At 33.8% G+C, this 57,671-nt stretch carries 50 protein-coding genes and 1 tRNA gene (1 of these 51 running past the window's edge); 37 read left to right on the forward strand and 14 right to left on the reverse strand.

Translation table 11 applies throughout. The features are described 5' to 3' along the window. Positions 1-582 precede the first annotated feature (582 nt). Complete coding sequence (gene sppA / locus CJF42_RS08940; RefSeq protein WP_095366353.1) at positions 583-2,448, reverse strand: signal peptide peptidase SppA; 1,866 nt, start codon at positions 2,446-2,448, stop codon at positions 583-585. A 167-nt stretch (positions 2,449-2,615) separates the two neighbouring features. On the opposite strand from sppA, the gene CJF42_RS08945 reads away from it, so the two are divergent. The 17 genes from CJF42_RS08945 (at position 2,616) to CJF42_RS29275 (ending at position 17,961) form a co-directional block, all read left to right on the forward strand. Next, on the forward strand, positions 2,616-4,577 hold the full coding sequence (locus CJF42_RS08945) for an FAD-dependent oxidoreductase (RefSeq protein ID WP_095366354.1): 1,962 nt from the start codon (positions 2,616-2,618) through the stop codon (positions 4,575-4,577). A gap of 143 nt (positions 4,578-4,720) precedes the next feature. Further along, positions 4,721-5,410, forward strand: coding sequence for an HvfX family Cu-binding RiPP maturation protein (locus CJF42_RS08950; RefSeq protein ID WP_095366355.1), 690 nt, complete (start codon positions 4,721-4,723; stop codon positions 5,408-5,410). A gap of 69 nt (positions 5,411-5,479) precedes the next feature. Then, positions 5,480-6,046 (forward strand): NAD(P)H nitroreductase, encoded by a 567-nt coding sequence (locus CJF42_RS08955; protein ID WP_095366356.1) that lies wholly within the window; start codon positions 5,480-5,482, stop codon positions 6,044-6,046. 200 nt (positions 6,047-6,246) lie between these two features. Next, positions 6,247-7,623, forward strand: a complete 1,377-nt coding sequence (locus tag CJF42_RS08960) for an SLC13 family permease (RefSeq protein ID WP_095366357.1) — start codon at positions 6,247-6,249, stop codon at positions 7,621-7,623. A gap of 143 nt (positions 7,624-7,766) precedes the next feature. After that, the gene (locus CJF42_RS08965; protein ID WP_095366358.1) at positions 7,767-8,144 is read left to right on the forward strand and encodes a hypothetical protein; all 378 of its coding nucleotides are present in this window, start codon (positions 7,767-7,769) and stop codon (positions 8,142-8,144) included. Positions 8,145-8,249: 105 nt separating this feature from the next. After that, a tRNA-Ser gene (locus tag CJF42_RS08970) sits at positions 8,250-8,340 on the forward strand. A gap of 736 nt (positions 8,341-9,076) precedes the next feature. Beyond that, entirely contained in the window at positions 9,077-9,472 is a 396-nt protein-coding gene (locus CJF42_RS08975; RefSeq protein WP_170940541.1) for a response regulator, read from the forward strand. 316 nt (positions 9,473-9,788) lie between these two features. Further along, entirely contained in the window at positions 9,789-10,982 is a 1,194-nt protein-coding gene (locus tag CJF42_RS08980; protein WP_095366360.1) for an EAL domain-containing response regulator, read from the forward strand. A 41-nt stretch (positions 10,983-11,023) separates the two neighbouring features. Further along, entirely contained in the window at positions 11,024-11,845 is an 822-nt protein-coding gene (locus CJF42_RS08985; RefSeq protein WP_095366361.1) for an STAS domain-containing protein, read from the forward strand. Between the two features lie 49 nt (positions 11,846-11,894). Continuing rightward, entirely contained in the window at positions 11,895-12,266 is a 372-nt protein-coding gene (locus tag CJF42_RS08990; protein ID WP_095366362.1) for an STAS domain-containing protein, read from the forward strand. Positions 12,267-12,306: 40 nt separating this feature from the next. Then, positions 12,307-12,708 (forward strand): ATP-binding protein, encoded by a 402-nt coding sequence (locus CJF42_RS08995; RefSeq protein ID WP_212668794.1) that lies wholly within the window; start codon positions 12,307-12,309, stop codon positions 12,706-12,708. Between the two features lie 4 nt (positions 12,709-12,712). After that, positions 12,713-13,147, forward strand: coding sequence for an ATP-binding protein (locus CJF42_RS09000; protein ID WP_095366364.1), 435 nt, complete (start codon positions 12,713-12,715; stop codon positions 13,145-13,147). After that, on the forward strand, positions 13,147-13,716 hold the full coding sequence (locus CJF42_RS09005) for a SpoIIE family protein phosphatase (RefSeq protein WP_095366365.1): 570 nt from the start codon (positions 13,147-13,149) through the stop codon (positions 13,714-13,716). The genes CJF42_RS09000 and CJF42_RS09005 overlap by 1 nt, the downstream gene beginning before the upstream one ends. Beyond that, entirely contained in the window at positions 13,706-15,916 is a 2,211-nt protein-coding gene (locus CJF42_RS09010) for an ATP-binding protein (protein WP_095366366.1), read from the forward strand. The genes CJF42_RS09005 and CJF42_RS09010 overlap by 11 nt, the downstream gene beginning before the upstream one ends. Positions 15,917-16,652: 736 nt before the next feature. Beyond that, positions 16,653-17,036: a hypothetical protein gene (locus CJF42_RS09015; protein ID WP_095366367.1), complete on the forward strand. Its 384-nt coding sequence runs from the start codon at positions 16,653-16,655 to the stop codon at positions 17,034-17,036. A gap of 79 nt (positions 17,037-17,115) precedes the next feature. After that, positions 17,116-17,733 (forward strand): BamJ family beta-barrel-assembly machinery protein, encoded by a 618-nt coding sequence (bamJ, locus tag CJF42_RS09020; RefSeq protein ID WP_095366368.1) that lies wholly within the window; start codon positions 17,116-17,118, stop codon positions 17,731-17,733. A gap of 129 nt (positions 17,734-17,862) precedes the next feature. After that, positions 17,863-17,961, forward strand: coding sequence for a group II intron maturase-specific domain-containing protein (locus CJF42_RS29275; RefSeq protein WP_212668795.1), 99 nt, complete (start codon positions 17,863-17,865; stop codon positions 17,959-17,961). A 43-nt stretch (positions 17,962-18,004) separates the two neighbouring features. Here CJF42_RS29275 and CJF42_RS09030 read toward each other — a convergent pair whose 3' ends face one another. Further along, positions 18,005-20,032, reverse strand: coding sequence for an HD domain-containing phosphohydrolase (locus tag CJF42_RS09030; RefSeq protein WP_170940542.1), 2,028 nt, complete (start codon positions 20,030-20,032; stop codon positions 18,005-18,007). A gap of 373 nt (positions 20,033-20,405) precedes the next feature. On the opposite strand from CJF42_RS09030, the gene CJF42_RS09035 reads away from it, so the two are divergent. Then, positions 20,406-22,028 carry a peptide MFS transporter gene (locus CJF42_RS09035; protein WP_170940543.1) on the forward strand — a complete coding sequence of 541 codons (1,623 nt, stop codon included), beginning with the start codon at positions 20,406-20,408 and terminating at the stop codon, positions 22,026-22,028. Between the two features lie 200 nt (positions 22,029-22,228). On the opposite strand, the gene CJF42_RS09040 is transcribed toward CJF42_RS09035, so the two are convergent. The 3 genes from CJF42_RS09040 to CJF42_RS09050 are packed head-to-tail and all read right to left on the reverse strand — an operon-like array spanning position 22,229 to position 24,657. Beyond that, the gene (locus CJF42_RS09040; protein ID WP_095366371.1) at positions 22,229-23,299 is read right to left on the reverse strand and encodes a M48 family metalloprotease; all 1,071 of its coding nucleotides are present in this window, start codon (positions 23,297-23,299) and stop codon (positions 22,229-22,231) included. Further along, on the reverse strand, positions 23,277-24,104 hold the full coding sequence (locus tag CJF42_RS09045; protein ID WP_095366372.1) for a M48 family metalloprotease: 828 nt from the start codon (positions 24,102-24,104) through the stop codon (positions 23,277-23,279). Before CJF42_RS09045 ends, CJF42_RS09040 begins: the two co-directional genes overlap by 23 nt. A gap of 19 nt (positions 24,105-24,123) precedes the next feature. After that, a complete protein-coding gene (locus tag CJF42_RS09050; RefSeq protein ID WP_095366373.1) occupies positions 24,124-24,657 on the reverse strand; it encodes a LemA family protein in 534 nt (177 codons plus the stop codon). Between the two features lie 144 nt (positions 24,658-24,801). Between CJF42_RS09050 and CJF42_RS27370 the strand changes: the two genes are divergently transcribed. Then, positions 24,802-24,939: a hypothetical protein gene (locus tag CJF42_RS27370; RefSeq protein WP_170940544.1), complete on the forward strand. Its 138-nt coding sequence runs from the start codon at positions 24,802-24,804 to the stop codon at positions 24,937-24,939. 256 nt (positions 24,940-25,195) lie between these two features. Here CJF42_RS27370 and CJF42_RS09055 read toward each other — a convergent pair whose 3' ends face one another. Continuing rightward, positions 25,196-25,915, reverse strand: a complete 720-nt coding sequence (locus CJF42_RS09055; protein WP_095366374.1) for an SIR2 family NAD-dependent protein deacylase — start codon at positions 25,913-25,915, stop codon at positions 25,196-25,198. A gap of 1,123 nt (positions 25,916-27,038) precedes the next feature. Between CJF42_RS09055 and CJF42_RS09060 the strand changes: the two genes are divergently transcribed. The 9 genes from CJF42_RS09060 (at position 27,039) to CJF42_RS09100 (ending at position 41,722) form a co-directional block, all read left to right on the forward strand. Continuing rightward, positions 27,039-27,239: a hypothetical protein gene (locus tag CJF42_RS09060; RefSeq protein WP_095366375.1), complete on the forward strand. Its 201-nt coding sequence runs from the start codon at positions 27,039-27,041 to the stop codon at positions 27,237-27,239. Between the two features lie 210 nt (positions 27,240-27,449). Further along, entirely contained in the window at positions 27,450-30,821 is a 3,372-nt protein-coding gene (gene recC / locus CJF42_RS09065) for an exodeoxyribonuclease V subunit gamma (protein WP_095366376.1), read from the forward strand. 5 nt (positions 30,822-30,826) lie between these two features. Next, positions 30,827-34,537 carry an exodeoxyribonuclease V subunit beta gene (gene recB, locus CJF42_RS09070; protein ID WP_095366401.1) on the forward strand — a complete coding sequence of 1,237 codons (3,711 nt, stop codon included), beginning with the start codon at positions 30,827-30,829 and terminating at the stop codon, positions 34,535-34,537. Next, positions 34,531-36,432: an exodeoxyribonuclease V subunit alpha gene (gene recD, locus CJF42_RS09075; protein ID WP_095366377.1), complete on the forward strand. Its 1,902-nt coding sequence runs from the start codon at positions 34,531-34,533 to the stop codon at positions 36,430-36,432. The genes recB and recD overlap by 7 nt, the downstream gene beginning before the upstream one ends. A gap of 171 nt (positions 36,433-36,603) precedes the next feature. After that, the gene (locus tag CJF42_RS09080) at positions 36,604-37,653 is read left to right on the forward strand and encodes a 3-oxoacyl-ACP synthase III (protein ID WP_095366378.1); all 1,050 of its coding nucleotides are present in this window, start codon (positions 36,604-36,606) and stop codon (positions 37,651-37,653) included. After that, on the forward strand, positions 37,653-38,525 hold the full coding sequence (locus CJF42_RS09085; protein WP_502694782.1) for an alpha/beta fold hydrolase: 873 nt from the start codon (positions 37,653-37,655) through the stop codon (positions 38,523-38,525). Before CJF42_RS09080 ends, CJF42_RS09085 begins: the two co-directional genes overlap by 1 nt. Before the next feature lie 12 nt (positions 38,526-38,537). Next, a complete protein-coding gene (oleC, locus tag CJF42_RS09090; protein WP_095366402.1) occupies positions 38,538-40,220 on the forward strand; it encodes an olefin beta-lactone synthetase in 1,683 nt (560 codons plus the stop codon). 3 nt (positions 40,221-40,223) lie between these two features. Beyond that, positions 40,224-41,288 (forward strand): 2-alkyl-3-oxoalkanoate reductase, encoded by a 1,065-nt coding sequence (oleD, locus tag CJF42_RS09095; RefSeq protein WP_095366380.1) that lies wholly within the window; start codon positions 40,224-40,226, stop codon positions 41,286-41,288. 32 nt (positions 41,289-41,320) lie between these two features. Further along, the gene (locus tag CJF42_RS09100; protein ID WP_095366381.1) at positions 41,321-41,722 is read left to right on the forward strand and encodes a thioesterase family protein; all 402 of its coding nucleotides are present in this window, start codon (positions 41,321-41,323) and stop codon (positions 41,720-41,722) included. Positions 41,723-41,749: 27 nt separating this feature from the next. Here CJF42_RS09100 and CJF42_RS27375 read toward each other — a convergent pair whose 3' ends face one another. Then, entirely contained in the window at positions 41,750-41,893 is a 144-nt protein-coding gene (locus CJF42_RS27375) for a hypothetical protein (RefSeq protein WP_170940545.1), read from the reverse strand. A gap of 138 nt (positions 41,894-42,031) precedes the next feature. Continuing rightward, positions 42,032-42,550, reverse strand: coding sequence for a MarR family winged helix-turn-helix transcriptional regulator (locus CJF42_RS09105; protein ID WP_212668796.1), 519 nt, complete (start codon positions 42,548-42,550; stop codon positions 42,032-42,034). Positions 42,551-42,788: 238 nt separating this feature from the next. Here CJF42_RS09105 and CJF42_RS09110 point away from each other — a divergent pair, with 238 nt between their 5' ends. The 3 genes from CJF42_RS09110 to CJF42_RS09120 all read left to right on the forward strand — a co-directional run bounded on the left by CJF42_RS09110 (position 42,789) and on the right by CJF42_RS09120 (position 45,004). Next, positions 42,789-43,058: a Rho-binding antiterminator gene (locus tag CJF42_RS09110; RefSeq protein ID WP_095366382.1), complete on the forward strand. Its 270-nt coding sequence runs from the start codon at positions 42,789-42,791 to the stop codon at positions 43,056-43,058. A 512-nt stretch (positions 43,059-43,570) separates the two neighbouring features. Then, positions 43,571-44,320, forward strand: a complete 750-nt coding sequence (locus tag CJF42_RS09115) for a hypothetical protein (protein WP_095366383.1) — start codon at positions 43,571-43,573, stop codon at positions 44,318-44,320. 138 nt (positions 44,321-44,458) lie between these two features. After that, entirely contained in the window at positions 44,459-45,004 is a 546-nt protein-coding gene (locus CJF42_RS09120) for a redoxin domain-containing protein (protein ID WP_095366384.1), read from the forward strand. 164 nt (positions 45,005-45,168) lie between these two features. On the opposite strand, the gene CJF42_RS09125 is transcribed toward CJF42_RS09120, so the two are convergent. Continuing rightward, entirely contained in the window at positions 45,169-46,935 is a 1,767-nt protein-coding gene (locus CJF42_RS09125) for an ABC transporter transmembrane domain-containing protein (protein ID WP_095366385.1), read from the reverse strand. Positions 46,936-47,044: 109 nt separating this feature from the next. Here CJF42_RS09125 and CJF42_RS09130 point away from each other — a divergent pair, with 109 nt between their 5' ends. Continuing rightward, entirely contained in the window at positions 47,045-47,785 is a 741-nt protein-coding gene (locus tag CJF42_RS09130; RefSeq protein ID WP_095366386.1) for an enoyl-CoA hydratase-related protein, read from the forward strand. Here CJF42_RS09130 and CJF42_RS27380 read toward each other — a convergent pair. Beyond that, positions 47,728-47,919 (reverse strand): hypothetical protein, encoded by a 192-nt coding sequence (locus tag CJF42_RS27380; RefSeq protein WP_170940546.1) that lies wholly within the window; start codon positions 47,917-47,919, stop codon positions 47,728-47,730. The genes CJF42_RS09130 and CJF42_RS27380 overlap by 58 nt on opposite strands. A gap of 324 nt (positions 47,920-48,243) precedes the next feature. Here CJF42_RS27380 and CJF42_RS09140 point away from each other — a divergent pair, with 324 nt between their 5' ends. Then, complete coding sequence (locus CJF42_RS09140) at positions 48,244-50,283, forward strand: cation:proton antiporter (RefSeq protein WP_095366387.1); 2,040 nt, start codon at positions 48,244-48,246, stop codon at positions 50,281-50,283. Positions 50,284-50,402: 119 nt separating this feature from the next. On the opposite strand, the gene CJF42_RS09145 is transcribed toward CJF42_RS09140, so the two are convergent. Then, complete coding sequence (locus CJF42_RS09145; protein ID WP_095366388.1) at positions 50,403-51,812, reverse strand: zinc-binding metallopeptidase family protein; 1,410 nt, start codon at positions 51,810-51,812, stop codon at positions 50,403-50,405. A 230-nt stretch (positions 51,813-52,042) separates the two neighbouring features. Here CJF42_RS09145 and CJF42_RS09150 point away from each other — a divergent pair, with 230 nt between their 5' ends. Further along, entirely contained in the window at positions 52,043-52,522 is a 480-nt protein-coding gene (locus CJF42_RS09150; protein WP_095366389.1) for an aminoacyl-tRNA deacylase, read from the forward strand. On the opposite strand, the gene CJF42_RS09155 is transcribed toward CJF42_RS09150, so the two are convergent. Then, positions 52,512-53,225, reverse strand: a complete 714-nt coding sequence (locus CJF42_RS09155; protein WP_095366390.1) for a DUF2982 domain-containing protein — start codon at positions 53,223-53,225, stop codon at positions 52,512-52,514. The genes CJF42_RS09150 and CJF42_RS09155 overlap by 11 nt on opposite strands. Positions 53,226-53,265: 40 nt before the next feature. Then, a complete protein-coding gene (locus CJF42_RS09160) occupies positions 53,266-54,018 on the reverse strand; it encodes an SDR family NAD(P)-dependent oxidoreductase (protein ID WP_095366391.1) in 753 nt (250 codons plus the stop codon). 143 nt (positions 54,019-54,161) lie between these two features. Here CJF42_RS09160 and radA point away from each other — a divergent pair, with 143 nt between their 5' ends. After that, positions 54,162-55,556, forward strand: a complete 1,395-nt coding sequence (gene radA, locus CJF42_RS09165) for a DNA repair protein RadA (RefSeq protein ID WP_095366392.1) — start codon at positions 54,162-54,164, stop codon at positions 55,554-55,556. A gap of 100 nt (positions 55,557-55,656) precedes the next feature. Here radA and CJF42_RS09170 read toward each other — a convergent pair whose 3' ends face one another. Continuing rightward, positions 55,657-56,367 (reverse strand): rhomboid family intramembrane serine protease, encoded by a 711-nt coding sequence (locus tag CJF42_RS09170; RefSeq protein ID WP_252097569.1) that lies wholly within the window; start codon positions 56,365-56,367, stop codon positions 55,657-55,659. Between the two features lie 17 nt (positions 56,368-56,384). Between CJF42_RS09170 and CJF42_RS09175 the strand changes: the two genes are divergently transcribed. Then, positions 56,385-56,981, forward strand: a complete 597-nt coding sequence (locus tag CJF42_RS09175) for a DUF3750 domain-containing protein (RefSeq protein WP_095366393.1) — start codon at positions 56,385-56,387, stop codon at positions 56,979-56,981. A gap of 171 nt (positions 56,982-57,152) precedes the next feature. Then, positions 57,153-57,671, forward strand: the 5' portion of a protein-coding gene (locus CJF42_RS09180) for a SulP family inorganic anion transporter (protein ID WP_095366394.1). It continues 1,083 nt past the right edge of the window; only the first 519 of its 1,602 coding nucleotides appear in the window; it begins with the start codon at positions 57,153-57,155; its stop codon lies off the right edge, out of view.

Raw genomic sequence — 57,671 nt, forward strand, 5'->3', positions numbered from 1 at the left:
GTAAGATGTGTCGTTAACATTCTCAACAAATATCTTATAACAACGCAGTTGGCCGCTTATCTTTTTGCTCTAAGAGAGTTTGGGTAGAAAACGATTACTGCGTTATAATTCATAATCAGGGAATTACCTTGAATTATAAATCATGCCTTGTACTCGTATCCTACCCAAGCTCTGAAACCTGAATTTCCAAGTAGCTTGGGTATATACCCAAGCCACTTGATAATGCTTGTTTCAGAATTTATCAGGTGAGTTAGCACAAGGCACATCATTTTAGGAATGCTTATTGCCTTTCAAACTGATGTAACGTAGTGATTACTTATCTGATAAATTCCCTACGGGCGGGTTTTAAATGGTCAACTACCGCGTTATTTATGCTGATAAGGGAATAACCATTACCAGCAATAAATGTCTTGTATTTGACCATTTAAACTCCCGCTGAAATCATGCATTTCCAAGTAGCTTGGGTATAGTACTGAGAAATAATATTATGGTTCTAGTTTTTTTTGATAACAAAGAGCCCAGTAAGTTACTGGGCTCTTTATATACTTAATATGCTTTTGGCTCAAGTAAATGAGCAAAATATTAGTAAATATTACATACTAAACAACGTGCGTATACTGCATTTGGATCATTGTAGTCTTTTAGTGAACTGAACTCAGATTGTAGCTTGTAAAATACAGAGCTAATTTGGCTTTGCAGACCGGCTTCAAACACATCATTATTTTGCTCAATATTTAAAAAGCTTTGAACATGTGCATTACTTAATAGCTCTTGAATAAATTTATCTTTTGTAGATAAATCTTGCTCAACGGTAATAACATCGTAATGCTTAAGGCTAGCAAGTTTTGCCGCAGCTTCAATTGCATCTTGCTTATTACCTAACTTATCAATTAAGCCTAGCTCTTTCGCTTTTCTTGCAATCCATACGCGTCCTTGTGCAATCGCATCAACTTCTTCAATTGATAAACCACGGGCTTTAGCTACGATAGTTAAAAACCTTTCATATCCACGTTCAATGCTCATTTGTATCATTTCACCAAGCTGTGGGTTTAACTCTCTCATTGGAGAAAAACCTGCCATTTCTGTTGTTGAAACACCATCAGAGTAGACTCCTAATTTAGCGAGTGATTTGTCAAATGTCATTACAGTACCAAATATACCAATTGAACCCGTAATTGTGCTTGGTGCCGCCCAAATTTCATTTGCAGCAGATGCTATCCAATAACCACCAGAAGCTGCAACAGAACTCATAGAAGCAATAACTGGTTTACCAGCATCTTTTAATGCTAAAACTTCGGCACGAATGACTTCAGAAGCAAACATACTACCGCCACCTGAATCGATACGTAATACAACAGCTTTCACTTTTTCGTCTAAACGAGCTTTGCGAAGTAATGCTGCTGTTGAGTCGCCGCCAATTTGACCAGCTTTACGTTTACCATCAACAATATTACCTTTAGCGACAACCACAGCAACTTTATCAGTTAATGGATTAACGAATGAAGTTGGTGGTTTAATAGTCGTTAAGTAGTTTGTAAGTGAAATGCGTTTAAAGCTTTTACCTTTGATATCTTTACCTACTAACGCAATGAGCTGCTGACGAACTTCTTCTTTGGTTTTTAAAGAATCTACCCAGCCATTATCGAGTGCATATTGACCAGAATCACCGTTTGCTGTTTTGAACTTAGCTAAAAAATCATCCATTTTTTCATCAAAGTTTTGGACATCAAAACCACGAAGGGTAGCGATATCAGTTTTGTACTCAGACCATAATGCACCTAGCCAAGCTTGTGCAGAAGACTTCGCTGGTTCAGACATGTTATTTCTGATAAAAGGTTCAACTGCTGATTTATAAGTACCTACCCTGAAAATGTGCTGGGTAACTGATAGCTTTTCTATCGCATCTTTAAAGTACATAGGATACATAGCATAACCCTCTACACCCATCCAACCATAAGGATGCATAGTTACTTCATCAGCATGTGCTGCTAAATAATACTGGGCTTGAGAATAATAATCTCCAGTAGCAATGATTTGTTTTTCTGTTGCTTTAAATCGGTTTAAAGCATCGCTCACTTCTTTTAACTTATTTAAATGGGCATTACGCATATTACGTAAATCTAGCACCATTATTTTAATGCGCTCATCTTTGGCGGCGCTATCAATAACATTGATGATATCATCTAATAATATCTCAGGTGGCTCATCGCTTTTACCCATAGAATCACTGACTGCAGCTTCAAATGGGTCAACATACTTTTTTTGCTCGACTATGAAGCCTGATATGTTTAATACCAGTGCAGAGCCTGGCTCTATAATAATGTCATCTTCATCTGATCCTAATGCAATAACAACTGCAATAACGATAAATAAAAATAAAAAATTAACGATGAGTCGTCTGGAAAAATTTAATGTATCCCATAACCCAATAAAAAACTTCTTAATCAAAATTAAATCCTTAAATGATGAGTATTTATAAAATGTAAAGCTATTTTTAATATAGTACCGTATTTCTTAGACAAACTTAAATTAAAATAGTTACGAATTGTTTATCTTGTAAGTTCTTTAAAAAATCGTTACTGTGCAATCAGGTATGACCAGTTAAAAGAAGCGAAATGTTAGAACAAAAACTAAAACTAAAAAATAATGAGCTTAAAAACCGTTTAGTAATGGGGTCGATGCACACCGGATTAGAAGAAGGTTTGCGTAACCATAGTAAACTGCGTGCTTTTTATGAAGCCCGTGCTAAAGGTGGGGTAGGGCTAATTATAACAGGTGGATATAGCCCAAATTTAAGAGGGAAACTCACGCCGTTCTCATCATCGTTTAACTCTTGGATAGATGTATTAAAACATAAATCTATCACCCAAGCCGTGCATAAACACGATGGTAAAATTTGCTTACAGTTATTACATGCTGGTCGTTATGCTTACCACCCACTAAATACTGCGCCAAGCGCAATTAAAGCACCAATCAACCCATTTAAACCAAAAAAAATGTCAAAAAGTGCTATTCAATCTACGATTAAATCATTTGCACGTTCGGCATTTTTGGCAGAAAAAGCCGGGTATGATGGTGTCGAAATCATGGGCTCAGAAGGTTATTTGATCAATGAATTTATGGCACCACGCACAAATAAAAGAAAAGATGAGTGGGGCGGGACACCTGAAAATCGTATGCGCTTTGCGTGTGAAGTAGTTAAAGCCGTGCGTAGTGTTGTATCTAAAAAGTTTATGATTATATTTAGACTCTCAATGCTAGATTTAGTTGATGATGGTTCAAGTATTTATGAAGTTGAACAACAAGCTAAATCGCTTGAAAAAGCAGGTGTTGATATATTTAATACAGGCATAGGTTGGCATGAAGCACGTGTACCAACAATTGCGAGTATGGTGCCCCAAGGTGCATTTAAACGTTCTTCTGAGCAACTAAAAAATATGGTATCTGCGCCTGTTATAGCAGTAAACCGGATCAATACACCAGATATTGCCAATCAAATATTAAACGAAAACCAAGCTGATTTAATTTCTATGGCGAGACCGTTATTAGCAGATCCCGACTTTTTTGTGAAATATCAACAAAAACAAAGCGATAATATTAATATTTGTATTGCCTGTAATCAGGGTTGTTTAGATAATGTATTTAAAGGTAAAAGAGCGACCTGTTTAGTTAATCCACAAGCAGGTTATGAGTTAGAGTACGCAATTGAAAAAGCACCTAAATCTAAAGCAGTATTAGTTGTAGGGGCAGGGCCTGCTGGTATGGCTTGTGCGTGTTATCTAGCTAAGCGCGGCCATAAAGTCACTTTAATTGAAAAATCTTCAGGTATGGGAGGCCAATTTAATTTAGCAATGCGTGTACCAGGTAAAGAAGATTTTAATTACACATTAACTTACTTTAAAAGTGAACTGGCAAGACTAAAAGTTAACATAGAATTAAAGACGGCTTTTGATCCAGATATGAAATCAAAGTATGACGACATTGTATTTTCAACAGGTGTTAGTCCAAGACTTGCAAATATTGAATGTAGTGATGATAAACGTATTTTAGCTTATGATGAAGTGATCAGAGGTGAAGTTGAAGTTGGTAAGCGGGTTGCAATATTAGGCGCAGGCGGTATTGGTTTTGATATGGTTGCATTTTTAGCTGAACCTGCAAATAAATCTATCGATGAATTTCAATCACAATGGGGCATTGAAACTGAGCAATCAAATCACCAAGAGCAAGATAAATTATATATGTTAAAACGTAGTCCTGGCCGTTTTGGTTCAGAGCTTGGTAAAACAACAGGTTGGATCCACAGACAGGTCGCAAAACAACAAAAAGTTGAACAAATATCAGATTGTTCTTATGTAAGCTTCAGTAATAAAGGCTTGGAAATAAAAGAAAATGAAATAACGCGTTTTCTTGATGTAGATACTGTTATTGCGTGTATAGGTCAAGTGTCGAATACAAAAAATTATGATGCCGAAAAAGAGAATTCAAACGTGCATGTGATTGGTGGAGCGAAGTTAGCACAAGCCATTGATGCTAAAAGGGCCATATTTGAAGCATTAGAAGTTGCACGACGTATTTAAACGTAAAAAATAAAAAAACTTCAAAAGACCACTAATCTTGATTTAGTGGTTTTTTTTATTTAAGTTGAAATAAAAAATACTTAAACGTGGTCTTGGTTAAATGCTATTTCAAAATTAAGATAGAAAACGACAAGGTTCTAAATATGCTTCAAAAAGTAATTCAATTTTATAATACCTCAATAAATAAAACGCAAATTGCATCAGGTATAGCACCCTTATTATTTAGGTTAATCTTAGCCCCCGTGATGATCATTGCAGGGTATAATAAACTTGGTATAAGCGGTGAATGGAGTGGATTTATTAATGCAATTACCGCTGATGCTAATATTGTAACTTGGTTTGGTAATACTCAATGGGGTTTAGGTTTACCATTTCCTGACTTACTTGCTTTTTTTGCTGGTTGGAGTGAATTTCTAGGAGGTTGGTTTTTACTTGTCGGTTTATTCACTCGAATTGCCGCAATCCCACTTATGGTCACCATGTTTATAGCCGTAACAACGGTTCATTGGAGCAATGGTTGGTTTGCTGTTACGCCAACTAACCCAGATACAAGTGCTGCTAAAGTTTTAACGTGGTTACAGATCCCAGGTGCCCAGAAAAGCTTACAAAATAGTATTGCTACCAAAAAGCGTTTGGATAAAATTAAGGAAGTGGTGAATGAAAATGGCTTCACTGAATATTTATATGAAAAAGGCAGACCGGTTATTCTAAACAATGGTATTGAATTTTCAGCTACTTACTTTGTTATGTTATTGAGTTTATTTTTTACAGGAGGTGGTCGTATAACCAGTATTGATTATTGGCTTACTCGTAACAGTAAAAGAACGAAATAACTGCATAAGTTCCTTTAACTTTGTTATTCTCATTTTATCTAAATGAATTTAATGTGAAATAACAAAGTTATGAATGCAATTGATCTACTTTTAAATCGCCAGTCAGATAGTAAACTTCAATCCCCTGGACCTACAAAAAAACAACTAAATATCATTCAACAAGCTGCATTAAAAGTACCTGATCATGGTGCTTTAAAACCATGGGAATTTATTATTGTTGAAGGTGATAAACGCCATGTTTTAGGTGAAATATATTATCAGTCAGCGATAAAAAACTTAAACCCAGACATTCCTGCAGATGCAAAAATGATAGAAAGATCAAAAGAAATGCCCTTGCGTGCACCTATGATCATTATTGCCATAGCTAAATATAAAGAGCATTTAAAAGTACCGAGAATTGAACAAGTACAATCAGCAGGCTGTGCTGTAATGGCGATGCAACAAGCTGCTTTTGCACAAGGTCTTGCCGGCGTTTGGAGAACAGGAGTATATGCCAGTTGCCAACATGTAAAATCTGCTTTAGGTTTAAATGAATTAGATGAAATTGTCGGCTATTTGTATCTAGGATCAGCAGCTAATGATTTTGCTAAACCTCATAGAAACGAAATCAGTGAATTTTTCTCAGAACTGAAATAATACTAGTCTATTTAATATGTGCTTATTCTAAATTATCTAAATATTCAATAACGGCTTTCTTTAATGGATGAAAGTACTTAATTATAAGCTATATACCTATGTAGCATGGATATAAACCAGTGCTCTTGAAAATTTATATTTGAGCATTAATTTAAAATAATCGGTACAACTAAACTCAATAAGTGATAAGAATAAATAACATGATAAAAATTATTAAATCCCATATTTTGATGGGTATCTTTTTTGCTACCATAGTGTATTTATTTGGCAGTTCATTCGAACTTGCCCATGAAATAACCTTAACACTAACCATTACATGTTTAACGGGTTATTGGTGGGTTACTGAGGCCTTACCCATTCCATTAACCTCCCTGTTACCTATCGCTTCCTTTCCTCTAGTGGGGGTCTTAACTCATAAACAAGCAGCTAGCTCAATAGGTAGTCATGTCATTTTATTATTAATGGGGGCATTCATGCTTGCAGTTGCGATAGAGCAATCTCAAGTGCATAAGCGAGTTGCTTTTATGATTATAAATAAAATTGGTGGGGGCAGTGCTTCCCGAATTTTATTTGCGGTGATGACAACAAGTGCAATTTTATCTATGTGGATTTCAAATACAGCAACAGTGGTTGCTTTATTGCCTGTGGTTATTGCTTTGTGTGCAAATACGAATAATACAAAGTTTAAAATCGCATTATTGTTGGGATTAGCATATTCAGCTTCAATCGGCGGAATAGGAACGATTATTGGCACACCACCGAACTTAATTTTTGCTTCAGTTTATGAGCAATTCTCTCAAACAGAGTATGGTTTTATTCGGTGGATGAAAATAGCAGTTCCTATTGTTGTAATTTCGATTCCATTAGTCGCATTATGGCTTGGTCGTAATATAAAACTTAATGCAGCCATAGAGTTACCTGATATGGGAAAATGGCAAGTAGCTGAAAAACGCGTATTAGCTATTTTTTCAATTGTAGCGCTAGCTTGGATCTTTAGAAAAGAACCTTTTGGCGGTTGGTCTGGTTTAATGGGTAATAATACAATTGGGGATTCAAGTATTGCACTGTTAGGTGTCATTGCAATGGCATTAACTCCAAATGGCAAAGGTAAAAAATTACTTGAGTGGGAAAAAGCAAAAAATATTCCTTGGGGCATGTTATTACTTTTTGCTGGCGGTATTTGTATTGCAAAGGCATTTGTAAGTAGTGGTTTAAGTGAAATGTTAGGGCAGTTCTTAGTGAGTCTTGGCACATTACCCTTATTAGTTATGTTATTTACATTATGTATTTCAGTATCATTTTTAACAGAGATCACTTCAAATACAGCCACAGCAACACTTTTAATGCCTGTGATTGCTTCTGCAGCGATTGCGTTAGGCTTACCTATAGAATTGTTGATGATACCTGTGGTAATTAGCTGCTCTTGTGCATTTTGTTTACCTGTTGCAACTGCACCTAATTCTATTGTATTTGCAAGTGGTGAAATTAAGGTGATTGATATGGTAAAACAAGGCGTAGTACTCAATGTGTTATTAGCTACTATCATTAGCTTAGTATGTTATTATTTAATAGGTTAGCTAAAAAAGGAACATTCAAGAAAACATCAGTTCGATGGTTTTTTATTCTTGTTAATTTTGGTATGGTTATTCAGTACAAAGCAAAATAGCTTTGACATCATTTTAATTAAAACAATAATAAGAATAAAAAGAGGCACGCGAAAGTGAATCATTTATTTTATCGCGAAAAAGAAACTTGGTGGCAATGGTTAGTTTGGGGTGTATTTGGTGCTTTAGTAACATATTACATTGCCACAACAACACAAAGTAAAGAATATATTTTTTGCTCTTTGTTTAGCGTGATCGCTTTATTAACATGGCGAATGCATTTTACCAAACGTTTTGGTTTTATACGTGGGTTTAAAATCAGTTTTTTTGTATTTTGTTTTAGTAGTCTGCCGCTTATTTTAACTAAACCAACCAAACAAATAATATTTGGTGATGTAGATTTAACTTTTGCTTTATTACTTGCTGCAATAGTGGGTGTTATTTTGAGTTTAGTAAGCTCATTTATAGCTAAATCACCAAAACAATATTATTAAATGATGTTTTTATATACTAAATGATTTAAAAAACAGCGGTTAAAGTGAATTATGTAATTAGTGCTTTACAATAATTTATTAAGTGACTATTATGCGCCCCACAGCGGAGAGATGGCAGAGTGGTCGAATGCACCGGTCTTGAAAACCGGCATGGGTTTATAGCCCATCTAGGGTTCAAATCCCTATCTCTCCGCCAACTAATTTTAGTATATTTTCCTATAGAACATAGTTTAATTATTCCACCAGATGAATCTCTTCCTTTATTAAACACGCCAGCCTCAGCAAAACCTAGCACAATATAAAGATTAATTGCGTTGATCGTTCCAACGCCCTCTAACTTTAATCGCTTTTTACAATCTGGATGTGCGCTAACTGATTTCTCTAAACAACTATCATAACTATGAACCGCGTCAATCAATACGGTTAATAGCCCTTTCGCGGTATGAATTGCAGCTCGAAATTCTGCTGACAAATCATTTTTGGCATCTTCTAATATACCTTCTATCGCGGATATGATGCCAGCCTTGCGATTAGACATACGAATATTCAACTCCAATAACAAAGAGATTAAGAGGCTCTTTGTTGTTTTATCGCTAACTCTCTTAACCGTTTTATTGATTGTAATTGTTGTTGCTCAACGGTATTTTCACCAATAAACGTTATACCAATACAAATAAATAATTACTCAATTTAAATATTCTAATAACATCGTTGCTTTGAATCCTAATAGCCTGCTATATCTTAAGTCGCGCTAGGATTCAATACATAAAAGACAGTTCAACTTACAGTTAGATTTTTTATTCTAATAAAATAATTGTCAGATCTTTTATAATAGATTATTGTATATTAATCTTCTAATCCCTTAATACTTAATAATAAAACTACAACGTTAATCGATGTTTTTTTTGTATTTTCTACGTAAAGGAATAGTCATGAAATCAAAATTACATAAAGAATCAAAAATACTTATTTTGGATGATGATCCTTTAGTTGCCGAGTTTACTTCAGTAACATTAACAGATATGGGATTTATGAAAATAAATATTTTTTGTTATGTAAAGCCATTTATTGAGTGTGTCCGTTTATCAACAGTGGATTTACTTTTTATCGATATAAATTTATATGACATGGATGGTTTGGTATTGTTAGGGTGGATCAAAGCCCTACAACCAGAATCAAAAGTAGTCATGTTTTCAGGTGATACGCGGGGAGGATTAGTAAAAGAAGCTTGCCAGTTAGGTGCTGATGGTTTCTTATCTAAGTTTGAATTAGATAAAAATATACGCCAACTGCTCAATAAATGGAATGTAAACTACCCGTTAATATAAGGTGAGTTTTATGAGCGGGTTTAAAAGTAAAAAGAGCGTTATAATAGCAATCTTTCATTCGTATAAAAAGTTGAATTAATAAACCAGCTTAGATAGCAGATCTTTGAACCTATAAAATTCTACAGGTTCACCAGAATTTGGCAGGTATATAAACTCTGTAAAATAGATCTGAATCAAGTTATATTTTTTTTTCTGATAAATACCTTGTGTATTGTCATAAAATGACATAATAATAACTTAAGCTTTTGGCTATTAAAGAAATTTTTAAATAGTAATACTTTTTTATGTAATTGCAGTAACAATAAAAGGATTTTTTGTGGATACACTACTTTTAATAGATGATGATAATGAGTTTGCTCAATTTTTTTGCATCGCTGTTGAAAGTAAAGGTTCGCAATGTCAGGTTTTATCTCATTCAAAAAAAATTATTGATTATGAGTTGTCAGGGATAGACCATATTGTTATTGACTTAGTGATGCCAGACCTCGATGGCTTACAAATATTGCGTTTTCTCAAAAATGTAAACTACTCCGGTTATATTTCAGTTACTTCAGGACAAGATCAATCATTACTTGAATCAGCTCGAGAGATATGTAAATTACATGAATTAAAGTTTCATTCGGTTTTAAAAAAACCATTTGACTTAATTTCTATCGATAATCTTTTTACGACACTCCCTGTTAAAACACTTTTCAAAAAAAAACAAAAATTAAATAATGTTAGCGATAAAGAAATAGCCAAACAGCTTCCACTTGCCATTAAAAATCAAAATTTAGAAGTTTATTTTCAACCTAAAATCAACCTTGTTAACAGTAAAGTAGAAGGCTTTGAAGCTTTAGCCAGATGGCAGTTAAATGAAACTTATATTGAGCCAACTCGCTTCATTGCTCTAGCTGAAAGCTTGGGTCTGATTGGTCAATTAACTGAAGTTATAGTGGAAAAAAGTTTGAATTCATTTTCACTATTACTGCAAAAAGTTAGTGATGTAAGTATATCGATCAACTTTTCTGCTCTTGACTTAAGTCGGAATGATTTACCCGACTTATTAAGAAGCAAAATTGATAAATATCGTATACCCAGTGAACTCGTTACTTTAGAAATTACTGAAACAGTTTTTTTACAGAAAAGTACGCTATCGCTAGAAGTGTTAACACGTTTAAGACTTATGGGCTTTAAATTATCCATTGACGACTTCGGTACAGGTTATGCTTCAGTAAATATGCTACAAAATGGACCCTTTACAGAATTAAAAATAGATCGCTCATTTATAAGCGGTTTACATAATAATAAACAGGATAGGATTATTGTTCAATCAATTATTCAAATGGCTAATCAACTTAATATAAGCATCGTTGCCGAAGGTATTGAAGATCAAAATACTTTAACTCAATTATTGGCAATGAATTGTCAAATAGGTCAAGGCTATTTTTTTAGCCGACCTATGTCACATAATGAAACCAGTATTTGGTTAGACAATAAGCTACTCAAATTAAATAGTACTACTACATAACATATTATTTAATTATCATAGATACCAAAATAAGGAAAATCATGACAAGTTATCAAGAGTTAGGTAAAATTTTCAGTAAAAATAATAGAGAAATTATTACGCTCTGGTTAAATGAAATAACAACAAAAATTAATTCAGAACGCATAACTGAAGAAAAAGATTGTAAGTTATTAATAGAGTGTATAGAAGAATGTTTTTTAGTACCACCCACAGACTTACTTGGCGTCGAAGAACAAGTATATAATTCAGAACAATTCAAGCGACTAAAAAAAGAACTCCAGTCGTTTGCTGCTTACAGGGCATTAAACGGCTATACACCGACACAAACAGCTAACTACTTGCTTACTTTTAAAAAGATTATTTATGATCTGATATATCAAAAACACTCAGATACTTCACCTCGAACAATAATTGATTTTAATAATTTTATTGATTATTTAGTCGTGATTAGTTTTCAGTTTTACACTGACTCTAGAGACGAAATTATCAACTCACAAGCTTATGCTTTAGAGCATGATACACCTATAGTTAAAATTTCAAAAAAGACCTTGTTGATGCCATTAATGGGTATTATTGACACTATTAAAGCACAGAAAATAATTGAAGGATTATTAGAAGCCGCTGTAGAACATCAAGCTGAATTTGTAATTGTTGATATGACCGCAGTACCGACTTTTGACACTCATGTTGCTAATAATATTTTAAAAACCATTCTGGCTGCAAAGATGGTTGGGACTCAGGTTATTTTGTCGGGGATTAGCCCTGATGCTGCCTTAACCATTGTTAAATTAGGTGTTGATCTAGGTCATGTTGAAACATTCAATACCTTAGAAAATGCAATAGCGTATAGTATAAAAAGTTAATAATAATACTAATTAAGAGATAAAAAATGAATATAATTCGAGATACAAAATGAATATAATTCCCATTTTGCAGTTGCAGTCTAATTTAATAGCTTCGATTCAAACGGAATTAACTGATGAGCAAGCATTGGCATTTCAATCAGAATTATTGGAAAAAAACAGTGCATTAAATACCAAAGGCATCATTATCGATGTTTCAATGCTAGATGTTATTGATTCATATATGGCTAAGGTGCTAACAGATTTAGCTAAAATGATAAAATTACAGGGGTCTAAAGCTGTATTATCTGGTGTGCAACCTGCAGTCGCATCTACGTTAGTTGATATGGGGATGAAATTAAATAGTATTGAAACTTTTTTATCACTTGATAGTGCATTCTTGTATTTAACTAAAGAGCAGTCTGGTAAAACTAAAAAATAATACTATGTTTATTTCTAGCATTAAAACAAGGGTTCTTGATGTGTTTGATGAAACAATACCAATTAAAGCAACAAAAGATATTGTGATAGTCCGTCAGAAGGGACGAGAACTGGCAATTCTATATTCATTTTCAAAAGCAGAGCAAACTCGTTTTGCGACTGCATTGTCTGAATTAACTCGAAATGTTTTAACTTATGCAGAATCGGGTACTTGTTCATTTTTAGTCAAAAGTGCAAATAGAAAAAGTATTATTATCGCTCGAATTGTTGATCATGGCCCAGGCATATCTGATATCAAATTAGCACTTCAAGATGGTTATTCCGGCGGTTCTGGTTTGGGTTTAGGATTACCAGGTGCAAAAAGATTAGTGCATTCATTTGATATAGAGTCATCACCAGGCTATACCCAAATTGATATTTCTATTTCTCGAACAATAAGATAGTCACATGTCATTTACATTGAGTCAAAAAGAATACAGCAGTAATGTCAAGTTTCTGTTAAAAATTAACCAAGAATGGCATATTGCTAGAGCTAGGTACCAAGTAAAAGACCTTGCATTAAAACATGGTTTTGGTCAGATTAATTTAGCTCATCTTATTACTTCATTATCAGAGCTTAGTTATAACTTAGTTTTTCATACTAATAATGGTGGCACGATCACAGTATCTCTTCTGTTTTGCCAAGACGCAATAGGAATTCAATTATTATGTATCGATGATGGTCCAGGCATTACCTCTATTAAAGATGCATTAACTGATGGTTTCTCTACCAATGGTGGACTTGGTGGTGGTTTGCCTGGTACTGAACGCTTAATGGATGAATTTAATATTGAATCGAGTTCGAAAGGCACGCAGATATCATGTATTAAGTGGAATGTTTAATGGAGGTTTTTCTTAAACATAAAAAGAAAGAGATTTATTGTGGAGATAAATATTTATTTATCACTTTAGGATCAGATCAATTGTACGTGGTTATTGATGGTATTGGACACGGTGAAGATGCAAGTAAAGTTGCTAATTTAACTTATCAAACCATTAAGCAGTATTCAGATCAACCTTTAAAAAGTATTATTCAAACGTGTGAGAAGGCAATAGAAAAAACTCGTGGTGTAGCCATTAGTTTTGTATTAATAAAAAAAACAGAACAAAAGATCTTTTATTTTAGTGTTGGCAACATAGAATCACTTATTATCACACCAACATCTATTCATCAATTGAAAACTATTCCAGGTATTTTTGGCGCTCAACTATATCCAATTGAACTTCAAGTATTATCATTACCAAAAGATGCAAAATTATTAATGTACACGGATGGCCTCAAGAAAATTAATGTCAACATTCGTCAACAGCTATACAATATGAACCCCAGACATATTATCCAAGTGCTTTCAAAGCTATGGTGTGGAAATGATGATGTTTGCATAATTTGTGGAGAATTGAATGATGAATAATATTGAAGAACATGTGAAAACATATGAAAATTATGTTCTTAATTATGCTAAACATCCATCTGAAGATCTTTTGTATCAGTGTTCTGAGTTAGGTAAGTTATTGGCATTTAATGAGTTTTCTTTGGAGGAAGTCGTATCGTTGCATCAAGCATGCCTTCGAAAATTTACTCACTTATTGACAGCGCAACAGGTAATAAACTCATTTGACTTGTTAACAGAAGTAACTGTACAACAAAGTTTATGGTTAAAGCGTGAAATTGAATTAAAAGCAAATGCTCAATGTCAAATATCTAAACAGCTATTGATTGAAAAATCTCTCATTTCATCATTTCCGGATGTTCTAATAAAGCTCTCTACAGAACTTAATCTTGTTGAAAAAAATGAACATTTTTCACGAATTTTTGGCAATAAAATAATAAAAAATAAAACTGACTTTTTCAGCTTGTTTGAACAGGCAAGTGATATTTCAGACTTACTGATACATATCGAAAACTCAGAACTACGAAGTAGCCTCAAGATGAATCTTATTTCAATGAATAATGAGATATTGCCTTGCAAAGTAACGATTATTTTACTCAAAGATATCAATCATATAAATGATGGTTTTTTATGTATTATTAGAGATTTGCGAGATTTATTAGAGGCATCAGCTCAATTAGAATCCGCCCATCAGATGATACACGATGTTATCGAAGCTATGCCTGTGCGTATTTATTGGAAAGATATTAAGCAGCGGTACTTAGGTTGTAATAGTGCATATTTAGAAGACCTAGGTTTAGAACAATCACACTGTATTTTACATAAAACGAGTGAACAAATATCAGCAAGTTTCTTTAATAACAATCTAGAGCAGCAAGTACTTAAACAAAACATCCCTTTTCATGACGCGGAACGTCAAATTACCTTAATTAATAAAGAACAAATTTTCATTAAAGAAATAATACATCCACTTAAAGATCTTAAAGGAGATATTTATGGCATTATTTGTTTCTACGAAAATATCAATGAATTAAAAGAGAAAGATAAAGAAAATCAGCGATTATCTAATAACCTTAATCAGAGCCAAAGACTTGAATCTATCGGAAGGTTAGCGGGCGGTATTGCTCATGACTTTAATAATATGCTTTCAGTTATTCTTGGTTATACTCAATTAATGGAAAGAGATCGTAATATTTTTGCCCAAGAAGACAAATGTATAGATTACTTAGGGCGAATTTCAGCAGCAGCCGATAAAGCTAAATTACTTACGGAAAAGTTATTAACATTTAGTCGAAAACAAATATTACAACCTTACTCAATTGAATTATATGCTCACATAAAAAAAACAATAACAACATACTCTTCCATTATTGAAGAAGATATTTTTATCTCACTTGAAGGAGAAGATAAGTATTATGTCCTTGCTGATGCTAATCAATTAGATCAAGTAATCCTCAATTTATTAGTTAATGCTAGAGATGCTATGATTGAAAAAAAATCAACAGAGCAGAAACAAATAAACTTGAGCTTGAATACGAGTGATGATAATAAATATGTTATTTTTACAATGAAAGATACTGGGGTGGGTATTCCTGAAGACATCAAGAACCAAATTTTTGAACCTTTTTTTACGACTAAAAGAGATATAGGAACAGGCTTAGGTTTGGCGACAGTGTTTGGCATTGTGACTCAAAACAAAGGTGAAATAATTGTTAATAGTGAGCTAGGTATTGGTACAGAATTCAATATATATTGGCCTTTAAATCCTAACGTGAACACAATTACGACAGATGCAAAACAAATATATAAAGATAACGAATTCAATAAAGAGCATGCCACATTGCTTATTTGCATAGTTGAAGATGAGGAACCTGTAAGAAAGTTAATGGAGTCAGTAATTCACTGCGCTGGTTATACTGTAATGTCTTTTGAAAGTGGCGAACTACTTTTTGATTATTTAAATGATAGTCAATCAGCCCCTGCACTATTAATTTCTGACGTTATTCTACCAAGAGGAGAAAATGGTAAGGATATAGCAGAGCTATTTTTGCGTATTTATCCTGAAAGTAAAGTGATGTTTGTTTCAGGATATAGTAATGATATTTTGTCAAAAAGGGGGATAATTCTTGAAGGCGTTACCTATTTGAAAAAACCTTTTGATATTGATAACTTACTCAATATGGTTAAGCAGTTATTATCGACTAATAATGCAATCGCATAACTCCTGACAATTGTATTTGCTCTTGTCGTTCTTTTTAGCTCTCTTGATTTAGATAATTTACCAGAACTTTTATTTTTACCTCTTATTCTTTTTTTAAAAGAGCAGTAGAATTTAAATGTTTATATATTTTTTATCTAACCACTGATGAGTGGAAAACCTTTAATGCCAATGTTTTTCCAAGCAGTTTTAATTAAATATCATGTATCAAATATACATAATTACTAGCTTTTATTAATAATTTCAAATTTTAATAATTTAAGTTTATTTAATGGCATATTATTATACCTTTTAGATTGTCTCGAAGAGCACCAATCTTTAACTGCATCTATCGATGATTAAGTATAATTAGCCACTGTTAATTGTGTTAAGGGGACGTGTGCCATGAGATCTTTTAGCTCGTCATTTGTATTCATTTCGAATTCCTTTTAGCTATATTTTTAGTATATAAAACAACACTTCTATTATACTGTTTTTTTATACAGCATCCAGTGTGATCTATAAAAATTTTATGAGTATCTACAAATATCATTTAAATATTTATTATTGATGACAATTAAATTTAGACAGCAAATATAAATTTATTTTGATATTTTAATTAAAGCTATTTATTTGATCATTAACTTAGGTTAACAAACAACATAATCGATTGAAAAATAAAAATTACACAAAGTATTTGAGCGCTTGTAAACTCTAGCGTAAAATCCTTATTTTTATATTCTAGGATCAACAGAATTAAATGCAAAATAAAATGAGTGTTAAATTATTGCTTTGGAGTGCTTTCAGTGTTTTCTATTATCTAGGTTTTACTAATGTATTTAAAATGATAGATGATTCAATTGTACAAAACCCTAGTGCTCAATTTTATAGTCTGATTTATATTGCATTGATAGCACATTTAATAAATAAATATGAAAAGCAATTTCCAAGAGTGTGTAGTTGGTTTGTATCTTTATGTGGTTTAGGTGTGATTAGTACCATCGTATTGGTTAAACAAAATAAGCCATTAGAGAGTGTATATTCATTATTTTATTTATCTCTATATGTTGCATTACCAATTTGTTATGAGTTAATTCGTTTGATTGCGAGTAAAATGAAGATTAATTCTGAACAAAAGAAATAAAAAATGATAAAATCCTGAAATAATGTAACGTGATTACATTATTTTTTTATAAATACTCTTAAAGGTTATTTGAAAAGTTATGTCTGAAAAATTTAAAGTAAATGCTGATAAAGCAAGCTACGGTATTGGTTTACAAATGGGTGAGCAACTAAAAGGCAATCCATTCGAAGGTTTAAACCTTAATCTTGTTTTTGAAGGCATGAAAGATGCTTTCACTGGCGGTGAATTCCAAGTTGAAATCCCTGAAATTCAAGCTGCATTCGAAGAAATTAATGCTGAAATTCAAACTCGTCGTGATAGCGAAGCTAAAGAGTTAACTGCTGAAGGTACTGCATATTTAGAAGATAATGCTAAGCGTGCAGAAATTACAGTGACTGAGTCAGGTCTACAGTACGAAGTTTTAACAGTTGGTGAAGGTGAGATCCCAACAGCGGAATCTACAGTACGTACTCATTATCACGGTTCTTTAATCAATGGTACTGTATTCGATAGCTCTGTTGAACGTGGTGAACCAGCTGAATTCCCAGTAAACGGTGTTATTAAAGGTTGGACTGAGGCACTGCAAATCATGCCTGTTGGTTCAAAGTGGCGTTTACACATTCCACAAGATTTAGCATACGGGGAACGTGGTGCTGGCGCTTCAATTGCACCATATTCAACGCTTGTTTTCGATATTGAATTAATCGAAATAGTATAATTATACAAACTGTAACTGTATATATTAAAACCCCGCTCTAAGCGGGGTTTTTTGTTTGCCCAGCGAAGTTGAAAATCTTTCTACTTGAAAAGAGGATGAAACCCTTAGTAATGGTGGAGAAAGAATTTGGTGGTGCTGTTAAAAGAACTCAATCCAGTGCTCAGGAAATTTGTCAATTACTTTAAAGTAGCTAACATAAGCAGCATATTAAATAGATTGGCAACTTAGATAACCCCTACTTGATTTTTCGATGACAATACATTACGAATTATCAATGTATTAATTTTTCGGTTAAATGAATTAACTCATTATCTGTTTTATTGTCATATAAAATATGTTCAAATATTTGCATTAACTCTGGGTCAAACTTACCATTTTCAGTTTGTTTTTGTAATTCAGAAAATGCCGCATGGTTTTCCCACTTTTCACGATATGGTCGCCATGAAGTTAATGACGTATATGCTTCTGCAATTGCGATTATTCTAGCGCCAAGTGGAATATCAACGCCAGATAAATTATTTGGATAACCACTACCATCAAAGTATTCATGGTGACATGCAATTAAGTTTAGCATTGTATGATTTTGAAACCCCATACTTTTCAATTTTCTTAAACCTTCTATAGGGTGCTTAATTACTTCTGAAAACTCAACTTTATTGAGGCTTCCTCTACGGTTTAATAGGTGGTGGGGAATAATAGATTTACCTATATCTGCTAAATAACCGGCTTCTAAAATATCTTTTTTTTCTTTATCAGGTAGTTTTAATTTATCAGAAATAATATAAGCTAAAAAGCCTATAATTCTGGAGTAACCAATAGAGCCATCTAAGCATTCAACGGGTAATAAAATATCTTCAGGATAATTAACAAGGCGTTCAACCTCAGAAACATACAAATTTAATATGCTTTTTGGAATAATTTCAGTATTGTATAATGGATTTTTTATTGCGATGACCCTGTATAAATGGCTTGTTTTTTTTCTACCTTTTATAGGCACATCTTTTTCAGTGTCTGACTCCATAGATAGTTCTGCAAATTTAATTTTTGTTTCTGAATTATTTGGCTCTAAATCCATTGCATGTTTATAAAATGTTTTAGCTTTGTCTAAATTTCCAGCTTGTTCATAAAGTATGGCTAAAATACAAGCTTGAGATGCTATCTCGTTTTGATGCCAAATAACTAGCTCTTTATTTATTTTTTCAGCTAAATCTGTCGACATTTCATTGTTCGTACCTGAAATATAAATTGATTCAATTTCGAAATATCGTTTTACTTCTTCGTAGGTATCTACATCTATCGTTACCTCACCTGGCTTACATAAACTTTCTATTCTGGAAGCTAAATTTACCACATCGCCTAACGCGGTATATGATTGACGTTTATGACCTATTAAACCAATGATGGGTTCACCGGTTGCTACACCTATTCTCATTTGCCAAGGAAAATCATCATGCTGTAACTGTTCTTGCATTTTTAATGCTGATATGACTGACATTAAAGCATGTTGTTCATAATCAATAGGTGCACCAAACTCTGCCATAATACCATCACCTACATATTTATCGATGTGAGCGTTATACAGCAGTAATACAGACTCCATTGAGGCGAGGTATTTATTTAAGTCGGTTATTACAACTTCTGCACGTCGTTGTTCTGAATAAAGTGTAAAACTGACTAAATCACAAAATAAAATACTGATCCGGCGTTTTTCAGTTCGAAGGCGTTTCTCTATCATTAACTTTACAACGGCTGCATCCATAGTAGAGTAAAGTGCATCTTCAATTTTATGTTTATGACTTTCAATTTCTTGTTTTGATTTCTCTAGTGTAGAGGTTCGTTCTGCCACTTTTAAATCAAATTTTTCGGTAAACTCTATTAATTCAGTGGTTGTTTTGTTTAGTAGCTCTGTATTGTCATCAAGCTCAGCACTCATTTTACTTGCTTGGAGAAGTTTCTCCCTTAATTGCTGATTTAAATAACCAACAACTGATCCACTTAAAATGAGAAATCCACCCCATACAGAAATACTTGAAAATAATGAAAACATATCATTTTTAACAATAAATTTTTCAGGAAAATAAAATGCATATATTGAAACAATTATGATAGAAAAGAATGCACCAAGAATTGCCTGTTTAGTACCTAAATACGATGCTCCCATAAGTACTGGAATAAAGAAAAAACTTAAAAAAGCAAGTTTGTGAGGAATAAAATAAACGATAGAAGATACACTCACTAAAATTATGAGAATAAAAAACTGCTCAAAGTTTTTTAATAAGTAATTTTTTAAAACCAGCATGTATAGTTCCATGTTCACTTCTAATCATTACAAAATATAGCAACAAATTTATGGATAGATAGCTTTAATGACTATAGAAATATATAAGTAACTTACTTTTTAATTTGATTGACAGGTGGGTTTATTTTTGGCATAGGATACAGTGTAGTGAATTTATTTAAATTTCAAGAAATTGAAATATTGAAGAGCACATATCGTTAGTAGGTAGTAGGCGTGCATAAAGATTATGAAGTAACAGGTATTATTTTATTAACAATAACTATAGTGCTTTGTGGCTCTAAATTGATTGATATACTCCCGCTCTGGCTTAATTGAGTCTCTTATAACTATAATGGATTTATATTTGTTTAAATTATGAGTATTTGGTGCATCTATGGAAGAAACAATCATTACGGCAAATAAGCCTCAAGATGAACTATTTGGTCACCCAAAGGGATTATATGTTTGTTTTGCCACTGAGTTGTGGGAGCGATTTTCATTTTATGGTATGAAGTATTTATTGTTATTGTATGTCACTAAATATCATTTATTTACAGATGGTGAGGGACTTGAAGTGCTAGGCGCTTATGCCGGGTTAGTTTATGCGTTACCAGTTATCGGTGGCATGTTAGCTGATAGATACTTAGGCATGCGTAAGGCGGTATTATTTGGCGGTATATTATTATGTATTGGTCACTTATTGATGGCGGTAGAGGGCCATCAAGCTGTGCAATATGCAGCAGGAACAATTCTTGAATCAGATATTACTTTAAACGATGGCTCTGTCCTTTTATCTGGCACTCTTATTACTCAAACTATCAAAATTCAAGACTTAGCCGCGCTTAATGTTTTTTATCTCGCATTAGCATTTATTGTTGTAGGTGTTGGATTTTTAAAACCTAATATTTCAACCATTGTAGGGCAGTTATATGAGCAAGATGACCCCCGTAGAGAGTCTGGTTTTACAATCTTTTATATGGGTATAAATTTAGGGTCATTCGCCGCAACCATTATATGTGTTTATTTAGGGGAATCTTATGGTTGGGGTTATGGCTTTGGTGCAGCAGGTATTGGCATGTTAATTGGATTAGTCACTTTTATAAGAGGTACTAAACATTTAAAAGGGCTTGCTGAACCTGAGTTTCCTGATGTTTTATATGAAAAATTATTTGGCTTTATTAATCGTGAGCATTTGATTTATCTTTTATCAATTTTAAGCCTGTCAGTTTTTTGGTTGATCATACAGCATGAACCTATGGTTTTTGCAGCACAACAATTACTCTTACTGGTGTCTGGTGTGGGGTTAATTGCTTATGCTGTTCTCAAAGGTACAAAAGAAGAAATGCAACAAATGATAGTTCTTATGGTGCTAATTACATCAACAATTGTATTTTGGGCTTTATTTGAGCAAGCTGCTGGGTCGATGACTCTATTTGCCGACCGTGTAGTTGATCGTAATTTAGGAGGAATTGAGATTGCAGCTGGTCAGTTTGGTTCTCTGAATGCGGGATTTATCATTTTATTGGCTCTGCCATTTGCTGCTTTGTGGGTAAAGCTCGATAAATATAATTTAAATCCTAATATCCCGGTTAAATTTGCATTAGGAATAATTCAAGCAGGTTTAGGTTTTGGTGTTTTAGTATTGGGTGCACAATTTCCTAATGCTGCAGGGCAAATAAGCTTGTGGTGGTTAGTTTTGGCTTATCTTATTCATACAACAGGTGAGTTGTGTTTATCACCTGTTGGTTTATCAGCAGTCACTAAGTTGGCAATACACAGAGTTGTAGGTTTATCCATGGGAGTATGGTTTTTGGCAACAGCGCTGTCAGAAGTTGTAGCTATGCGCTTAGGTAAACTGGCGGCAATTGAAACTAATGGTGGAGAGGTTAATATTACTGAAGCTGCAGCAACCTATACCCAACTTTTTGAATTCTTAATGTGGGTAGGTATTGGGAGCGGTGTTTTATTATTATTGTTATCACCATTATTAAAGCGCGCTATGCACGGTGTACGTTAATCGGTTTACGTTTTAACCTTAAGCAAGTATATCTATTTACGGTGTATTTGCTTTTTAAAAAAACGAGACCAAATTTTCATCGAAAAATACATGATAATTGTAAATATGCATAAACCAATTACGCCAACGATAGCTTCCATAATAGAATCCAAGTATCAGTCTAATACAGTTTTAATTATAGTAAAACGCAGTGAATAAGGTTAGGTATTTTCAATCATAAGACAGGGTAGGTCCAGTCTTATACTGAATACATATAGGAGTATTTTTTCATTTTTACTGATCTTGTTATCTTGTCTTGCGCAATATTCTAATGCTTGTAGTAGTGAATTTTTATTTTTTATAGGAAGTAAAGTTAAATAATCTAAATATGTTTTTGCATCATTTAAACTTAGTTTGTTTAATTCTAAAATTGTTTGCTGTTTCACGCCAAAAGCTGTTGCTGTGGCAGCAAATGCGATTTGAGATTGGTTTAGGTTATCGCATCCAAAATGTGCCATAACACTCACCAAATATCGCCAACTTATTAATAACTGCTTTTGTGATTTAAGAAGATTCATTTTAATAGGTTTAACTAATTGATACGTTAACAACTCATAAAATGCCCATAATGTAATTTGATTTGAACTGCCTAAACTAATAATGTGAAATAAAAGCTCAATTACTTGAGTTTTAGTATTTATATTTAAGCAGTGAAGCGCACTTACTGCAACTTCAATCAACTTGAATTTATTAGTTAAGCTGATATATACTAATAAGTTTTCACATCTATCTAATGTATAAAGGTCTATTAAGTTACATTTTGAGATTAAATTCAATTGCGCAGAGCTTTGCTTAAAATCATCACTTAAAATTAATAAACAGGCTAATACAATAGCTTGTTTTGGATCATGTGCTATATCAATTAATTCATCGGATACATCATTAATAAGTGGCTTGATTGTTATATTTTTACTCTCAATTTTTTGTGTTTTGACTTGTTCGTATTGTGTTTGTGTTGCTGATAACATCATAGTTTGATAATTACACAGACTATTTCTCTCGATTATTAGGTTTTTATTATTAAAGCTAGGATCTAATTTTTTTATTCTTTTTAATAAAGGTGGGTGAGTAGAAAACCAACTAAACCAAGTTGATGTTGTTTCAGTAAAAAATAAATGGCTATATTGATGTTGATAATGGCGTTTTATTTGATTAGATTTTAGACCTGCAACAACTTGTAAAGCATTTGCTAAAGCATGTGGATTACGATTAAATTGTGTGGCGGTTTGCATCTGCTAAGTATTCTCTTTGGCGGCAAATAGCTGCTTTTATCATACCTGCTAAAATAGTGCCAATTAAACCATAGATGATAAATATTAACCCGATTAATGCTGTGAATCCAAATGGGTTATTTTTATTATTTAACCATTTAGAATTGTGTAAAGCATGATTAATTAACCCTTCACCAATTAAGCCGATAAAACTAATACCAAATATGCATGCTGTTAAGCGATTGTTTAAGCGTATATCTCCATTAACAATATGGCTGAATTCATGAGAGATAACAGCTTGTAATTCATCTCGGGTTAATTTTTCTAATGCACCTCTGGTAATGCCAGTTACCGCATCTTTACTACTATTGCCAGCAGAAAAAGCATTTACATTACTATGATGTTTAAGTAAATAAACTTGAGGTACTGTTGTATGTGCAGCTATAGCGATTTCTTCAACAATATTGATTAATTGCTTTTCTAAAGGGTGATAGGTGTTAGGCTGTATGAGTTGCGCACCTAGTTGTATGGCTATTATATTACCCCCTTGTTTTAATTGATTATATTTATAGCCAATAGCGGAAAAAATAATAAGGGACACTATAAGAGATATGGTCCAATCAAATTGGTTATTATATTGCTGTCGAAATATATCCCACCCTTGATTTAGAATGAGATCTAATTGTTGCAGTATTTGTTTATCGCTTATACTGCCTATTAGCCATTGTGTTAGCCAAATAATGAAGATTGATGCAGATATAAATAATAACGTTAGCCAAAGACTATTACGTTTATTGGTTTGTTGTTGCTCAAAGAAATTTTTCACAGTGCGATATTAGTCCACTTTACGAATGGAATGATACAGAAGGTGATTTACTGCGTAATTTTGGATTTTCTAACACTAACAAGGGCGCGTTTTCTGAATGGCCAAATGAACTGGCAAGTAAATTTTGAGGAAAACTTTGCTTATATGTATTAAAGGCCATGACCTCATCGTTATATGCTTGACGAGCGTATGAAATTCTATTTTCTGTACTTGTTAATTCTTCATTTAATTGTGCTATGCTCTCATTCGCTTTTAAATCTGGATAATCTTCAATTGTTATTTGCAGTTGCCCTAATGATTTAGTTAATAATGACTCAGCATTCCCTAACTGGCTCATCAAGTTATTGTTCAAACCATTTTTTTTTATCGACTCTAAACAAGAAATTGCTTGATTACGTGCTTTGATCACAGTTTCTAATGTTTGTTTTTCATGTGACATATATCCTTTACATGTCTCAACTAAATTAGGTATCAAATCATGTCGTCGATGAAGTTGAACGTCAATTTGTGCAAAAGCATTATCTTTTAGGTTGTTATATTTGACTATACCCAAACCACTTCAAGATGCAGGATTCAGTTGGAATTAGAAATGCTTTAGGCAAGGCATTGATTGAAGAACATGGTATTCCCTTTTCAAAATCAATAACGCTGCATAAAGCATTTATAAACCAACCTTACAGGGACTTCTGAGCAAATCATGCTCGTTGTTCCATCTTTTTTTAAGGGAGTAACCATTAATGCAAAGATGCGCCTAGATCATGAATTGCTCAGCAGTCCTGAACCTCACATCTTGAAGTGGCTTGGGTATAGGTTATTAAATATAACAACACCGTAAAAAAGAATTACGATTATAAATATTAATATAAAACTGCTCATACTTATCCTTGAGTGTTTTTTTATTAGTGTATTGTAAATATGAAATTTTATGAAATTAATTAACAAATACATCTTAATTTAATTTATATACCTACTTATTACCCGTGTTACTTGGAAATGCAAGTTTCAGAGCTTGAGTTGGATACGAGTACAAGGCATGATTTGTAATCCATGGTATTTCCTCGCTTAAGAAGCATTTCGCAACAGAATTAATATTAATTAATATTTGAAATATATTCAGTTGCAGTCATTTTATGATATGTCACATTTGAATGTAAAACGTGGCATGGATGGGGATCAACTACCTCAATTGGAATATTATATTGCCTGGCAGTTTCAATCGCCATTTGCGTGATATTTACACTAAATGAAGTGCCTATAAAGACTATTTTATTTGCATGTAGCATCTGCTGTTGCGCTTTATTTATTTGGTAAAGTTCAGTATAAAACTCATCAAATAACAAGACATAAGGCTTTAAAGAAAAATTCAGTTGTGGGCCTTGTTTACCAATTTTAAATAAATCTAATAATGAAGTTGATAATTGCGTTTCATCGACTTGCTCCCAAGGCGCTACAATTCGCTCAACGGGTTCGCCTTGTTCGTGGAATAAGGTCATTTCACTTATTCGGCCATGGATTGAGATATAGTCTTTATTACCTGCTTTACTATCAAGACCATCAATATTCTGAGTAATAAGTTGTTTATCACTTAACCAATGATGTACCTCGTTAGAGCCATGATGGCGATAAGTCACAAATCTGTGGTAATACCATTTTAAAAACTCTTTGGGGTTATGTTCATACATGGTGCGAGTTGCCATTTGTTGTGGTGTATAGTTTTTACTACCTATGGTCCAAAAACCATCCTTCCCGCGAAAAGTAGGGATGCCACTTTGTGCGCTCACACCCGCACCTGTGATATATAAAGTTGTCATATAAAAGTGTAATTAATTCGTATGTCACTAGCCTAATTAGAATCTCATATTTTAACAATTTAAATCTTAAAACATTTTACCCGACCCATGTGCCTAAAGTTGAATTAAATTGATATATTGTATACTTATGGTCCCTAAAAATACTCGAAACATGCATTTTGAAGTGACATGGATATATACGGTTGATTCTTGTTTAAAACTTCATGGAGATTGTTCACACTCCGAAAAATCACGACAAAAATACACATAAATACCCTGTACTATATTTACTTGATGATACTCATTTATTACCAGATGGTTATATAATATTTCTCAGTCAGATTATTATTTAAAGCCTGACAGTAAACACATAAATGTGAATTGTACATATGAATTTAGTATGGTTATTTAAACTATTCTGTGGTAGTTAATCAAAAATGTTAGAAATAAGTTTTGTCAAAAAAGATGTTAATATTTGAAAGTTATAAAATTTTCTAGATTTAATTAAACGTACTTGTACAGTTTTGATGAACACTGCCGGATCAAGACAAGACATGGTTTTATGTGCAATGGAACATAAACCAGATACATATCTCACTAGGCTATTTACAACAAAAAATTGTTAAGGCGATTAGCCCAAACAATGGATAAAAAAGCAGAGCTAGCGCAAAGATATTTGGCGCTTGATTATAAATCACCTGAGTTGCTATTAACTTTGTGTGATGTAAAAATTCAGTACATCATGCACCGGATAAAGGTTTAAATTATGCTAGAGCGATTTCTGATTATTCAGATCCCAAAGATATTATGGCGTTAGTAAATCATACAAAAGATGCTATGAGGGAGTTATCGAATATAGATAGAGATTTTAAAAGTACCGAAAATAATATATTGACGTCTTTGGCTTCGGCTTGCTTGTCGTATACAAATAAGGATAAATCTAATACGTAAAATAGTTAGAAGTAGCTCAGTCTTTGTGTCAAAGTTTAGGTGAAAATCTAACGGGTGAAATAGAATTAGAATTAGCAAAAACATACTCCCATCTTAATATGGCAGAAAAGTAGCGCAAGAAGCAAAATAATTAGGAGTTAATTATTACAATAATAATAACTACCAAGATGCAATTACAGATCTTTCTTCGGTTTTGAATGTTTATCCAAATAATATCAGTATTAAGCTCACACTTATTGAAGCATTAATAAAAGCCTATCAAGAAAATGAAGATCAAATAAACGACTTAACTCGTGCAAGTAAGCTGTTATTACAATTGGAAAAAGTGCCAAGAGATAATGAAAACTTCCAACAATTAGTGAGTGTAAAAAAGGAAGTAATAGTATTAGAATAAACTAAAAAATTGAATAAATAAATTTTGATTAGCGCTATATCAGGTCATATTGATATCACATGGCGTCAGGTATGTATTATATAAGGTATAGATGCTTTGATTTTACCCATACCATTTTTGAATGATAATATTTAATAAAAAACATTAGCTTTGATTTAAATATGCCTTACACTGCATACAAGGTAAAAATGCTTACGGAACATCAACTTCATGCTGCACATTATTCAATCGAATCGATTAGAAGCGCTGCAATTTCAGCTCAATTCATTGATAAAACAAAACCCTTTATCTAGTCCATTTTCTCAAGAAGCGATATTAGTACAATCTCCGGGTATGTCTCAGTGGATCAAAATAGGATTAGCGCAAGAGTTAGGTATAGTTGCACAAGTAGACTTTCCACTACCTTCTAGCTTTATATGGCGCTTATATCAAAAGTTGCTACCTGATGTGCCAGCAGAGTCTGCTTTTAATAAAAATAATATGGCATGGAAAATTTTTGATATTTTACCCGGTTTTTTAAATGAACCTTTATTTGAATCGTTAAAAAGTTATTTAGCTAATGATGCACAATTTGAAAATAATAATGAGGATGGAATTTTTTCTTATGAGCAGCAAAAGTTATATATGCTGTGTGAAAAAATAGCTGATGTGTATGACCAATATTTAATGTATCGCCCAAACTGGTTAGAAACGTGGCAAGAAGGTGAAGATAGCTTAAATGATGTAGATACCAGTCATGTTTTATGGCAACCGGAACTTTGGCGCAGACTGGTTAATCATACTATCAATATATTGCAGCAAAGTGCTTATCATCGTGGCAATATGCATGAAGCTTTATTAGCTGCACTTGGAAATACCAGTAAAGCACAATTAAAAAATTTATTACCAGAACGCTTAACCATATTTGGTATATCAGCACTGCCTAATGCGCAACTAGAAGTTTTTGTAGCACTGGCAGCTAAAATTGATGTGTTTTTATATTTTTTTAACCCAAGTGAGCATTACTGGGGAGATTTAGTTGATGAAAAAACATTAGCAAAAATCGAAGTGAAATATAGTGTAAAACCAGTATTAGAAGCACAAGGCAAGGATTATTACTTTGTAGGGAATCCATTATTGTCTTCATGGGGGAAATTAGGCCGTGATTATTTAGAGCAACTTCTGCAGTTAGACGCCAATTGGCACGACTATTTTATCGATGATTTCAATCCACGTTTATTGAGTCAGATCCAGCAAGAAATATATCAACTGGCATTTAAAGGTGAATCACTATCGAGCAATAAAAATTGGTTTATCTCCAATGAAGGCAAATTAGCGGTAGATAGCCAAGATAACAGTATCCATTTAAATGATTGCCATACACCGCTTAGAGAAGTAGAAGTATTACACGATCATTTATTAAATCTCTTTGAACAAGATAAAACGCTTTCACCAAAAGACATCATAGTGATGATGCCAGATGTTGCCAGTTACAGTCCTTATATTGAAGCAGTATTTGGCTCAGCTGTAAATGAGCGTTTTATTCCTTATGGTTTAGCAGATTTAGCTATAGAGCAAGAAAAACCGATATTAAGCAGTTTCAATCAATTAGTTAACCTGCCATTTAGCCGCTTTGGCGTATCTGATATTTTAGATTTATTACAAGTGAGTCACATCGCAGATAATTTTGATATCGAAGAAAATGAATTAGATCAAATTCGACATTGGTTAGAAAAAGTCGGTGTAAAGTGGGGGATAAACGGTGAACACAAAACAGAATTTGAGCAAGATGCAATAGCACTCAATACTTGGCTTCAAGGACTTAATAAGCTGTTGTTAGGTGTGGTGCAGCGAGATGAAAGTACGTCATTTAATAATATATATGCAGCTGATCATGTTGAAGGTATGGCTGCAAATACTTTAGGAAAATTACTGAGTTTTTTTGATAAACTCGTTAAGTTTAAAAACTTATTAATGCATGATGGCACTTTATTAAATAAAGCGCTTATTTTAGAGCAAATGATCATTACGTTTTATGATACGCAATCAGAACAAAGCTGGGACTTAATGGTTTTAGAGAATTTAATGACCAGTATTAAAACTCATTTTGATAATAAAGATTATCAGGGCATAATTTCACAAAAAGTCATGTGTTACTTAGTTAAACAAGGGCTAAAAGAAAAAGGAGTTGGGCAACGATTTTTAATTGGTAAAATTAACTTTTGTACGTTAATGCCAATGCGTTCAGTGCCGTTTAAAGTGGTATGTATGTTAGGGCTAAATGATGCAGATTATCCTAGAAGTGTACAGCCTATGGGCTTTGATTTATTACCGCAAAGTCGCCGCCAAAAAGGTGATAGATCACGTAAATTAGATGATCGATATTTATTTTTAGAAGCACTTTTAAGTGCAAGAGAGCATTTATATATTAGTTATATAGGTCGTTCATGTTTTGATAATACGCAGCGGGTGCCTTCTACTTTAGTCAGTGAGTTACTTGAATACATTAGCCGTAGCTTCTATCAATTAAAACCAGATAGTGAGCAAGAAAATAATCATTTTCCAAATAACTTGATACAACAACATCATTTACAGCCTTTTAATAAGGCGTATTATTTAACTGATAATCTCAGTAATGATCAAAGTTATAACCCAACGTGGATGATAACTGATTATCAACTTGCTAAAGATGCAAAACCTTTAGCTATTACGCCAGCTAAAGAAATTGAATTAGAGTTATTTATAAGTACTTTATGCCAACCTCAAAAACGCTTTTATCAATCAAGCCTTGCACTGAAGTTACCTCAAGGCGATGAAATAAATAAAGATGAAGAACCGTTTAGTTTAGATCATTTAGAACGTTATTTTTATTTAGATGAGTTTTTAACAAAAGCACTTAAAGGTGAAAATGTCGCTCAAAATCAAATTTTACAAAGAGGTAACTTACCTCTGGCAAATGTAGGCGAATTAACCCTAGAAAAAATTGAAGGGCGTATTGCGCAAATGCAGCTCAATATCCAAAGCCATGATTTTAAGTTAAGGGATGACCCGTTAGATATCAATGTGACTTTGACGAACTTTGCAAGTGAACACACTCAGGAAGTTCAAAGCACCATTGTAGGTTGGCTTAAAAATGTGAGCCAAGTTAATTCTGAGACACAAACGGCTAAACAGCTGTTTTACCGCCCTGCATCTGTAAAAGCCAAAGACTTAATTAAAGCATGGTTATATCATTTAACTGCTCATGCCAGTGGTCATAAATTAGATACTTTTATTTTAGGATTAGACGAGCAATATCAATTTACCCATTTAAGTAAAGAAGCGGCCAATGAACGATTACAAAGTTGGTTTATTTTATATGCTAATGCTTTAACACAACCTGTGCCCTTTTTTCCACAAAGTGCATTGGAATATGCTAAAACGCAAGATATAGGCAAGGCGAAATTAAAGTTTTCGGGTGGACAGTATATCGGGCGTGGTGAATCAGAAGACCCTTATATTAGATTAAACTTTAAATCTCTTGATGATGTGCAGCAAGAGTTTATGCAATTAAGTGACGATTTATTAATACCCCTGCTTCAGCAGTTAGAGGACATAAACTAATGGCGATGCAAGAGCTAAACCCTATATCGATGCCTTTAGATGGCCATAATTTAATTGAAGCCAGTGCTGGAACGGGTAAAACATACACGATCACTGCATTATATTTACGTTATTTACTTGGTTTACAAATTGATGGCGTAAAATCAGAGCCATTAACATTAGAACAAATTTTAGTGGTAACTTTTACCGAAGCGGCGACCTCTGAAATTAAAGATAGAGTACGTAATCGTTTAATCGTAGCCCGTGATGCACTGCTAGGTGAAAAGTGTGATGATGAAGCCGTTAATACCATCATAGCACCCATGGATGAAGAACAAAGAAAACAAGCTTTTGCTCTTTTAGATGCAGGGGCAAAATCTATGGATGATGCGGCCATATTTACTATACATGGTTTTTGTCAGCGTATGCTGAAACAACATGCTTTTGAGTCTGGTGTGACGTTTAATTTAGATTTTGTATTAGATCAAACTGAGTTATTAAATGAAGCCTTAAAAGATTTTTGGCGTGGTTTTGTTTATCCACTTAATATGGAAAAAACCCAAGCTGTACTTGATATTTATCCTGTACCAGAATCACTTTATAAAAAAGTGTATAGCATATTAAGTAAGCAAGCTGCCGATATCGTACCGCAATATCAACTTGAGCAGTTATGGCAGCTCAAAAAAGAATATTGTGAACAATTAATTGAATTTAAAAAAGTTTTTTTAGCAAGCAGTTTTTCTGCCGATATTCTTGAATCTGGTATTAAAAAAACCAATATTGCAGTAAAAGAAAATAGCTTAACTGCGCTGTGTGACTTTTGCATGTCCGATCACGATAAACTTGAAATCGGCAGTAAAAAACAAGGTTTTGAAATTTGGGCACAAGAACGGTTATCCGATTTAAAAATATATAAAAAGGGTGCTGTGGTTTTTGAACATGCATTATTACCACTATTTACTAAGTTAGCTGATCTTGAAAAACACATTAAACACGGTTTACCAATTGCAATTGCTACTCAGGCTGCGGATTGGATAAAACAGGTGCTTATTACTAAAAAGCAAGACCAAGGCATCATAAGTCCTGATGATTTATTAACTTATTTACATAAGGCATTAACTTCAAACTCAGGTGAAGCTCTGGCAAAAAAAATAGCCAGTTGTTACCCCGTTGCTATGATAGATGAGTTCCAAGATACCGATCCCATTCAATATGGCATTTTTAATACTATATTCTCGCAACCAAGTGCTTTAAATAGTGGAAATTCAACAGCAGCTTTAACCATGATAGGCGATCCAAAACAAGCAATTTATGGATTTAGAGGGGCTGATATATTTACGTATATTGATGCAAAAAATGGGGTTGATGATCTAAGACAATTTACACTTAAAAAGAACTATCGTTCGGCAACTGCTATTGTTGAAAATATCAATTCCTTGTTTAGTAATAATCAAAATAGTTTTATTTATAATAAAAACATTCCATTTGTTGAAGTCGCAGCACAAGGAAAATCAGTTGATAAGTCGTTAATTATTGAAGATGAAGACTTTACTAGCTTTGAGTTTTGTATTTTTAAATCAGATGAAAAAGTAACCAGTAAAGCAAATGGTCAACAGGCACTCGCCAGTGCTTTTGCAAAAAAAATATCTCACCTTTTAACTTTATCGGCACAAGGAAAAGCACGCATTGGTGAAAAACCAATTCAAGCCGCAGATATTAGTGTATTAGTAAGAGACCGCAGAGAAGCGCATGCAATAAAAACCGCGCTCACTAAGCGTGAAATCTCCAGTGTTTATTTGGCTAGAGACAGCATCTTTAGCTCACAATTGAGTGAACACTTGCTTAACTTTTTAACAGCATTACATGGTGGCTATGATGAAGCGCTATATCGGGGGGTTTTAGCGGGTCCACTTTTTGGCCTTAATTATCAGCAAATTTTTGATTTAACACAAAATCAGCAAGAGCAAAGTTTTAATAGTGAAAATGAATGTATCCAAAAGTCATCAAAAAGCTGGCAAGACTACTTAGAGTTGTTTGCGTTGTTGCTTGAAACATGGCAAAAAAAAGGTGCCATGGCGATGTTAGAGTTGTTGCTAAAAACAAATAATTTAGCCGGATTATGGCAAGCTTTGGGCTATCCTATAGAACGTTGGTTAACCGATTTTAGACATTTATCTGAGCTATTACAACAAAAGCAATTAGAACTTGAAGGTAATATGCGTTTGCTGCGTTGGTTTAATGAAAAAGTAAGCCAGCATGAAACCGACAGCACACAGCTTAGATTAGAAAGTGATGCCACATTAGTTAAAATTGTGACTATGCATGCTTCTAAAGGATTAGAGTATCCATTAGTTTATATTCCTTTTGCAGCCAGTTATCGCAAGGCCATTGAAGCGGTTTACCATGATGATAAAAATAATTTAATTTATGATTTAGAAAATAATCCTGATAATTTAGTTACCGCAGAAAAAGAACGTTTAGCAGAAGATTTACGTTTGTTATATGTGGCTTTGACCCGTGCGGTTCACTATTGTTGTTTAGGTTTATATAATTTAGCCGAAGGTAAAAGTCGTTCGAAATCAGGCATACATCATACCGCTTTGGGTTATTTATTATTTGCCAATGAGCAAATAGAAACAGCAAGTGATTGGCATCAAGTTTTAGCAAAATTTGTCGAAAACAATGCCGATATGTCAATGAATTTTATTGAGCTTGAAGGTGATGAAAAAGGGGACAGAGTTAATTATTCAATAAACACAACTTCTGATGATGAGACGACATTTTCAGAACAATCGGTAAAAATATTTAAAGGTTACATTGAACGAGATTGGCGTATCACCAGTTTTAGTGGTTTAACTTATAATCAGTCTCATCAAACAGATAATTATATTGAAGATGATATTACCCCAGGCTTTGAAGATGAAAGACATGAACTTGATTGGAATCCAATTGATGAAGAGCCCACTTTAGATGTATTTAGCTTTCCTAAAGGTGCAAAGCCAGGTAGTTGTTTACATGGGATTTTTGAAGAAATTAATTTTCAATCACCTCATGAACATGCAATTGATAGCGATAAGAATCTCAATAATGTTGTCACAGGACAATTAACTAAATATGGCATAGATGATGACACTTGGCATGATGTTACGGTTAATTGGGTGGAGCAGGTACTTGACTGTTCACTTGAACAAAATGAATCGACCCAAGGGCTTTCATTAACATCTTTATCAGCAGAGCAATGCTTAATTGAAATGGAGTTTTATTTGCCTTTAGGCCAGTTAACGGCACAGGGTGTTAATAAAGCGTTATTAGCAGTAAGTGAGCAAGAATATCATCCAATTAGCTTTGGGAAAATTCAGGGTATGTTAAAAGGTTTTATAGATTTAATATTTGAGTATAGCGGCCAATATTTTATTCTAGATTATAAGTCTAATCATTTAGGTGAAAATAGTGATGATTATTGTGATGAAAATATGCAACAAGTGATGGCATCACATCATTATCATTTACAGTATTTGTTATATAGTGTTGCATTACACAGGTTATTAAAACAAAGACTTCCTGATTACGATATAAATACCCATTTAGGGGGAGTTTATTACGTATTTTTACGGGGTATGCCATCTGGTAAAGGTATTTTTTATAAAAAAATATCAACGGAAGTAATTCTAGAACTGGATGATATGTTTAATTTAAGCACTGAAAAATTTGAGTCTGAAGGCAATATTACATGCTAACACGATTAATTGAAAATGAGAAAATATCACAGTTAGATATTGAATTAGCTAAATTACTAACCAATGAATGCGTTGATTTAGAGCTAGACTCACAACCGAGTGAAATTTTTTATTTGATTTTACTTTTGAGCATTGCTAACAGCAGACAACACACTTGCTTAGATTTAAGTACCGTAAATTGGATAAATCCATTTAGTTTAAAAAACACTCTATTACCTGATGAAGAACTATCTAGTGATGACATTGAAAATGAACTGCTAACGCCTTTCAATGATATTAATGCATTGGCTTTAATGATACAAAACCATGCAAGCGTTGGTGATAATAAACCCTTGAGGTTGATAGGGGATAAATTATATTTTGCTCGCTATGATGAATACGAAACCATATTAGCAAATAGATTATTAGCGCTAAGTGAAAAGCAGATTAACTTAGATAAAGATAAACTTCAGCTTTTATTAGATACATTTTTCCCATCCCTTGATGATCAAATTGATTGGCAAAAAGTCGCATGTGCCGTTGCTTTACAAAGTGCTTTTTGTATTATTACAGGTGGGCCAGGCACAGGTAAAACAACAACAGTGACTAAGTTGTTAGCTGTTTTACAGTCTTTATATCAAAGCGCACCATTAATAATAAAACTGGTAGCGCCAACAGGTAAAGCAGCAGCACGCTTAACTGAATCAATTTCTGGTGCTAAAAATAAAATAGTGGATATTTCTGATGAATTAAAAGCGTTGATCCCTGAACAAGCACAAACAATACATCGTTTACTAGGTGTTATCCCACAGTCAAATAAATTTAGGCATCATAAAGATAACTTACTACATTTAGATTTATTGATTGTAGACGAAGCCTCTATGGTTGACTTAGCGCTTATGGTTAAATTGGTTGAAGCCCTACCGAAGCACTCAAGATTGATTTTATTAGGTGATAAAGACCAATTAACTTCTGTAGATACTGGCAATGTTTTATCGGATTTATGCCAAGATTTAGTTTTAGGTGTTTGGCCAAATTATTCACAAGAAAGATCATTAATGCTGGATTTACCTGAGCAAACAAATTTAAATAATCAAGGGCGTTTTGCTTTAACGGATAGTCTCGCTTTTTTACAAAAAAGTCACAGATTTAATGAAAATAGCGGAATAGGTCAATTAGCTAAAGCGGTAAACGAAAATAATCAAAATTTATTAGCTAAAATAGAACATCAAAACACGCAGGGTCATTTTGATGATATTACCTTTTTTGAACCTCAAAAGCGGCAAGCAATGATCAATCGTGCAGCTGACGCTTATAGTGAATATTTAACCCTAATCGAAAATGATGCCAGTGTTGCTCAAGTACATCATGCTTTTTCACAATATCAACTATTAGCTGCAGTGCGAAAAGGGCCATATGGTGTTAATGAATTAAACGATAGAATAGAACAGACCTTAGCAAAAAGACAATTGATCCACATTACAGCTGCGCAAAGTCGGCATTATGTTGGTTTACCTATTATGATCAATCAAAACGACTATCAGCTTGAGCTATATAATGGTGATATTGGTATTTTGATGTTGGATGATAATCAAATATTAAAAGCCATGTTTATTAGTGACGATGGTCAAGTTCGTGCTTTTTTTCCTGCAAGACTACCTGCCCATGAAAAAGTTTATGTGATGACCATACATAAATCACAAGGCTCAGAATTTACCCATACCGCTTTGGTATTACCACCTTTACAAGATGCCGGTGCAGGTATTAATCGACAGTTAGTGTATACCGGTATAACACGTGCTAAGCATAAATTAGATATGATAGTGCAGAGACCTATGTTACTCGATGCTATGAAAAAAACGGTATCTCGTAGCTCTGGCTTATATCAAAGGCTTGTAAATGAAGTCATTTTATAAAAATAGAGAAGGTAAAAATCGAAGATATTTAGCGTATATTTGTCATTTAATCAGCTTTTAGTTGAATCATGGCGCTTTTCTTGGTCAAATGGCGCCCTATAATTATAAAAAATAATATCAGCAGATTATCTGTATGCTTTTATAAAGAATAAGAGAAAAAAATACCGTTTCATGAAATATACCCGCGTCTTTATTAATAGCTTAGCCTATGAGCTAGCACCACATGTAGTATCAAGTTCAGTACTTGAATCTCGTTTAGCTCCTTTATATCAAAAATACCGTATTCCAATGGGGCAACTTGCTGCATTAACAGGTATTGAAGAACGTCGCTGGTGGCCAAAAGGGCATCAATTATCTGATGGTGCAATTACGGCTGCTGAAAAAGCAATTGCTGAAACTGGCATATCAATTGATGATTTAGGTGCAGTTGTATATACAGGTGTTTGTCGTGATCAACATGAGCCTGCAACGGCTTGCCGCATTGCGGGTAAATTAGGCGTTTCTAATGACACTGCAATTTATGATATTAGCAATGCTTGTTTAGGTGTTTTGTCAGGTATTTTAGATATTGCTAATCGCATTGAATTGGGCCAAATTAAAGCAGGATTAGTTGTATCATGTGAATCAGCACGTCATATTGTCGATGTTACAATCGAAGATATGTTGTCAGAACCGACAATGCAAAACTATGCTCAATCATTAGCTACTTTAACTGGTGGTTCAGGTGCTGTTGCAGTGCTTATCACTGATGGCTCTTTTGATTTAAAAACTGATCGTAATCATCAGTTATTAGGAGCAAGTCACTTATCAGCACCTGAACATAATAATTTATGTCAATGGGGCCTAAAAGAAGTTGGCCCACAGTTGTATCGAGAATTTATGCGTACCGATGCAGTGACACTATTAAAAGAAGGTGTTTCTTTAGCAAAGAATACTTGGTCGCATTTTTTACAACAAAGAGATTGGATGATCGAACAAGTTGATAAAGTGATTTGTCATCAAGTTGGTGCAGCGAATCAAAAACAAGTATTAACGGCTTTAAATATCCCACCAGAAAAAGAATTTCCGACCTTCAAATTGTTAGGCAATATGGGCACGGTATCTTTACCTGTCACTGCAGCAATGGCACATGATAATGGTTTTTTGAAAAAAGGTGATAACGTGAGCTTTTTAGGTATAGGTAGTGGATTAAACTGTATGATGTTAGGTCTGAAATGGTAATGGAATCACTTTCTCCTTTTAAAAAAAATTATCTAGATCGTAATGGGCAAAAGTACCATTATATAAATGAAGGTACGGGCGATCCGGTTGTAATGGTTCATGGTAACCCTAGTTGGTCCTTTTATTATCGTAACTTGGTATCTTCATTAAGGTCGAGTCATCAATGTATTGTACCTGATCATATTGGGTGTGGTTTATCTGATAAGCCTGATGATACAGATTACAATTATACCCTTAAACAGCGTATTGATGATTTAGAAGCACTTCTTGAATACTTAGATATCAATGTTAATATCACTTTAGTTGTACATGATTGGGGTGGCATGATAGGTATGGGTTATGCTGCACGTTACCCTGAGCGAATTAAGCGTTTAGTTATTTTAAATACTGGGGCATTTCATCTGCCTAAAGACAAACCTTTCCCCTGGGCTTTATGGGTTTGTCGTAATACTTTATTGGGAACGGTTCTGGTTCGTGGCATGAATGCGTTTTCTTCTATTGCATCTTATATTGGTGTAAAACGACAGCCTATGGCAAAAGAGATAAGAGAAGCCTATGTTGCTCCTTTTAACTCTTGGAAAAACCGTATTTCTACTTTAAGGTTTGTGCAAGATATTCCTTTAAAATCAAGCGATAGAAATTACGACTTGGTTTCTCAAATAGCAAGTAGTCTTGAAAAGTTCAAAGATTTACCAAGTATAATTTGTTGGGGTTCAAAAGACTTTGTATTTGATAAGCATTTCTTAGCGCAATGGAAGCAAGAATTACCGCAAGCAAAAGTTCATGAATTTACCGACTGCGGTCATTATATTTTAGAAGATGCCAGTAGCGAAGTTGTGTCTTTAGTTACTAATTTTATAAACGAAAAATAAAACTTAATGATAATGTTTAAAGAATCAGATTTAAATAATGCAAATCTTTGTCGGCACTTAAAAAGTGCCGCAGTTAAAATGCCCTCAAGCTTAGCTGTTGCAGTTCAAAAAAGTCATTTTTGTAAACTTAATTATGATGAAATTGATTTTAAGACCTTAAATGAAAAAAGTGATGCAATTGCATACGCTTTAAATGCTTATGGCGTAAAGCAAGGCATGAAAGCTGTTTTAATGGTAACACCTAGCTTAGATTTTTTTGCTTTAACTTTTGCATTGTTTAAAGCTGGTATTATTCCTATTCTTGTCGATCCCGGAATGGGTGTTAAAAATCTTAAACAATGTTTTCTTGAATCGAAACCAGATGTTTTTATTGGCATACCAAAAGCACAGATCGCCCGAAAACTATTTTCATGGGGTAAAAAAAGTGTAAAACATGTTATAACCGTTGGTGGTAACGAGATTGTTTATCGCTTCACGGGGCAAATGACATTAAATCAATTATTAGCGAAATACCCAGTTAATGCGCCTTATCCAATGGTGACATTGGCTGATGATGATATGTCTGCAATTTTATTTACCAGTGGAAGTACTGGTGTGCCAAAAGGTGTTGTTTATAGCCATAGAATGTTTGAAGCACAAATTAGCGCGCTTAAAAATGATTATGAAATAAAACCGGGTGAAAGAGACTTAGCTACATTCCCTTTATTTTCGTTGTTTGGCCCTGCGTTAGGCATGGCCTCAATTGTGCCAGATATGGACGCAAGCAAGCCTATTACAGCAAACCCCAAATATATATTTTCAGCTATTGAAAAATATCAATGTAGTAATTTATTTGCCAATCCGGCTTTAATTGAAGTTTTAGGCAAAGCAGGTGAAAAAAAATCTCATAAACTAACGAGTTTACAACGTGTTATATCAGCAGGTGCGCCTGCTACCTTAGCCTCAATTAAAACTTTTAGTAAAATGCTTAATACCAATGTAGAAGTACTTAATTCTTACGGTGCAACTGAATCATTACCTTTAACAAAAATCGGCAGTGAAGCTTTGCTTAAAACCAAAGAGATTACAAATAATGGTGGTGGTATTTGTGTAGGTAAACCTGTTGAAGGTGTAAATATTGAAATTATTAATATTACAGAAGATGATATTGTAGATTGGAACACTGTAATAAATACGGATATATTATTAAAACCAAACCAAATTGGTGAAATTGTTGTTAAAGGCCCTATGGTAAGTCGTACTTATTATGAACGTAAAAGTGCAACTACATCGGCAAAGATAAAAGATGATGGTCAAGTTCGCCACAGAATGGGTGACTTAGGTTATTTAGATGACCAAGGCCTGCTTTGGATGTGTGGACGAAAAGCTCATAGAATAGAAACCAACCATGAAGTATTATTTTCAATTCCTTGTGAGCGTATTTTTAATACTCATAAAGCAGTTAAGCGTTCGGCATTAGTAGCAGTAACAAATAACAATGTTACACAGCCTATTTTATGTATTGAGTTAGAAAACGGATTTCGAATTTCTGAAAAAATATTATTTGGTGAATTAAAGCAAATAGGCGCTAAATTTACCCAAACTCAAAATATTACTGACTTTTTAATCCATCCTGACTTTCCGGTAGATATTCGCCATAACGCTAAAATATTTCGTGAAAAACTAGCCGTTTGGGCACAAAATAAAAAGAACTAAACAATGATTGATAACCAGATATACCCGCAAGATGAAAAGTTAATATCAGCTCTCAATATTTTAAAAAACAAGGCTAATCATGTATTCGTAACTGGTGCTGGTGGCTTTTTAGGTGAGTCAATATGTCGTTTTTTGTGCTCTGCCAATATCAAAGTGACAGGTTTTGCACGCTCTGACTATGACAATTTAGAAAAAATGGGTGTGCGAATGATCAAAGGTGATATTGCATCTAAAGATCAATTGATAAAAGCCATGACAGGCTGCGATTTAGTATTTCATGTTGCTTCAAAAGCGGGCGTATGGGGCAGTAAATCTGATTATTTTACTCCTAATGTACAGGGCGTTAAAAACATCATTGAAGCATGCAAAAAATTAGGTATTAAAAACTTGGTTTATACCAGCACACCGAGTGTTACTTTTTCAGGTATTGATGAAGCAGGCATAGATGAAAGCTTTCCTTATGCGAAACAGTTTTTAAATTATTACGGTGAATCAAAAGCAGTTGCTGAAAAAATGGTACTTGAAGCAAATAATACCCTGCTTAAAACGGTTGCCATTCGACCGCATTTGATTTGGGGGCCTAATGATCCTCATCTAGTGCCTAGAGTCATTGAACGGGCTAAAGCAGGTCGTTTAAAGTTAGTAGGTAAGCAAGATAAGCTTGTTGATACCATTTATGTCGACAATGCAGCTTACGCACATATTTTAGCCGCGGTGAATTTATTTACTGTTAATGCAAAATGTTTAGGTAAAGCCTATTTTGTGAGTAATGATCAGCCTATTACAATGGCAAGCATGCTAAATAAAATATTATATTGCGTTAATTTGCCTAAAGTAACAAAACGAGTACCTTCTTCAGTTGCTTATTTTTTAGGGTCTTTACTAGAAAGAATATATTTATTACTTGGTAAAAGGCAGGAACCTATTATGACACGCTTTGTTGCCAGACAACTATCGACGAGTCATTACTTTAATATTGACGCGATAAAAAATGATCTGGGTTACCGCCCTTTAATATCCATTGATGAAGGCATGTTACGTCTAAAAAAGTCCTTAGAAAATAAATAATCATTACATTTCATACAAGAGTTATTACAAAAATGAGCGAAATTTTTCACCATCCAGTGCAAATTTATTATGAAGATACAGATCACTCTGGTGTAGTCTACCACCCTAATTTTTTAAAGTATTTTGAACGTGCACGAGAGCATGTCATTGATAGTGATAAGTTAGCTAAACTTTGGAGTGAAAAAGGCCTAGGTTTTGCAGTATATAAAGCAAATTTGATTTTCCAAGATGGCGTTGAATTTGCCGAAGTGTGTGATATTAGAACGAATTTTGAATTTGAAGGTAAATACAAAACATTATGGCGTCAAGAAGTATGGCGTCCAGGTGCTAAAAAACCTGCTGTGATAGGTGATATTGAAATGGTTTGTTTAGATAAAGAAAAACGTTTACAGCCTATACCTGAAGAAATTTTGAACCCACTATCTGTTTTGTAGGTCACAATCTTGTTTTTTGTATCATCTTCATTTTTTATCTGAGTGCATGATAGCATCTTGTGAAACACCATTGTTATAGCTTATTTCTCCTGATTTATGCTCTTTGGTTAAGTAATAACCATAACTGACTGATTTATCGCTATGGTATTGTGTGCCATCAATAGTGCACATTAATTCGTTGGATAAATACGTTAGATAAAATAACGCGAAGAATATTTTTTCAGCTTCTGTACAAACTTTAAGAAGCTGATTGTTAATTTGACCTAAAATCGTTGTATTGACAATTAGTAAAATAATAAATTATTTTTATTAACCAATATTTTCATGCTCTATACATATAAGTGCGATATCACTCAGAGTCAGTGGCACTTTAACCAATTTACAATAAAAGCTATCATCACTTATTTTCTCGTTGTAACGACAAGAATTACACGTGCCAAAAGACTTCATATTATTCGATTTAATGAACGACATTAATAGCAACTTTAGTGACGCCTCTATCTCTTTTTGTTGTATATAAGATAAATCTTGACAAGCGTTTACAAACATTTTTGGTGGGATATTATCTTGAAATAATTTACTCCCCTGTTCGGTAACCTTTATATGAGTTATTCGTCTATCATTGATATCTGATTCCTTTAGAACCAGTCCCTTTCTTTCAAGAACCTTTATTGTTTGCGACACAGTACCTTTGGTTTGTCCTAAATATCGGGTAACTGCCATAGGGGTATCCGAAAATTGGTTGCAAACAGATAAATAGCCCAATACTTCAAGTTGAACTGGTTGTAATCCATGCTCAGAACCGGCTTGACGGGCGCTTACCTTCAAGAGTTCGGCAATGCGCTCTATGTAATTATAAATATTTTTTGTTTTCATAATTATTATAGTATCGACTAGCAACAAAGTTGACAAGCGTTAATTTATTAATTACATTAAGTTTCGACTCGAAACTAATTTTGGTTTGTTAGTTTTTGTGATTTTTAAAATGTTACCGAAATTAAAAAGTTCTATTTTCGCTGGCATGATGTGTACTTTGATTATGTGTTGATAAAGAGGAAAATAAATAATGAGTAACTTAATTTTAAAGTGTGACCTACATGACTACTTGGAAATTGCTTGTATTTATAAGATAACTGTTGAATTAACACTGAAAAATGGAGTGCATATTGTTGGCACACCTATTACAACAGGCGTTAATAAAGAGTCTGGTGAATACCTCGTAGTTCAAATAAAACATGGAGTTGAGGATGTTTCTATCCCTTTGTTGTCTCTACAATCAATGCGAGCTATATCATCTAATTCACATTTTGACAAAATTGAGTTTACTCATGAATAAACTACTAGCAAAGAGAGGAACATATCCTCTACTGTTTAATTGGTAAAGGTTTTCGTTCGTCAACTCAAAAGTATCCGCCATTTTTGAGTTGACTTGTGCGTCTAATATCACTCTAAAGCAACTCTGATTATTTTATCCCAACGCCTACTATTTTGTACATTTAAATACTATTGTTTTATGGTAAGTGCGTATATTTGAAAACAATGCCATTAACCTTTCAACCTGTAAACAAAAACATTCTTGAATTCCCTCCATTAGGAAAGTCGCGTTTAAATAGAAGAAGGGTTAACGAGTTAGATTTCATACTGACCTCAGATCTATTTAATGGGTTAACTTATTTTAAAAGTTTAGATGTTTTTCTCAAAGCCTTAATTAAATAATACCAAGCTAAATAAAAAACAGAGCAAAAATTATAGTATCGATTGATTAATTTTTTGTTGACAATTTGCGAACATGCTTGTAAGTTGACTTTGTGTCGACTCGATATTAAGTTGCACTAAAAGGAAAATATGATGAAGAAGTTAATTTCAGTTGCAACAGTAATAGCAGTTGCTCTATCTCTTTCAGTATGCGCTCATGATAATGCCAAACATAAAGGAGGTATTATGTCGGCTAAAAACGAAACTGTATTGGCTCCTTTTGATATCGTTCATACTAAAATATCCACAGCGGGTAATGTAGCGACATTTCACATGGCGGTATCTGGGCAAGCAGGTATCAATAAGCCGGCAGTGACAGGGAAATTGGCTGGCAGTGATGTGTTCTCCTATGTATGGCCTACATCGATCAATAGCTATGATGTCGGATTTGAAAAGAATGCCGGAATTCTAGCTTTGGCTGTTACTACACACCCAGATTTTGATGACACCCCGTTGTTTGATGAAAACGGCGACGGAAATACAGCTAATGATGGCAATATATGGCATAGCCATTGGGTCGTACTGCAACCGAATGAGTTATGTGGTAAAGGAGCTCTAGGAGTGGTAGACATTCCAGAAGGAAAATCCCCACGTTTGCCAAAAACCTGGCCTGGTTTCCCCATATTGCTAGATAGCCCTGGCTGGAATCCAACCATGAACGCTGAGACTGTTGAGGTGCGTATTCCTTTTGAAGATATTGGTGTTGTAGCGGGTGCAAGTTTCGATGGTGTAACTGCTGGTTTGAGGGTTAATCAAAGTGTACACGCGCCACTATTGTGTGTTGTTGATGTTATGGATGTAGCTTCAGGTGATTTAAGTCTACCAGGGAAAACCAACATATAATAGACTGAGTATGAAAGTAAAAAATACTATTTAGGCAAGATTAAAACGGCGAATAAAAGCTATTTACATTAAGTAAATTAGCATTTTGAACCGTTATTCCTGATCTATTGTTTTACAATATTTAAAAAGGTTATTATTATGTCATCTTTAGATTTTTCTTTAGCACCTGAATTAATAGTCAGCGATTGGATAAACACAACAGATTCTTTATCACTTGAGAAGTTGAAAGGCCAGTTAATAGTGATATACGCATTTCAAATGTTATGCCCAGGATGTGTATCTCACAGCATACCACAGGCCAAAAAAGTGCATGAATATTATGCAGATAGTCCAGTTAAAATAATAGGTCTTCACTCAGTTTTTGAACATCATGAAGCGATGAAAAAATACGCACTCGAAGTATTTAATCATGAGTATAAATTGGGTTTCCCTGTTGCTATTGATCAAGAATCAAAAGATGGTTTAATTCCTCAAACTATGCAGCGCTATAAACTTCGGGGAACACCTTCTTTAATCATTATTGATGAGCAGGGTCAACTACGACTCAACCATTTTGGTCATTTGGATGATTTGGTGGTGGGAAATATGATAGGATCGCTTTTAGCGAAGGAAGAGATCGCGACGAACGACAAGGAGGAGGTTTTATCAGCTTCAAGATGTAATGATGAGGGATGTAGTATCTAGTTTTTAACAATATATATGTCACTTAAAGTACTAAGGCTGTACGCTTTGTCTTTTTCGATAAAGCGTAGCGCTATCAATTACAAAGTTTATAGTTGGCAAAACAGAACGTTTTTCGAATAATTACAAAAAATTTAAAGCATGTTCCATCTAGTTATTGTCAATATTTAGCTCGCAGATTTATCAAATTGTAATTCACATAAGCGGTTATAAAGAGTGGAGGACTTTAACAAATCACTATGATTGCCTATATCTACAATTTCACCTTGATCCATCACAACAATTAAATCGGCATGTAACACGGTTGCTAATCTATGAGCAATGATCACTGTTGTATGATTTTTCATTAGTTGATCAAGTGCAGCTTGAACATGGTGTTCGCTTTGTGCATCTAATGCGCTGGTGGCTTCATCTAGTAATAAGATATCAGGATCTTTTAATATGGCTCTAGCAAGGGCGATTCTTTGTTTTTGACCACCTGATAATCGAACACCTTGTTCACCCAAAAAACTACTATATCCATCAGGTAAATTTTCGATAAACTCATGGGCATGTGCTTGTTTGGCTGCATGAATAACCTCTTGCTCTGTAGCATTCGGTCTGCCATAGCGAATATTATGCCAAACGTCAGAACTAAATAATATTGGGTGTTGTGGCACCATACCCATAGAATGGCGCAATTCAGTTAAGGCAACTTGACAAATATTAGTATTTTTAAGTTTTACTTGTCCTGATTGCGGATCATAGAATCTTTGCAATAGCTCAAACATGGTTGTTTTACCGGCTCCAGAAGGGCCGACAAGCGCTATGGTTTGGCCATTGGCTATCTTCAGGTTAATATTTTTTAGGGCAGGAGAGTTGGGGCGTGATGGATAACTAAAATTAACATTCTCAAACTCAATATCTATTTGACTTGTTTGGTTTATCGGTTTTGGATTACCAGAAGTTGTAATATCGCTCTTTACTTTTAATAATTCTAATAAGCGGGTAGCGGAGCCTGCAGCTCGCTGTAATTCACCATATACTTCTGCAATTGTTGCTACCGACATGGCTACCATAATGGCGTAAAATACAAATGCACCGAGTTCACCGCCAGACATTTTTCCTGATAAAACATCCATACCACCAATCCATAACATGAAACTAATAGCTGAAAATGTGAGAAATATAACGACAGCGATTAAAAATGAGCGTTGCTTTACACGTTTCTTTGCAACTTCAAAAGCTTTTTCTACTTCATCGCTAAATGCATTTTTTTCTTTTTCTTCATGATTGTAACTTTGAACAACTTTGATATTTTGAATTATTTCACCCACATAAGTACCTATATCTGCAATAGCATCTTGGCTACTAGCTGCTAGTTTTCTTACTTTACGACCGAAAACTATCATAGGAACTAATATAAGAGGAACACAAACTAATACTATTGAGGTTAATTTTAGGTTTGTTATTAATAGCATAATAATGCCACCAATGAGCATCAGGAAACTACGTAGCGCCATTGAGAATGATGAACCTACTATAGATTGAAGTAAGGCGGTATCTGTGGTAAGTCGTGACATAATTTCACCACTTCTATTTTCTTCAAAGTAGCTAGGGTGCAAAGTGATAATTTTATTAAATACTGCTTTTCTGATATCACCACTGACACGCTCACCGAGTAGTGACATTAAGAAGAATCGACAGAAGGTGCCAATAGCTAATAAACTAATCATAATAATCAAAATTAAAATTGCAGAACTAAGTTGTTCTTGTGAACCGGCAATAAAACCGTTATCTATCACAAATTTGACGCCTTGCCCCAAAGATAAGTTAACCGCAGCGGTCAATAATAAGGCGATGAGTGCGCTAGCAACTATCATTTTATAAGGTTTTATAAATGCAAATATAGGCAATAAGCTTGTAAAAGCTTTTTCATTTATTTTGTCTGTCATTATTAGTTCAATTTAAGAGCTTTATATATAAATGGATGTGAAATAGTTAAATTCAAGTCAGGTTAACTATGATAGGATTTTATTATATGTATCTAAATGTAAATAGGTTGTGAATAACTTACCAAAACTAACTGATTGTAAAATAGTTTTTCAAGATAAAATCGCTTTATTAAGCTTTAATCGAGATGATGTTAGAAATGCATTAACTGGCACCGAAATTGTAAATGATATTGTAAAAACAGTTACATGGATCAATAAAAATCAAAATGTTGCCGTTTTAATTATAACGGGCGAAGGTGCAGCATCCTCATCGGGAGGCAATATTAAAAATATGGCGCAGCGTTCAGGTGATTTCTTAGGAAATGTTCAAGAGCTAGAAAAAAAATATAGAGAGGGTATTCAACAAATGCCAATAGCAATGAATAAACTCGAAGCACCTGTGATAGCCGCTATTAACGGTCCAGCTATTGGTGCTGGTTTCGATTTAGCAAATATGTGTGACATCAGAATCGCATCAACAAAAGCCAAATTTGGTGAAACTTTTGCCAATTTAGGTTTGATACCTGGTGATGGTGGAGCTTGGTTTATGCAACGGATTATTGGATATCAAAAAGCGGCAGAACTAACATTCACTGGTAGAGTGATAAATGCACGTGAAGCAAAGGAAATAGGCATTGTCTTAGATGTTACTGAACGGCAAAATTTAATGATTAAAGCGATGGAATTGGCCTCTGATATCGCAAATAAACCGACAGCTTCTTTAAGATTAACTAAAAGGCTGATGAAAATGGCTCAACGAACTGAGTTAGGTGATTTCTTAGATATATACCCAAGCCACTTCAAGATGTGAGGTTCAGGACTGCTGAGCAATTCATGATCTAGGCGCATCTTTGCATTAATGGTTACTCCCTTAAAAAAAGATGGACCGGCAATATGCTCCTGCATTGCTCTAGTACCTACATCCATGCAGGCAACAACGAGCATGATTTGCTCAGAAGTCCCTGTAAGGTTGGTTTATAAATACTTTATGCAGCGTTATTGATTTTGAAAAGGGAATAACCATGTTCTTCAATCAATGCCTTGCCTAAAGTATTTCTAATTCCAACTGAATCCTGCATCTTGAAGTGGTTTGGGTATATGTGCAGTATTTCAAGGTATGTGTCATAACAACCCAGAACATTTAGATGCAGTTAATGTACTAATGGAAAAGTTAGCAAAATAAAATGTTTTTATGATTAAAAATAAGTCGATTAAATCGTGATTAACGACTACTTTTAAGAGACTTAGCAAGCGTGTTTGGGTGAATTTATGCATACAACCTTACTTTTATTAATGTTTTTTGTGATTTCGATATTATTAGGCATTTTATTAAGGCGACTGTTGCAAAATACAGCCATACCTTATTCGGTTGCTTTGTTATTATTAGGCATGCTCATTGGCACTATGCTTGATTTTGAAATGCAGACGCCTATATTTAATGAAATAAAAGCTTCTTTTTCACTTGCTAGTCAATTAGATGCCAACCTGATCATGTTTATTTTCTTGCCTGCTTTGGTTTTTGAGTCTGCTTTTTCTCTTGAAGTACATTTATTTAAACGTATGTTATCGCAAATTGCATTATTGGCTATTCCAGGCTTAATTATTTGTACTTTATTCACTGCAATATTAAGTATGTGGGTATTGCCTTGGGAGTGGACTATTCCAACAGCCTTAATGTTTGGTGCCATTGTTAGTGCTACCGATCCAGTTGCTGTTGTCGCGCTCTTAAAGGAGATGTGCTCAAGGGCAAGGTTACAAACATTATTAGAAGGAGAGTCTTTGCTTAATGATGGTACTGCAATTGTTTTATTTACGTTATTTCTCACACTTGCAACGCAAATAAAGCCGGAATTTAATACGCTTGCCGTCATTGTTGAATTTTTTAGAGTGGTAATAATTGGAGTGGTGATTGGTGCTGTTGTTGCTGGTATTAGTTTGGCTTTTATAGGCTCTTTATTTAATGATAGCTTAATAGAAATTGCATTAACTTTAGTGCTACCTTATGTTGTTTTTTATTTATCAGAACATGTATTTCATGCGTCAGGTGTTGTAAGTGTTGTCACTTTAGCATTAATTTATGCGGGACCTGGACGTACGCGTTTTTCACCTGAAGTGATGGAACATATGCATCATTTTTGGCATACCTTATCGTTTTTATTCAATACATTAATTTTCATCTTAGTTGGTTTAGTTATATCAACAAGATTAGGAGTGGCTGATTTAGCTAATTGGGAATATTTAGCAATTATATTTATGGGGATCTTAATTATTAGAACGGTTGTTATCGTTGGCTTAATGCCAATTCTCGCGCGCATCGGTATTGGCCTAACTAAAGAAAAATCAATCGTGCTTATTTGGGGGGGCTTAAGAGGTGCTGTTTCGCTTGCCCTTGCATTAATTGTGGCAACTAATGAGTCTTTAGATATACAACTCAGAGATCAAATATTATTTTTAACAGCTGGTATTGTGGTTTTAACTATTATTGTTAATGGCTCATCTATGCGTTTTGTTATGGCTAAATTAGGATTAGATAAGTTACCTGTTGCAAAACAAAAAACATTAGCAAAAGTACAAGTTAAAGTTTCAGATGAGATCATAAAAGTAAGAGAGAAATTACAAGGCGACACAAACTTAAAAGCTGTGAATTGGCCTTTAGTTGATTCAAAACTGCTTTCTATTAATACACCATATGTCGATGAACAAGAAATAGATACTCAAGTGGAGTATCTTCGAAAATTACTTGAATCAGAGCGGCAATTTTATTGGAATCAATTTGCTAAAGGCTTATTAAGTACAGATGCTACTCAGATTTTAGTTCAAGCAATAGAGGAGTCCCTTGATGGTAAACCTAAAATATGGCCTCGGCCTTATATTGAACGTAAGTGGCAAATGCCTAAATGGATAATTAGAAGTCAATCATTACCCATAATGAGTACATATGCAAAATCAGCAAGTTATAAACAACACGTCATTATTTTTGAAAGTGCCAGAGGGTTATTTGAAGCGAGTAGTTATATTTTAAATATAGCACCTAGTCTATCTCTGGAACCTGCACAATTAGAGCAAGCCATGATGCAAATGAAAGCTGTAAATGATTTCTCTATTGAAACTTTAAAAAACTTTAGAGAAACATCTCCCCATTTAGTGAAACGGGTTGAATCTTATTTAGCATTACGGATTTTACTCAATACTGAACGTAAAAAACTACAAGAATTATCTCATGAAGGCATGATTTCTGAGGTAGATGCAGAAAAACTGATTGAAGAAGTTGAATTTAAAATGCATGAAAGTAAAAAACTTAATAGCTAATTTGGTTGGAAAAATAATATTTATCATTTAAGTTAGATAACTTTTTATTAAGCATTAAAACCGACTTGTAAAGGTCGGTTTTAATTTCAACGCTAGGGTTTAATTCTAGCAGGAAAATGTTATTTGTTAAGATAAAAAGCTTTCATGGCAGTGTACATTGAGTAGATATCTACTTTTGAAGCAACGGCATAAGGTGAATGCATACCTAGAACTGGCACACCAAAGTCGATTACATCCATATTGTTTTCAGATAAAGCACTACCGATTGTACCACCGGATGCCTTTCCTTTATAAGTACTTGTTTGCCATAAAATACCTGCATTATCAAGATAGTTACGTGTCCAAGCTATGTACTCAGAGTTTGCATTAAATCCACCACCATAAAGCTTTATATTGATGCCTTCGCCTAATTTAGGTGCATTACCTAATTCCCAAACACCAGGCCAGTTAGGATTAACGCCAGGGTTCACATCAACAGAAATAACTTTAGTTTTACGTAATGTTTTACGTAAAAGGTAATCATTATATGTTTGAGGAGATTGTTGATAAAGCAATTGGCTAATTGTATCAACTAAGTAACTAGAGTCAGCACCTGTATTATTTAAGTTACCCACTTCTTCATTATCAACTAAAAATGTTATAGCAGTGAATTCAGTCTCGTCAATTTCTAAGATCGATTTTACTGCAGCAAAAGCAGAAATTTTATCATCTTGACCATAAGCTGCTACCATAGAGCGATCTAAACCTACATCTCTTGGTTTTACTGCTGGTACTAAAGCAAGCTCTGCAGAAACTAAATCAGTAATACTGATACCATAATTATTTTTTAAGAAGTTTGTTACTTCTTGCTGTACTGTAGAGTCATTACCCGGCTTAGATGCGATAATAATATCTAACTCTTCTTTTTTAATTACTTCTCTATTTGTGCGCTTGCGATAATCACGATCAACATGCGGTGCTAAATCAGGAATGATTAAAACAGGATCATTATTGTTTAAACCGATGTTGATATTTACATGGGAACCGTCTTTTTTATCAACGCGTCCAATAAGTGCTAATGGGATATTTACCCATTGATAATTTTTCATACCACCATGAGTATAAGTTTGAAAAAGCGCAAATCCATTTTTTTCATAAAGTGGACGGCCTTTTAACTCTATACGTGGTGAATCAATATGAGCACCGGCGATACGAACCCCATCTGCTATAGGCTTAGTTCCAATTACCATCAATGTCATAGCACGATCACGGTTTATACTATAAAGTTTAGCGCCTGTTATGATTTGACTATCATCTGTCAGTTGTTTAAATCCGGACTTTTCAACAAGCTTTTTAGTTTCTGCTACAAAAGTCAGTTCAGTGCGAGCTCTGTCTATAAATGATTTATATTCTTCATTATAAGATTGAACGTGTTTTAGTTCTGCTTTTGATAAAGCCAGCCAAGAATTCTTAATGTTACCTTTAGCAATTACATTTGATGTTGTTAGCGTTAAAACAATAGAAGCCACTAATAAAATTTTATTTCGCATTGTCATTTTCAATTATATTTTAGATAGTTATATGTTAATGGTCATACAAAGCGATATCAATGGTGTTCCTCTGTGAGTTTTAGCTATTTACCTTCTTTATAGCGAAAAAAATAAGCTAAACAGGATTACGCATTTTAAATTCGAAAATAGGGATAAATACATGGTTCGCGAGTTTGGGTTAATTTTTTGCTTAGCTATACTTTAAATAATGAATATTATAGGAGTTGAACATGGCTATTTCACGTAAATTACAAGAGTACCTCAGCAAGCAAGATATTTCATTTCAAACTGTTTCTCATTTTTATAGTAATAGCTCTATTGGTAGCGCAGTAGCAACAAGCATACCACCGAAAAATATCGCTAAAGCAGTTTTATTAGTCGATCATGATGGACACCGGCTTATGGTAGTGTTACCTGCGGATCAAAAAATAAGTATGTTATCTATTAATGAAAAGCTAAACGCTAGATTTGAATTATTAAAAGAAAATGATGTCTTTGATTTATTTATGGATTGCGCTCAAGGCGCTGTTCCTCCTGTGGGTGATGCTTTTAATATGTCTATGGTATGTGATGATTCTTTAGATTTGTTAGATAATGTTTATATCGAGGCGGGAGATCATGAAACATTACTACGATTAACACATAAGGACTTTGAAAATATTATGAGTAGTAGTAAACATTTAAAAATATGCAAAAAGACTATTCATTAATATTGTTTTGATAAAGTTTTATATTATCAATGCTTGAAATTGCGCGTTGCTGATTTTTCTTGAATAAAGATATTATTTGTTCTGTAGGTGAGCTAAAACAGTTTATGGGTATATATAAATCGTACCCGTAAATTTTTCGTAGTATTTGCATCTGATGTAACCAAGCTGCTATTGGACCTGTTATTTCTTGACCTTGTAATGTTTTAAAAGGAGAAAAATTAATTTGAGTTTGCTCAACCTCAATTTCATTGTTTTGAAAAGCTAAAATTAATAAATGATTTTGTTCGTGTAGTAAATGATTTGCTAAACGTGGTGTTATGATATTTGTGTCGCAGTCATAACTACGTAATTTTATACCGATAAAATTAATATTTCTTTCAGCTAAGTCATCATTCCCTTTAGGGTGATGTATGAGCTGGATATTTGTCCAACTTATACTCCATTTTCCTTTCCTATGATAATAAAATAGCTTCTCATCTGTTAATCCAAGACAATACTGTGGTTCAAAATATTTTAAAATACTAAGGCTAATAATTAGTACGGAAATTAAGCTGAAAATAATGATATAAATTTGATATTGCTGCCATAAGTAGAATGATGAGATAATACAACTAAGCGTCATAAAAACGCCTAAGAGCATCGTAACGAATTGATTACGATGCGCTTGAGATTTGATTAAAATAGGATATTCAATTTCATTCATAACTTAAGTATAGACAAAAAAATAAAATAGCTAATTGAATTTACAACAATAACCCTCCGTCTATATGTATCGACTGTCCTGTAATATATTTACTTTTATCACTTAATAAAAATTCAGCCAAGTTTGCGACTTCAACAGGTGTTCCTAAACGAGCCAATGGAATTTGGTTAGTGATATTTCTCATAGTTTGGTCATCTAGAGGTATGTGCTCAGGGGAATCTTTTTTGATATACCCGGGTACTATTACGTTACATCTAACGCCTTGTGCTGCATATTGGGCAGCAAAAGATTTAAATAAAGCTTCTAGGCCCGCTTTAGCAGATGCAGATGCTGGATTAATATTCTCACCAACTATCATTTTATGTGCTAAAAATGAACTGATACCAATAAAACCTCCCCGAGTTTCTATTAGAGACTGAGCCAGCGATGACAGTATCATAAAATTACTTTGTTGCATTAAGTTGACTGATTTCATAAAACCTTCGACAGGTAAATATTCAAAATTACGCCAATCAGGAAAACCCGCATTAGAAACCACACCATTAATTTTTTTTAAAACTGATTTTGCTGAATTTATAAATGTATTTGTTTGTGATAAATCGCTTAAATCTGCTGTAAAAGTAAAGACAATAGCACCTTTATTTATGCACTCCTGCGCGACCTCCTCTAAGCCAATCGTATTTGAGTGAGTGTGTAAAACAAGTTCTACGTTAATATTTGCAATTGATTTTGCAATGGCGGCACCAATTCCACTAGCTGCACCTGTTATAATAAATCCACCTGATAAAGACATTATTTTTCCAATTTATAATTTTTAATAGGATACTTTATACGAAAGATAAAAAATATCCGTTAATGTTAATTTAAAGTAGGGTTAAATCAGTTACCTTGGTAGAATTAAATCAGAATCGAAAGTGATAAAGATGGAAATAGTCTGTGGCTAAAGTAACAAAAGAAAAAATAAAATTTGTATGTTCTGAATGTGGTAATGATCATCCTAGATGGCAAGGACAATGTGCAAGTTGTAAGGCATGGAATACGTTAGCCGAATTTAAAGAGGCTAAATTACCGAGTCAACAAAGAGCGCAAGCAGTTCAAGGTGGGTATGCGGGTACTTTAGGTAATGTTGTAAAAAAAATGGATGACGTTTCAAGCATTGCACTTGATAAAACAACCACAGGCATTGGTGAATTAGATCGTGTTTTAGGAAATGGATTAACAATTGGTTCTATCATTCTTATATCGGGTGATCCTGGTGCGGGTAAAACGACTATTCTGACACAACTTGCTGCAAATATGAGTCATAAAACAACGGCTATGTATTGTACTGCAGAAGAAAGTTTAGAGCAGTTTAAGGCACGTGCGACTGAGCGATTGAAAATAAACTATGTACCGGACCAATTACTTCTCATGTCTGAGTATATTATTTCGAATATAATGGCAAAGGCACTTGAATCAAAAGTTAAATTTTTGATTATTGATTCGGTTCAAGCACTTGAAAGTGAACACTCAAATGGTAGTGCGGGTTCTATTGGCCAAGTTAAAGGTTGTGCACAAGAGTTAAGTAGATTTGCTAAAACCCATGGTATTACTTTAATTTTAGTTGGCCATGTTACCAAAGGTAGTGACTTAGCAGGTCCTAAAACATTGGAGCATATAGTTGATACTTTGCTTCACATTGAAGTGAATGACAGTATTATTCGTACTATGAGGGCAAGTAAAAACCGATTTGGTGATGTTGATCAGGTAGGGATTTTTCAAATGAACTCTCGTGGCATGATTTCGGTTGATAATCCAAGTAAATTATTTTTATCTGGTGCAGATGAAAGAGCGGTTGGCTCAGCTATTACTTGTATTCGAGATGGCAGTCGAAATTTATTATTAGAAGTGCAAAGTTTAGTATCACAATGTGAAGGTGAGCATCCTCAAAGAGTCAGTATTGGGCTTAACTTTAATCGTTTAAAAATGATAACAGCTGTATTACGTAAACATGGCAGAATACAGTTATTTCATGATGTTTATGTCAATTTAGTTGGGGGTTTAAAATTGCCTGATACAGATACCAGTGCCGATTTAGCTTTAGCTGCGGCTTTAGTAAGTTCACTTAATGATATAGAAATGTCGCGTAAATATTGTTTTATGGGAGAAATATCACTCAGTGGAGAAGTGAGACCAATTAGCGGTGGTGTGCCTCGTGTAAATGAAGCAATAAAACATGGCTTTGAGCAAATATATATTCCTAAAGCGAATTACCATAAATCAATGGAAGAAGGTAATGCTAAGATAATTGTGATAGAACATATTACAGACTTACTAGAAGCTTTAAAATAGCTTTATTCGGTTGGTTATTGTGATTTAAATATACGCATAAGTTGTTTTTTGGTAATTTAGAACGCTAGCATATTTAATCTAATTGATATCAAATAAAGGATTAATCTTCTGAGTCTTTATTTTGCCATTCATCATTGATCAAATCATCTGTTTCATCAATGCCTTCTTGTTTTTGCCAAGAATAGTTTTTTTCTTTTAATTTAGGATCCCAGTGCCTAAAAAATATGGCAGATATTAATCCTGCAATTGCACCAAATAGATGATACTCAAAAGAAATACCTTGCTCTGTTGGTAAAATTGTTAAAACCATGGAGCCATACATATAAAATGCAATCATTAATAAAACACTAGATCGTTTATCTCGACGTAATATTCCAGCAGTAAAAAGATAAAAAAATAAACCATGAGTTAATCCACTTGCACCAAAATGAAAACTATCTCTTGCAAATAGCCATACGCCGATGCCAGAGAAAATCCAAATTATTACAATTGTCCACCATCTTGATTTTGGATAGCCATAAATTAACAAGCTACCGAGTAAGATTAAAGGTAATGAGTTACCTAGTACATGTTGCCAAGAACCATGAATTAAAGGAGCAGTTAAAATACCAACCAATCCCGCTAATGTGTGTGGTTTCACACCAAGTTGATATAAATCAATAGTATAGTATGTTTGCCAGCATTTAATTATCCATAGCAATATAACAAAGGCGCTTGCAATTAATATGCTTTTTTGTAGAGATGTATTTTTATTCATAATAAAAAGATAGAGATTTTTTAAAATTTCACAACTAAAATATTTAATATCCATGAATGGAAACAATCCTAATGGTGAAAAAGAATCAAATAAAAGTAGAATTGAGATCAGCCAAAATTCCGTATTTGGGTTTGATTGCAGAGCATTTTTGGTTTGTGATCATTAATAATAATGATCACAAAGAGCGCTGGGAAGTATGGCAAAAACCCGACTGCTGTAATACAAGTTGGGGCCATTTACATCAAGACTTATTGCCTTTTGATAGTGCAGTTGGTACTGGTATGAGTAGTGTTGAATCTGTTTTTGAAGGTAAGAACGCGTTAGCGTTAAAAGCAGTTATTAGACAATCAAAAGTAAATTATAAAAACAGAAATTGCTATTATTATTGGCCTGGCCCAAATAGTAATACTTATGTTCAAACTATGCTAAATAAGGCTAAGATTGATTTTTTTCTACCCCCTACGGCAATAGGGAAAGATTATTATGGTTGGTATGATTATTCAAAACAGTTAAATATTACTAGAATATCAACTTTAATTCTAGGTATAAAAATATGGCATGGTCACCAGTACGAACTAAATTTATTGTCTTTAACTTTTGGTGTGCATTTAAAACCATTCAAAATAATACATCCTTTTAGTCGATATCATAATTCAGAAAAAGTATGAATTAGTAATCTTGCCCCTTTCTCATTTTATTGTATTTTTTAATGAGTACTTGACGTAATTGTGTCAGCGCATAAATAATTTTTTTACTATAAAAAATCAAAATAGTTTTTTAAATTATCACTTTTAAGTTAAACTTGTCACTTGTGTCAACTTGAGTTTTATTAGGTTACTATGCTAGCAATTTCACACTTTAGTCTAAAGACCATCAAAGGGGATATATTTGGTGCTTTAACATCTACAATTGTGGCGCTTCCTTTTGCGCTTGCATTTGGTGTTACTTCAGGTGCAGGGGCGAGTGCCGGTATTTATTGTGCAATATTGACTGGTTTTTTTGCCTCTTTATTTGGTGGTACCAATCAGCAAATTACAGGACCAAATACTGGTCTAACAGTGGCTATGGCTGCAATTTTAACTAACTTTGTATCTCTTTCCCCTGATAATGGTTTAGGTGCAGCATTTACCGTGGTGACATTAGCTGGACTTTTCCAGATGTTATTTGGATTACTGAAGTTAGGTAAGTATTTTATTTTGGTGTCTTACCCTGTGATTTCAGGTTTTACTTCAGGCATTGGCATATTAATAATTATATCCCAAATAGAGCCTTTATTTGGTTTGCCATTATCAGAGCTATCTATCTCAATAAATATTTTTACAGATACAAATGTTTTGTTAGGAGTTGCGTGTTTGTTA

This window comes from Pseudoalteromonas sp. NBT06-2, from assembly GCF_002276045.1.
Taxonomy (GTDB): domain Bacteria; phylum Pseudomonadota; class Gammaproteobacteria; order Enterobacterales; family Alteromonadaceae; genus Pseudoalteromonas.

Bases quoted from the DNA above. Each gene is read 5' to 3' on its own strand.
- recC (WP_095366376.1), top strand. From the start codon at position 27,450: ATGCTGCACATTATTCAATCGAATCGATTAGAAGCGCTGCAATTTCAG.
- CJF42_RS08960 (WP_095366357.1), top strand. From the start codon at position 6,247: ATGATAAAAATTATTAAATCCCATATTTTGATGGGTATCTTTTTTGCT.
- CJF42_RS09030 (WP_170940542.1), bottom strand. From the start codon at position 20,032: ATGCTGGTTTTAAAAAATTACTTATTAAAAAACTTTGAGCAGTTTTTT.
- CJF42_RS09085 (WP_502694782.1), top strand. From the start codon at position 37,653: ATGGAATCACTTTCTCCTTTTAAAAAAAATTATCTAGATCGTAATGGG.
- bamJ (WP_095366368.1), top strand. From the start codon at position 17,116: ATGTCTGAAAAATTTAAAGTAAATGCTGATAAAGCAAGCTACGGTATT.
- CJF42_RS08990 (WP_095366362.1), top strand. From the start codon at position 11,895: ATGAATATAATTCCCATTTTGCAGTTGCAGTCTAATTTAATAGCTTCG.
- CJF42_RS09015 (WP_095366367.1), top strand. From the start codon at position 16,653: ATGCAAAATAAAATGAGTGTTAAATTATTGCTTTGGAGTGCTTTCAGT.
- CJF42_RS09000 (WP_095366364.1), top strand. From the start codon at position 12,713: ATGTCATTTACATTGAGTCAAAAAGAATACAGCAGTAATGTCAAGTTT.
- CJF42_RS09115 (WP_095366383.1), top strand. From the start codon at position 43,571: ATGAAGAAGTTAATTTCAGTTGCAACAGTAATAGCAGTTGCTCTATCT.
- CJF42_RS09120 (WP_095366384.1), top strand. From the start codon at position 44,459: ATGTCATCTTTAGATTTTTCTTTAGCACCTGAATTAATAGTCAGCGAT.
- CJF42_RS09175 (WP_095366393.1), top strand. From the start codon at position 56,385: ATGGTGAAAAAGAATCAAATAAAAGTAGAATTGAGATCAGCCAAAATT.
- CJF42_RS09170 (WP_252097569.1), bottom strand. From the start codon at position 56,367: ATGGATATTAAATATTTTAGTTGTGAAATTTTAAAAAATCTCTATCTT.
- CJF42_RS09155 (WP_095366390.1), bottom strand. From the start codon at position 53,225: ATGAATGAAATTGAATATCCTATTTTAATCAAATCTCAAGCGCATCGT.
- CJF42_RS09080 (WP_095366378.1), top strand. From the start codon at position 36,604: ATGAAATATACCCGCGTCTTTATTAATAGCTTAGCCTATGAGCTAGCA.
- CJF42_RS09150 (WP_095366389.1), top strand. From the start codon at position 52,043: ATGGCTATTTCACGTAAATTACAAGAGTACCTCAGCAAGCAAGATATT.
- CJF42_RS09100 (WP_095366381.1), top strand. From the start codon at position 41,321: ATGAGCGAAATTTTTCACCATCCAGTGCAAATTTATTATGAAGATACA.
- CJF42_RS27380 (WP_170940546.1), bottom strand. From the start codon at position 47,919: ATGCTCGTTGTTGCCTGCATGGATGTAGGTACTAGAGCAATGCAGGAG.
- CJF42_RS09040 (WP_095366371.1), bottom strand. From the start codon at position 23,299: ATGCAAACCGCCACACAATTTAATCGTAATCCACATGCTTTAGCAAAT.
- recB (WP_095366401.1), top strand. From the start codon at position 30,827: ATGCAAGAGCTAAACCCTATATCGATGCCTTTAGATGGCCATAATTTA.
- CJF42_RS27370 (WP_170940544.1), top strand. From the start codon at position 24,802: ATGCTCGTTGTTCCATCTTTTTTTAAGGGAGTAACCATTAATGCAAAG.
- CJF42_RS09010 (WP_095366366.1), top strand. From the start codon at position 13,706: ATGATGAATAATATTGAAGAACATGTGAAAACATATGAAAATTATGTT.
- CJF42_RS08955 (WP_095366356.1), top strand. From the start codon at position 5,480: ATGAATGCAATTGATCTACTTTTAAATCGCCAGTCAGATAGTAAACTT.
- CJF42_RS09035 (WP_170940543.1), top strand. From the start codon at position 20,406: ATGGAAGAAACAATCATTACGGCAAATAAGCCTCAAGATGAACTATTT.
- CJF42_RS08950 (WP_095366355.1), top strand. From the start codon at position 4,721: ATGCTTCAAAAAGTAATTCAATTTTATAATACCTCAATAAATAAAACG.
- CJF42_RS09160 (WP_095366391.1), bottom strand. From the start codon at position 54,018: ATGTCTTTATCAGGTGGATTTATTATAACAGGTGCAGCTAGTGGAATT.
- CJF42_RS09110 (WP_095366382.1), top strand. From the start codon at position 42,789: ATGAGTAACTTAATTTTAAAGTGTGACCTACATGACTACTTGGAAATT.
- CJF42_RS08945 (WP_095366354.1), top strand. From the start codon at position 2,616: ATGTTAGAACAAAAACTAAAACTAAAAAATAATGAGCTTAAAAACCGT.
- oleC (WP_095366402.1), top strand. From the start codon at position 38,538: ATGTTTAAAGAATCAGATTTAAATAATGCAAATCTTTGTCGGCACTTA.
- CJF42_RS09055 (WP_095366374.1), bottom strand. From the start codon at position 25,915: ATGACAACTTTATATATCACAGGTGCGGGTGTGAGCGCACAAAGTGGC.
- oleD (WP_095366380.1), top strand. From the start codon at position 40,224: ATGATTGATAACCAGATATACCCGCAAGATGAAAAGTTAATATCAGCT.
- CJF42_RS09125 (WP_095366385.1), bottom strand. From the start codon at position 46,935: ATGACAGACAAAATAAATGAAAAAGCTTTTACAAGCTTATTGCCTATA.
- recD (WP_095366377.1), top strand. From the start codon at position 34,531: ATGCTAACACGATTAATTGAAAATGAGAAAATATCACAGTTAGATATT.
- CJF42_RS08985 (WP_095366361.1), top strand. From the start codon at position 11,024: ATGACAAGTTATCAAGAGTTAGGTAAAATTTTCAGTAAAAATAATAGA.
- CJF42_RS09140 (WP_095366387.1), top strand. From the start codon at position 48,244: ATGCATACAACCTTACTTTTATTAATGTTTTTTGTGATTTCGATATTA.
- CJF42_RS09005 (WP_095366365.1), top strand. From the start codon at position 13,147: ATGGAGGTTTTTCTTAAACATAAAAAGAAAGAGATTTATTGTGGAGAT.
- CJF42_RS09145 (WP_095366388.1), bottom strand. From the start codon at position 51,812: ATGCGAAATAAAATTTTATTAGTGGCTTCTATTGTTTTAACGCTAACA.
- CJF42_RS27375 (WP_170940545.1), bottom strand. From the start codon at position 41,893: ATGTGCACTATTGATGGCACACAATACCATAGCGATAAATCAGTCAGT.
- CJF42_RS08975 (WP_170940541.1), top strand. From the start codon at position 9,077: ATGAAATCAAAATTACATAAAGAATCAAAAATACTTATTTTGGATGAT.